The following is a 54949-nucleotide window of genomic DNA, read 5'->3' as shown; positions in this document are numbered from 1 at the left end:
TCAATCTTCGCGGCGAGGCACGCCCGGGCGCCGGGGAAACCGCGGGACATGCCCAGGCCCGGCCTCGGCCACTGGACACAATGCCACCATGTCCATCCCTGGGTCCCAGGGCTGGGCATGTCCCCTTGGGGTCCGCGAGCATGTCCATGCTTGGCTCCCGGGGCTGGGCATGTCCCCCGAGGGCCAGTGAGCATGTCCACTCGCCAGACAATCCGCCGGCCGCGCGGCTACGAATGGCCTGTATGAACAAGCCCAGCATGAAGCCCAGCCAGCGGTCCCGCGGCGCCACAGCCCTGGCCGCGGTGGCCGGGGTGGCCGCCGCCGCCGTCGTCCTGTCCGTCGCGGAACTGATCGGGGCGTTCTTCACCACACGGGCGACGCCCCTGATTGCGCTGGGATCGACGTTCATCGACTTCACGCCGCTGTGGATGAAGAACTTCGCCGTCGAAACGTTCGGCACCAACGACAAGGCCGCGCTGTTCGTCGGGATGGCTGTCACGATCCTGCTGCTCGCGTGCGTGCTCGGCATCGCGGCGTACCGGAAGTGGGCCCTGGGTGTGGCCGGTGTGGTGCTGATGGGCGCCGTGATCGTCGGCAGTGTGGTGACCCGGGCCAGCGTCAAGCCGGTGGATGCCATTCCTTCCCTGATCGGCACCGTGGCAGGGCTGGTGGTGCTCCGGCTCCTGATCATCCGGCTGTGGCGGATGCAGGAATGGCCGGACCGGGCGGCCGACGTCGCCGCGAAGGAACCGGACCGCCCGGCGACCACGCGGCGCGCGTTCTTCGCCGCCGCGGGGATCACCGCGGCCGCCTCGGCGGTGGCCGCCACCGGCGGGCGCCTGCTGAGCGCAGCCCGCAGCAACGTGGCCGCGGCCCGCGAATCGCTGCAGCTGCCCGCACCCGCCAAGGCCGCCGCCGCGGTCCCGGCCGGTGTCCAGTCCAAGGCGCCTGGCGTCACGCCGTGGCTGACCCCGAACAAGGACTTTTACCGGGTCGACACGGCCCTCAGTGTGCCGGAGATCAACGCCCAGGACTGGGAACTGCGCATCCACGGCCTGGTGGAACAGGAGGTCCGGCTCACCTTCCAGGACCTCCTCGACGCCCAGCTCATCGAATCCCATGTGTCCCTGACCTGTGTGTCCAACCCGGTCGGCGGCAACCTGGCCGGCAACGCCAAATGGCTGGGCATGCCCATCCGCGACGTCCTGAAGCTGGCCCGCCCCAAGCAGGGCGCGGACATGGTGCTTTCCACCTCGATTGACGGCTTCAGCGCCTCCACGCCGCTGGAGGTCCTCCAGGACGACCGCGACGCCATGCTGGCGATCGGCATGAACGGCGAGGCCCTCCCGCTCGAACACGGCTACCCGGTGCGGATGGTGGTTCCCGGGCTGTACGGCTTCGTCTCCGCCACGAAGTGGGTAGTGGATCTCGAGGTGACCCGGTTCGCCGACAGCAAGGCGTACTGGACCCAGCGTGGATGGTCCGAACGCGGCCCGATCAAGACCATGGCGCGCGTGGAGGTGCCCAAGTCCTTCGCCAAGGTCCCCGCCGGAAAGGTCGCAATCGGCGGTACCGCGTGGGCCCAGACCCGCGGGATCACCAAGGTCGAGGTGCAGATCGACAGCGGCCCCTGGACCGAGGCGGTGCTCTCCGACGAGGCATCCCTCATCACCTGGCGGCAGTGGTCCCTCGACTGGGATGCCACGCCGGGCCCGCACTACCTCAAGGTCCGCGCCACGGATGGCACCGGCGAGGTCCAGACGGACAAGCGGGCGGATCCGGTCCCGGACGGCGCCTCCGGCTGGCAGTCAGTCATGGTGACCGTGGAGTAACCGGGGTAACCGCACCGGGCACCATAGACTTGCTGCATGGCTTTGAACCCGCATGCAACCTTCACAGTCGACTCCGCCGTCGAACTGGCAGTCATCGAACGCAGCGGCTTCGTGGAGTCCCGCCACATCGGTTCGGCTGTTGTGCTGGCCGCGGATGGAACCGTCGTGATCGAGCTCGGCGATGTGAACGCCCCCATCTTTGCCCGGTCCACGCTCAAACCGTTGCAGGCCCTCGCGTCGATGCAGTCCGGGGTGCCCCTGCGGGGCGCCCAGGTGGCCATCGCGTGCGGCAGCCACACCGGATCCCTGGACCACATGGATGTGGTCGAGGGCATGCTCAAGGCGGCCGGGGCCAAGGAAGACCAGCTGCAGTGCCCGGCCGACTGGCCCCAGGACGAGACCGCCCGGAACTGGCTCGTCCAGACTGAGCGCGGCAAGTCCAGGCTTGCGTTCAACTGCTCGGGCAAGCACGCCGCGTTCCTTTGGGCGTGCACGGAGAACGGCTGGGACAAGCACAGCTACCTCGAACCGAACCACCCGCTGCAGCAGCGCATCCGCTCCGTGATCGAGGAGTACTGCGGCGAACACATCACCCACCTGGGCATCGACGGCTGCGGCGCGCCGGTTGCTGCCGTCTCCCTGACGGGGCTGGCCCGGGCCTACTCGAAGCTGGCCAAGGCTCCGGCCGACAAGAATTCGAACGCGCGGGCCGCCACGATTGCCACGTCCATGCTGGACTACCCGTGGGCCGTCCAGGGGCGCGGACAGGCCAACACGATCGTCATGGACGAACTCGGCATCCTGGCCAAGATCGGCGCCGAGGGCGTGCTGGTCATGGCCACCCGCCAGGGCGTCTCGGTTGCCATCAAGATGCTCGACGGCAACATCCGGGCCACCACACTGGTCGGGCTGACGCTCCTCGCGGCCTCCGGCGCCGTCGAAATCCCCGAGGTGTCCAGCGTCCTGGACAAGGTGGTGGACCCCGTCCTGGGCGGGGGACGCCCCGTGGGCAAGATCCGGCTCGGGCGGGCCGTCGCGGCACTGCTGGACTAGGAGCCCCACCTCTTCCGGGCGACGGACGACTCCGGCTTCCGGACCGCCGCGGCCGGTGGCATAGGCTGGACTGAGGCCGCCGAGCGGCGGCCGTGACTTCGCCAGGCTGGAGGCAGGAAAGTGGCTGTATCGCGCCGTCGAATCGCCGTGGACGAGGGCCGCGCGGCGCTCACCGCATGGCAGGACGCCAACCCGGCGGCACCCGGCCCCGAAGGAACCAGCGCCGTCCCGCGCACCACGATCGCGACGGCAGTGCGCTACTCCCTGGAGGAAGTCAGCGCGCGGGCGCCTGGCAACTCCGTGGAGGTGCGCGTCCCGCCGTTCGGCGTCACGCAGTGCGTGGAGGGCCCGCGGCACACACGGGGCACCCCGCCGAATGTCATCGAGTGCGACGCCGCCACCTGGCTGGCGATGGTCAGCGGGCGGTTGAGCTGGGCAGACGCCGTCGCGGCCGGCCAGGTTGCGGCCTCGGGACTCCGCGCGGACCTGTCCGCCCTCCTGCCCCTCTAACCGGGCACCACGAACCGGGCCGGGGCCTCAGCCGCGCCCGATGAACGGCATGCCCGCAGCCGTGACCACGAGGGATCCCACGTTGGCCGACGCCGGCATCCCGGCCATGAGCAGCACGGCCCGGGCGGCGTCCTGCACCGCAAATGTCGGCTCGGCCCGCAGGCTGCCGTCTGCCTGGACCGTCCCGGAGCCGATGCCGATCTCGTCCATGAGATCCGTTGCCGCGTTGCCGATGTCGATTTGTCCGCAGGTGATGCCGAACCCGCGCCCGTCCAGGTCAATGCTTTTGGTCAGCCCCGTGATCGCGTGCTTGGTCACCGTGTAGGCCACCGTCCGCGGCCGGGGCGAATGCGCCGCGATCGAACCGTTGTTGATGATCCTTCCGCCCTGGGGCGACTGGGCCTTCATGGCCCGGACGGCGGCCGCGGCGCAGAGGAGGGCTCCTGTGAGGTTCACGGCTACGGTCGCGTCCCAGTCCTCCATGGTGATCTCGTCCACCGAGGCGGCGGGGCCGAACACGCCAGCATTGTTGAAGAGCACGTCAACCCGTTCCCACTGCCCCAGCGCCGCGGCGAAGAGCCGCTCGACCTCGGCGGGGACGGTGACATCGCACGGGAGCGCGAGCGCCTGGCGGTGGCCGGCCGCGGTCTCAAGAAGCTGCTCTTCCCGCCGCCCCGCCAGGACCACTCGGTACCCCTCGGCCAGCATGAGCCGGGCCACCGCACGGCCGATACCGGAACCGGCTCCGGTGACGACGGCCACCCTTCCGGGGGTGTGGTGCTGGCTCATGGGGTCCTCCTCGACGGTTGCGCGGCTGCCCCGCCAGCGTACCGCCGAGACGGCACATCACGGCAGTGTTGCGCGCCCGGACCGCCGCGAACTGTCATCTCGGGAGGGGGCAACGGGCGCCCGGAGGGTCAGCGGCGGGCCTGCGCCCTCTTGCCCGCCACCAATGAGCCCCCAAGGGCGGAGTTCGATCGCCCGGCACCGCCGCGGCGTCCCCTGATCACCCGGGCGGACGAGCCGGGCATGGCGGTCCGTCCATCGGCGCTGCGGTCCCTGATCAGGCCGGTTCCGGCGATCTCCCTTGCCTGGGCGACGCCGGCAACGGCCGCTTTCTTGGTGGGAAACGTTACCGAGACCGCCATCAGTTCTCCTGCCCCGTTCATCATCCGAATGCGGTAGCCGCCGTCGGGCGCGTCCACGAGCTCAAAATATCCCGCCATTGCACACTCCTTGTTCCCTCGTATCCCCCGCCGGGATCTTAGTAAGTGTACTTACTTAATGGTCGAGGGAAAATGCTGAAGGTCCCGCCGCTCCCCACCGGTGGCCGCCGGCGGCCAGGACGCGGTCACGGGGACACGTTACGGGCAGTCTTGGCGGGCGCGCATTACCGGGGCGGGGCGGGGCGCGGGCGGGGCGGTCGGCCGGGCCGGGGAGGAGGCATCCCGCCCGCGCCGGCAGGTAGCGGGGTGTCGCTGCGGCGGACGCCATCTTCATGCAGTTCCAACGCGCTCATCACAAGGGCGAAGTGGCTAAAGGCCTGCGGTGTGTTGCCGAGTTGCCGGCCGGCCTCGACGGCCCACTCCTCGCTGAGGAGCCCGACGTCGTTGCGCAGCGCCAGCAGGCGCTCGAACAGTTCCCCGGCCTCGTGCCGCCGCCCCGCCCCGATCATGGCCTCCACCAGCCAGAAGGAACACGCCAGGAACACCCCTTCCTCGCCGGGAAGCCCGTCATCGCTCTGCGCCGGCAGGTAGCGGCGCAGGAAGCCGTCATGCGTCAACTCGCGCTGGACGGCGTCGATGGTTCCGATGATGCGCGGATCATCCGGCGGGAGAAACCCCACCCGGGGCAGCAGCAGGAGGCTCGCGTCCAGCTCGGGCCGCCCATAGGACTGCACGAACGTGTTCCGTTCGGCGTCGAACCCGTTGGCCATGACCTCGGCGTGGATGGTGTCACGCAGCTCCTCCCAACGGTCCGCCGGTCCAATCAGGCCGAAGTCCCGGACCCCCTTGACCATGCGGTCCGCCGCCACCCATGCCATCACCTTGGAGTGGGTGAAGTGGCGCTGCGGGCCGCGCATTTCCCACAACCCGTTATCTGGCTGGCTCCAGGCCGTTTCGAGATGTTCCATGAGGGCCACCTGGACGTCCCAGGCGTCGTCGGTGTGTTTGAGAAGTGAGTTCCGAGTCAGGGACAGGCAATCGAGCACCTCGCCCCAGACATCGAGCTGCAGCTGGCCGGCCGCGCCGTTCCCGGTACGCACCGGGGCAGAATTTTCATAGCCCTTCAGCCACGGCAATTCGAGCTCCGGCAGCCGGCGTTCGCCGTGGAGGCCGTACATGATCTGCAGATCCGCCGGGTCCCCGGCGACGGCGCGGAGCAGCCAGTCGCGCCACGCGCCGGCCTCCTCCGTGTAGCCCGCGGCCAGCAGCGCCTGCAAGGTAAGGGTGGCGTCGCGCAGCCAGCAGAAGCGATAGTCCCAGTTCCGGGTGCCGCCGATCTCCTCCGGCAAGGACGTCGTGACGGCGGCCACGATCCCGCCGGTGGGGGCGAAGGTCAAGGCTTTGAGCGTGATCAGCGAGCGCTGGACCGCGTCACGGTGCGGCCCGGTCACCGTACACTTCGCCGACCAGCGAAGCCAGAACTCCTCGGTCGACGCCAAGACCGCTTCCGGGTCCACGGAGCGCGGCCGGCGGAGGTGGCTGGGGCTCCATGTCAGCACGAACGGCACACGGTCACCGGCCGCGACCGTGAAGTCGCTGACGGTGTGCATCCGCTCGCCGCGCAGGGGCGCCTCGGTCACCAGATAAGCGGCGTCGGGCCCGGCGATGGCGTGGATTCCGCGCTCGTCGTGGCGGACCCACGGCACAATATGGCCGTAGTCGAACCGGAGCGCCAGCTCGCCGCGCATCCGCACCGTGCCGCGGACCCCGACCACGATCCGCACGATATCCGCCACTTCGTCGCGGGGTGGCATGAAGTCAATGATCCGGACCTTGCCCTCGGGCAAGTCCCACTCGGTTTCCAGGATCAGCGTGCCCTTGCGGTAGCGGCGGCGCGTGCATTCGCCGCCGCCTGCCGGCGCCAGCAGCCACCGGCCGGCCCCGGGGGTATCGAGGAGCGCGCTGAAACAGGCTGGCGAGTCGAAGCGTGGCAGGCACAGCCAGTCGATGGAACCTTCGGTGCTGATCAGGGCCGCGGTGTGCAGATCCCCGACCATTGCGTAATCTTCGATGCGTGCCATGACACTTACAGTGCCACACCGCCGTCCCACCCGGCACACGGGAGCAGGCACACGGGAGGCCCGGAGGACTAGGATCCATCGTTGGGAGAAAGGGACCGGGCATGGAAGAGCACGCAGGATCTTGGCACGACGGCCCTGGCCACACAGGCGCCGGACAGGCAGGCGCTGTACGGATCGGCACGTCAGGCTGGAGCTATGACCACTGGGAAGAGGTCCTCTATCCGCCGGGGCTGCCGGCCCGGGACAGGCTGGCACACTACGCGGCCCGCTTCGACACCGTCGAATTGAACGCCAGCTTCTACCGCTGGCCCAGGGAGCACTCGTTCGCCAGTTGGTGCCGCCGGCTGCCCGAGGGTTTCGCCTTGTCCGTCAAGGCACCCCGCGGCCTGACGCACGCCAAGAAGCTTTACGCCCCGGAGGTCTGGGTGGACCGGATCACCCGGTGCTGGCACGAACTCGGCGACAAGAGAGCCGTGCTGCTCGTCCAGCTGCCCCCGGGCCTAGCGCGGGATGACGCCCGGCTGGACTACTTCCTGGCGGCACTCCCCGGGTGGATCCGGGTCTGTGTGGAGTTCCGCCACCCAAGCTGGGACGACGACGCTGTGTACGCCCTGCTGGAACGTCACGGCGCGGCCTACTGCATCATGAGCGGCGCCGGGCTCCCGTGCGTCCTGCGCGCGACCGCGCCGTTCGTCTACATCCGGCTGCACGGCCCGGACCACGACGTCCTGTACGGCGGGTCCTATTCCGATGACGACCTGCGCTGGTGGGCGGACCGGATCCGCGAGTGGCAGGCCAGCGGGAAGGACGTCTACGCGTATTTCAACAACGACGGCGGCGGCAACGCCGTCCGCAACGCCACCGCACTGCGCCGGCTGCTGGATGAGCCGCCGCCCTGGTAATCCGGCGCCGCAGGCGCCCCCTCCCGGGACCCCGCCGGCGCTGCCGGAGCCCGGCACTGTGGGAGAGTGGAGGCATGGAATTGGCGTCGCAACCAGCGCAGCAGCTGCCCGTGTCCGGCAACAGGGCCTTCCGGCTCGCCCACTGGGTGTCGGACACCGTCAATGGGGTTCGCCTCAAGACGGCCCGGCGCTGGAAGTTCATGCCGCAGACCGTCGCCTATCAGGGCTACGGCTCGACAGATTGGGTCAGGGTACTGGGCCGCGTGGTTCTCACCAGCAGGCCCGTGCCGGGCAGCAAGGCGGAGCGGCTGGCCCGGAACGGGAACCAGAACATCCGCGGCTGGCGCGCCTTCACGAGTGTCCCGGTCCAGTTCACCGAGGTGGAGATCCAGATCGGCGGCGTCACCACTCGCGTGCATGCGGACCGCGGCGGCCTGGTGGACGCCCTGGTTCACGTGGCGTTGACCCCGGGCTGGCATACGGCCGTGCTGCGGGCCGAAGGAACTGAACCGGTCGAGGCCAAGATTTTTGTGATCTCCCCGGACACCAAGCTGGGTATTGTCTCGGACATTGACGACACCATCATGGTCACGGCCCTCCCCCGGCCTTTCCTGGCGCTCTGGAACACCTTCGTCCTGAACGAACGCGCCCGGATGGCGACACCGGGCATGGCCGTCCTGATGGATCGGCTCAAGGTGGAGCACCCGGAGGCGCCGGTGATCTACCTGTCCACCGGTCCGTGGAACGCAGCGCCCACCCTGGCCCGCTTCATGGCCCGGAACCTCTATCCGTCGGGCGCGCTGCTGCTCACGGACTGGGGACTGACCCACGACCGCTGGTTCCGCAGCGGCCAGGAACACAAACGGCGGAACCTTGAGTTGCTGGCCCAGGAATTCCCGAACATGCGCTGGCTGCTGTTCGGCGACAACGGCCAGCACGATGAAGAGATTTACTCCGGCTTCGCCCAGGAGCATGCAGACCAGGTCGCCGCGATCGGCATCCGGCAGCTCTCGACCAGCGAGGCCGTCTTGGCCGGTGGCCACTCCGACACCGGAGACCACTCGGAATCATCCGTCCCGTGGCTCTACTCGCCCGACGGCGCCGGACTGGCCAAGGGCCTGCAAGACCTGGATCTGCTCTAAGTTGAGTCTGCCTTTGTCGGGTCAGGCCGCCGGTCGGGGCTCACGGGCGTCGGCGTCCTGCTTTCCGGCGTTGGGCAGCGCGGCGGAGGCCGAGTTCCGGGCCGCCAGTACCTCCTGAAGCCAGTAGTAGGAGGCCTTCGGCGTGCGGACCTGGGTGTCGAAATCGACGTGCACCAGACCGAACGGCTGCTTGTAGCCGGCGGACCACTCGAAGTTATCCATGAAGGACCACACATAGTAGCCGCGAAGGTCCACGGCCTCGGCCGCACCGCCAGGACGGGTCGCTTCCAGGGCCGTGCCGATGTGGTCCGCGAGGTAACGCAGGCGCCGTTCATCCGGAACCATCCGGCGGTCCGCCCCGACACACTGGACCACCACGTCCTCGAAACTGGCCCCGCCCTCGGTGATGTAGACCGGGGGCAGATCCGGGTAGCGCTCGGCCATCTCAGCCAGGGCGACCGACATGTAGTCGGGCTTCACCGGCCAGCCGTAGGCCGTGGTCTCGGTGTCCGGGAACGGCGCGATGTGCAAGGGCGCACCGGGTGTCCCGCTGAGGTCATCCCCCATGGCCTCGGCCATGCCGGGCGGCACGGCCCCTTCGCCCGGACCCGCCCCGACGCGGGTGGGCATGTAATAGTTCAGGCCATAGAAATCCAGGGGCTGGGAGATCAACTCCATGTCTTCGCTGGAGGGGCTGAAAGACGACGAAAAGAACGTGGCGGCCCGAATGAGATCCGGGTATTTGCCGAGCAGCACGGGATCGGCGTAGAGCCGGTTCTGCGCCACATCCATGAGCCCGGCGCTGACCGCGTCCAGCGGGTTGGCGGTGGCCGGGACCATCGGTGAGTACACGTTGGTGATGCCGATTTCGCCCTTCACCTTGGCGGCACGCAGCGCCTGGAGCGCCAGGCCGTGGCCCAGCAACTGGTGGTGCGCGCTGGGGAGCGCCTTGAGCATGAGTGCCTCGCCGGGCGCATGCATGCCCAGGGCGTAGCCGTTGGTGGTCACAGTGGCGGGCTCATTGACGGTCACCCAGCGGGAGACGCGGTCCCCGAAGGCAGCCGCGGCGATGGCGGCGAAGTCCCCCAGCCGGTAGGCCGTCTCCCGGTTCATCCAGCCGCCGGCCTCCTCCAGGGGCAACGGGGTGTCCCAGTGGTAGAGCGTGGCCATGGGGGAAATACCGTTGGCGAGCAACAGGTCGATCAGCCGGTCGTAGAAGTCTAGTCCGGCGGGGTTCACGGGCCCGCTGCCGCCGGGCTGGATCCTGGACCAGGACAACGAAAACCGGTACGAATCGATTCCCAGGTCCTTCATCAGTGCCACGTCCTCTGGCATCCGGTGGTAGTGGTCGCAGGAGACGGCCGGGCTGTGATCCTCCACGATCGAACCCGGTTTCGCGGCGAAGACGTCCCATCCAGAGGGGCCGCGGCCGTCTTCATCGAGCGCACCTTCGATCTGGAAGGCCGACGTAGCCACGCCCAGGGTGAAGCCGGGCGGAAGAAGGGAAGCCAGATCCTTGGCGGAAGGGTTCATCGACGGGGACCTCTATGTAGTTTCAGCGGTTGGTTGAATGATCTTAGGCTTCCCCCGGGGGCGGGCGCCACGACCTGCGAAGTTTGACGGGCGCGGCGCCATTGGCCAGTGTTGACCCGTGCACGTGAAAACTGAAGAAGGCGTCAAACGCCGACCGGCCTGGGCGCCGCCCAGCCCCGGCCGGCAGGCAGCGGCTCTCCTCTGCTTCCTCGCGGTCTCCCATGGGGTGTCCTTCGTGGCGTCGCTGGTCATCAAGGACAACGCCAGCGGGCGGTACGCGGCGGCGAACAAAGCACCGTGCACTCCGCCGGGCTGGTGTCAGTTTTCAAAGGCGAGTGCACGAATGTCCGAAGTCCTGCTCACCAAGTATTTTTGGCAACAGTGGTCAGCACGAAATTTCAGGAGACCTCAGCACAATCCGCCGGTCCGCACCCGATAATGCTTGATTTCATGCCGGTACGGAGGGGATCGTTGAACGTGGCCCGGGACGAGAGGTCGCGGCGTCGCCCGTAATTGAGTCCGCTGCACGAGTAGGGACTGGCATGGAACCGGAATCAACATCGATCAGTGGGCACGGTTTGCCGACCATGCCGGACGCGGTCTGGGAACTGGCACGCCGGCGGGCTGAAGTCATCGCGCCGTTGGCGGGTTTGAGCGTCATCGGTAAACAGGCGGTCGACGAAGCTTCCCGGGAGCTGGGTATCTCCAGGCGGCATGTGTATCCGCTCATCCAGCGCTACCGTGAGGGCACTCGGCCGCGGCGGCCGAACAACTCCGACTCATGCACCATCCGGATGGGAAGGACATCACCTTGGACACTCGCGTATCCACTGGAATACTATGGTTGTCCGGGCGATGGCTTCGGGTCTGCGAACAGGCGGGACCGAGTGGGGGCGTAAGCCTCCCTTCCGAGTCGCCACTGTGGAAGGAAAGTTGTGTCACCTGGTTCTGAAACGATGCGGCATGACGGGGATTCGATCTACGCCCAGCTGCGCTCTGAAATCCTGGCCGGTGCAATTCCTCCGGCTACTCCCTTGCGGGAGGTTACCTTAGGTGAACGCTTCGGTGTCTCCCGCACGCCCGTGCGCGAGGCCCTTCGCCGCCTCCAGCACGACCGTCTTCTGGATCGCGGCGCCCGCGGACTGCAGGTCCATCAGGCAACGCCCCAGGAAGTCATTCAGGTCTATGACGTGCGGATTCTTTTGGAACAGGAGGCGGCCGGGCAGGCTGCCCTGTCCCACGACATCACTGACATCATGCAGCTCGAAGGCCTGGTGGAACGTGACCGCGCACTCGTCAGCCCGGATGACCAAACCCGGGCGTCGACGAACCTGGAGTTCCACGCTGCCGTCTGGGCGGCTGCGCACAATCCGGTCCTCCAGGATCTCCTGCAGCGGCTGTCCACCCACCTGATCCGCACGCCGCACTCGACTCTGTCGGTGGGAGAGCGTTGGGATGAGGCCCTGGCCGAGCATTCGAAGCTGGTCGCGGCCATCACCGCCGGCGACGAAACTGCTGCGAGGAACACCGCACGCGAGCACATGGAGACAGCCCGCCGGATCAGGCTCGACCTGCTGCGGAAATCGGCCTCCCACTAAGATCACTGCCGGGCTCTCCGGCTAGATCTTCGGGCCTCGATGTACCAGCTTTTCCGTCTCCTCCCGGGCGTTAGCCCGGTGCAGCCGCGGTTGCGCGGGCCGCTGCCGTTGATAACTGCCGCGGTGGTCGGCGATGCGTTCGCACCCATCGAAGACTCCTAAGACTTGCCGTGATTGCGGTCACTGTGCCACACTGTACTTCACTGTATACAGTCGTATTCCATCAAAGGAGATAGATAATGACAGCGATCACGGAAACGGACACCGTCGTTGAGTTCCGCGGGGTCGGCAAGCGCTTTGGCAGCATGCAGGCCCTGACCGGCATTGATTTGTCAGTGCGCCGTGGCGAGGTGGTCGTCATCCTGGGCCCGTCAGGGTCCGGCAAATCGACGCTGTGCCGGTGCATCAACCGTCTCGAAGCCATCGACGAGGGCCACATCCTCATCGACGGCCACGAACAGCCTGTCGAGGGCAGGGACCTGTACAAGTTCCGCACGGAGGTGGGGATGGTCTTCCAGTCCTTCAACCTCTTCTCCCACAAGACCATCCTGGAGAACATCACCCTCGCCCCCCGGAAAATTCTGGGCCTGGACAAACAGGCGGCAGAGACGCGGGCCCACGAGCTGCTGGCCATGGTCGGCATCGCCGACAAGGCACACAGCAGGCCCGCGCAGCTTTCCGGGGGTCAGAAACAGCGCGCGGCCATCGCCCGCGCGCTGGCCATGGATCCCAAGGTTCTGCTCTTTGATGAACCGACGTCCGCGCTCGATCCGGAATCCACCCGCGAGGTTCTGGCAACCATGCGGAGCCTGGCGCAGAGCGGCACGACGATGATCGTCGTGACCCACGAGATGTCGTTCGCACGTGCCTTCGCGGACCGGATCGTGTTCATGGCAGCCGGGACCATCGTGGAGACTGCCGACCCTGAAACGTTTTTCACCTCCCCTTCCAGCGACCGGGCCAAAGCCTTCCTCTCCTCGGTCCACTAACAGCACCTGTGCAACGACGCACCCACCCTAAGGAGTCACCATGAAACGCCAGCACTTCCTGCCGGCCCTGGCCATCGCCGGCGCCCTGATTCTGGGCACCACGGCCTGCGGCGGCAGCATCCCGGCCGCCGAGACCAAGCCGGCCCAGAGCTTCCCGGCCAACAGCACGATGGACAAGATCCAGAAGCGCGGCAAAGTGATCGTAGGGGTCAAATTCGACCAGCCGCTCTTTGGGGTGAAGAATCCGGTCACCGGCAAGATGGAAGGCCTGGACATTGAGATGGCCAAAATCCTGGCCAAGGACCTCACCGGCAGTGCAGAGAATGTCGAGTTCGTTGAGGCGGTCACCAAGAACCGCGAGGCGTTCCTGCAGCAGAACAAGGTCGACGCCGTCATCGCCTCCTACGCCGTGACGGACGAGCGGAAGAAAGTCGTCAGCTTCGCCGGCCCGTACCTTGAAAGCAACGTGGCCCTGCTGGTCCGCAAGGACGACAGCTCAGTGAACAAACCCGAGGACCTCCAGGGAAAGACTGTGTGTTCCACCACCGGCGCCCGCGCGGCCCAGCTGATCGGCCACGCCGTGCCCACAGCCAACGTGGTCCTGTTCAGCACCTACAGTGAATGCGCGCAGGCACTGAAGGATAAGAGGGTCGACGCAGTGACCACCACCGAGGCAATCCTGCTCGGTGTCCAGTCCCAGAATCCGGATGCCTACCGCATCGCGGACGGCCATCTGGCCGATGCCGAGGAATTTGCCATCGGCGTGGCCAAGGACGATGCAGCATTCCATGACTACCTCGATCAGCTTCTGAACAAGGCCATCGCGGACGGGGACTGGAAGAAGGCGTACGACGCCACCATCGGCCAGGTCAAGCCCGGCGATGTCACCCCGCCCAAAGTCGTTCTGTAGGGACCGCTGATGTCATTCCTTATCAATCACCTCGGCGACTTCGGCCAGGGCGTGCTGGTGACTCTGGGACTCGTCCTGCTGGGCGCCACCGGTTCGATGATCCTGGGAACCGTCCTCGCCGCACTGCGGACGAGCCCCATCAGGACGGCCCGGGCAGTTTCCTCGGCCTATGTGCTGATTTTCCGTAATGTGCCGCTTCCTGTGCAGATGGTGCTGTTTGTCTTCGGGCTCCCGGTCTTGGGCATCCAGTACTCGCTCTACGCCTCGGCCGCGATCGTCCTGGTTCTCTACACGGCGCCGTTCGTGGCCGAAACCCTGCGTTCGGGCCTGAACACCGTGGACCGCGGCGAGCTTGAAGCAGGGCGCGCCCTGGGCTTCGGGCCGATGGGCTCCCTGAGGCTCATCGTCCTCCCGCAGGCTTTTGCCACGGTGGTCAGGCCGCTGGGCAACGTCTTCATCACCATGGTCAAGAACACCTCGGTCGCTGCCCTGGTGGGCGTGGCCGAGCTGACGTTCCTTTCGGACAAGATCGCAGTCGATGAAGCGCAACCGTTCATTGTCTTCGGCGGGGCCGCCATTTGCTACCTCGCCATCGGTCTGGCCATCGGCCGGCTCGTTTCCGCAGTCGATCAGAAGGTGGCGTTCAGCCGATGAGTACCGTATCTCTTTTTGACCCGGCCGGTCCGCGCGCCAAACGCCGGCACCTGCTCCTCGAAGTCATCACCGGTCTCGTGGTGCTTGCCGGAGTGTACGTCGTATTCAAGCTCCTGTACGACAAGGGTGAGCTGAGTGCGGCGGCGTGGGCCCCATTCGCCGAACCCGGGCTCTGGGCGCTTCTCGGCCAGGGATTGTGGAACAACATTGCGGCCGCATTGGTCGGCATGGTGCTGTCCCTGATCACCGGATGCCTCCTGGCCTTCGGGCTGGTCTCCACCCGCACCCTGATTCGCCGGATCTGCCGGGTCTACACCGACGTCTTCAGCAGCATCCCGCTGCTCCTGCTGCTCTACTTCACGTCCCTGGTGCTGCCCAACTACGGTTTCAAGCTCGGGGATTTCTGGTTCCTGGTCATCGCGCTGACCCTGTACAGCGGGGCCGTCATCGGTGACCTGCTGCGCTCCGGGATCCTCGCGCTGCCGCCGGGCCAGGCCGAGGCCTCCCTCGCACTCGGTTTCTCCCATGTCGGCACGCTGCGCCTGGTCCTGCTGCCGCAGGCGCTCCGGTCCATGAGCCCTGCCCTGGTGAGCCAGCTCATCATCCTCTTCAAGGGAACAGCACTGGCCTTTGTGCTCGGCGGCTACATGGAACTGCTGCGGTCCGCCACCGTCATCGGCCAGTACTACACCCGGTCCCTGCTGCAGGCCCAGTTTGTTGCCGCCCTGGGATTCCTGATCGTCAACATCGCCCTGGGCGCCCTCGCCGTGGCCCTGGAACGCCGCCAAAACCGTCTCACCGTCCGGGAGCCCTTGCCCGCAACTGCGGCAGACCCGGCCCCCGAGCCCGCCCACCGCTGACACCCGGAGTCACCCGGACTAAGGGATCACCTGGCCGTGTCTATGTATACAAACGAACACAATAGAATTCAATACGAAGGAGACAGGAACAATGCCTGATCCGAACGAAACCGCAGCTGTAAACCCCACCCACGCCGACGTGATCGTCGTCGGCGGCGGAAATGCCGGATTCACGGCGGCCCACGCCGCTGCCGTCCGCGGACGAAAAGTCATCCTGCTCGAAAAGGGCACCAAGGACATGGCCGGGGGCAACAGCTTCTACACCGCCGGCGCCACCCGCATCGTCCACAACGGTCTGGACGACCTGCAGTGCCTGGTGGAACCGGACGAACGGCACGACCGCACCGTCGTTCCCCCCTACAGCGCCGAGGAATACGCCTCGGACCTGGAAAAGGTCACCGAGGGCCGGAACGACCCCGCACTGACCGACGTCCTCATCGCCGAGAGCCAGTCCACCCTCCGCTGGCTCAACAGCCTGGGCCTGAAATACCGCCTGATGTACGAGCGCCAGGCCTACGAACGGTCCGACGGGTCCTACCTCTTCTGGGGCGGCCTGCACGTCGGGAACGTCGGCGGCGGCGAAGGTCTCATCGAGGACCACACCCGGGTCGCCACCGAGTTGGGCGTCGACATCCGCTACGGCCACGCGGCCCAAAACCTCATCGTCGAGGACGGCCGCATTGCCGGCGTCGTCGTCAACACCCCTGACGGGGAGCTGCGCCTGACCGCCGAATCGGTAATCCTCACCGCCGGCGGCTTCGAGTCCGACCCCCAGTGGCGGCGGGAGCACCTGGGCGAGGGCTGGCAGAACGCCAAGGTCCGGGGAACCCCCTACAACACCGGTGACATGATCGCCGCGGCGCTGGCAATCGGTGCCACCAAGGGCGGGGACTGGGGTACCTGCCACAGTGTGCAGTGGGATGCCTTCACGGCCACCAACGAGAGCAACCGTGAACTCACCAACCGGCTGACCCGCCAGAGCTACCCGTTCGGCATCATCGTCAACACCGACGGCAAGCGCTTCCTGGACGAGGGCGCGGACTTCAGGAACTACACCTACGCCAAGTACGGCAAGGAAATCCTCAAGCAGCCCGGATCCGTGGCCTACCAGATCTTCGACGCAACCCTGCGCCCGATGCTGCGCAGCGAGGAATACGACATGCCCGGCATCTCGGTGGAGGTCGCGGACACTATCGAGGACCTGGCCGCCAAGATCGGCCTGGATCCGGAGAGCCTGTCCAAGACCGTGACGGACTTCAACAACTCGATCGACCGCTCCGTCCCGTTCGACCCCACCATCAAGGACGGCCGGCAAGCGGCGACGGAGCCGGTCAAGAGCAACTGGGCCGCCCCCATCGAAACCGGACCCTTCTACGCCTACGGCGTCACCTGCGGGATCACCTTCACCTTCGGTGGCATCAAGTCCGACACCCACGGCCGCGTCCTGGACGCAAGCGGCAATCACATCGAGGGCCTCTTTGTGGCCGGTGAAATGCTCGGCGGACTGTTCAGCACCAACTACCCGGGCGGCACCGGACTTGCTGCCGGATGTGTCTTCGGGCGGCGGGCCGGCGTCCTGGCGTAGGTCAGAACCCGCGGAGGCCACCGTAGGCCTCATGCGCGCCAGGTAAAGCGGCCGGGTATGAGGAAGAGCAGGCTCTTGGCGGCGAAGAGGTCCCCGAAGCCACTGTCCTGGCGTTCCCATTTGGTCTCCTGAGCGGACCATCATCACGGACTGCCGGCCATATGTCCGGCACATTTGGGCGCCCTTCCCGCACTCCATCGCAACAGACAGCCCGAAAGTCGGGCGTGGGAAGGGAGCCCATACGGAGGAGGCAGGGTGGCGGCAACGCCGCCCTGCCTCCTCCGACGCTCACACGAACCGACTGACTGCGCAGTCGACCCATCCCGACACCCTCAAGGACAAACCATGACGACCCGATCGTCCGGACCTTATGCAGAAAACCGGAAACCCGCCCCCGTTGCCAACTGGTCCAAATTCTCACGGGCCGACGACGTGCAAATCCACCAACACGGACGACTCGTCGCTAGCGGGCGCATCGACATGCTGGCCGCTGACGGCAGCGTGCTTTGGTTCCATCTGGCGGACGGCAACGGACGCGCTCTATTTCTCCAGAGTGACGGCCTGAGAATTTACCGAAGCCACCGCTGAGCGGCCAACTGACGTAACAGCTTCATCCGAGGACCGTGCCGGTGCCAGGCGCTCCGGCCGCCAACAGCTGCACCGGACCAGGTGGCGCCTGCCCCCAGATATTCGGCTACCGCCAGGGTGACTGGTTCAGAGTGCAGAGGACTTCTGAAATCCGTGCAGGCGACTTCTGAAACTGACAGCTGGGCCTTCGGAGCGGTCTGGACGGTGCTTTATACGACCATGGCGGTGGCGGCGCGGCTTGTCTGGCGCCGGGGAACAGGGCTTCCCTCCGCGCGCGGCCGGGGCGCCATGACTGTCTACGGCATCCTGCTGCTCGTAAACCTCGCCTGGGCGCCCCTGTTCTTCGGAATGTACCCCATGGCGACTACCCCGAGGCCAACAACTGAACCCTGCCAGCAACTGATCTCCGACGTCGTTCCGGTCCCGCTTCCGTGGCCCCGGCCGCTCACGACACCGATGTCTCCGGCCCGAACAGGAAGACCTTGGCGTGCGCCACCGCCTTCCGGAAGGCGTCGTTCCGCAGCGCCAGGAGCTGCTCCGCCTCGTCCGCAGAGGGTTCCAGATACTCCGTGAAGCCGGGCCTCAAAACCCAGATATCACCCGCGGGCGGCAGGTAGAACACGCCGAAGGAACGGTGCTGGCTGTCGTCAGCCGTCCAGACCGGGACCACCGCCAGCGCCGCGCCCGTGTCGATGTTGATCCATTGTGCCCGGGGCAGCGGGGCCTCATGCGCCTCTGGGTCCAGGAAGGGCGCCGTTCCCTCGCCCCAGCGCTCCTCGAAGCGCTCGTGGAAGACCGGCAGCAGGTGCGAATCGTAACGGCGCCATTGGCTCATGACTGCTCTCCTCCTCAGTGGGTGGGGCTGGTGAGTGTGGCTTCGGCCCGGGTCAGTGGCCTCCGCGCAGGTGCGTCCCCGGCAAGGGTCCAGGTTCCCAGCGCACGGGGAGCACGCGCACAAGGGGTTCCGGACGCCGGATGATGCGCACGGGGATGTCGCGGCCGCCCCGACCGGCATGGTCGTTCTGGCCGCTCTCGTGGTTCAATGTGCTGCCCTGGACGCCGGGCCCCCAGCCGCTGGCGTCGTACTCCGCCCGGGTCCCGGCGTCCCGCAGCACGGCGAAAGCGTGCAGAATCGCGCCCGCGTCGCTGCCGTCGGGAGGGTCCATGTCCAACTGGCCGACATCGGGATGGCGCCGGCGCATCAGCGCCCGGAAGGCGCGCCCGATCTCCTGTCGGCTCGCCTCCGGGGAGACGCGCAACAGCGCATAGTAGCCCCGGGGGTCAGGGTTCCTGCCGGACATTCTCGCCCTCCGTTGCAGACAGCCGGAGCCGGCGCCGCGCTGAGTGCCCGGCGCCGGCCCTTGGGGCTATTTCCCGATCTCGTGCAGTTCGTCCTGCGAACGCATGATTTCAATCTTCCGCGGCTTGGCCCGCTCCGCCACGGGGATGCGGAGGGTCAAGACGCCGTCGGCGTAGTGCGCCTTGACGTCCTCCGTGTTCAGGGTGTCACCGAGGATCAACTGGCGGCTAAATACGCCGCGGGGGCGCTCCGAAACCGTCAGCTCCACGTTGGGCTGCGTCGGGTCCCGCCGCTCCGCCCGGACCGTCAGGACGTTGCGTTCAATATCGAGCCCAATCGAGTCGACGTTGACCCCCGGGAGGTCGAACGCGACGACGAATTCGTCGTCCTCCTGCCACGCGTCCATGGGCATGGCCGCAGGGCGTGCCACCGTCCCGAACACCTGCTGGGCGAGCCGGTCAAACTCACGGAACGGGTCCGTCCGAATCAACATCATTTCCCACTCCTTCAGTGCGATTTGGTCTAGGTTTCTTCTACAACCCACCGCCATTTTTCTATGGTGTTGGGTATAGATTTTTTATAGCACCGGTGAAACACTGATGCAAGGGCAAATTGCCGGAACAGGAGGGACACCATGGCGGACCGCAGCTCTGAGGCAGGCTTGTACGCAATCTCCGTGGTGGCGCAGCTGGTGGGCACGGGTCAGCAGAATATCCGGCTCTACGAGCGCCGGGGACTCCTCGCGCCGGACCGCACTGCGGGTGGCACCCGGCAGTACAGCGACGCCGACCTCGTGGTGCTGCGACGGATCGGCGAACTCCTGACCGAGGGCCTTAACCTGGCCGGCGTGGCCAAGGTGATGGAACTGGAGGCAGCCAACGCCCGGCTGCGGGCCGAGCTCAAGCGGGCGCGCAGCCGCTGACGGCGCTCAGTCCTGGCCGGTGTCCGCCGTCGACAGCGTTCCAGTGACCTGCTCCCCCGGGATCCGGGCCGTCCGCCAGGTGTCCAGCGCAATGACCCCGCCCAGAATCACGAGGGAGATGGAGAAGGCGCCCAGGGCATCGGTCAGCCAGTGGTAGCCGAGGTAGAGGCGGCTGATGGCTGCGAAGAACATGCCGATCCCCGCCACGATGAAGGCGACGACGGCGGACTTGGGGTTCTTCCGGCGCGAAAAGACGAGGTACGTGGTGACCAACAGGAAGTCGCACGCTCCCAGGACGTGGCCGGACGGAAAAGAGAAGGTGGAGTCGGCGCCGAAGAGCATCAGATCCAGCGGAGGCCGGTGGCGTTCCACGATGTGGCCAACGACCTGCGCCAGGATCACCCCGGTCAGCATGGCGCCGGCCAGGAGCATGGGCCGCCAGGCATGCTTGGCGACCAAGCCCCAGACCACTGTCACGATAAGGACGATGATCGGCAGTCCGATGGGGCCGAAGACGATCGCAAGAATGATCATGATGGTGGTGGTGGGTTCCCCGCGCAGGGTCAGGAGCCACAACCGCGCGGGCTCGTCCGCCGCCGAAATGCCATCGCGCTGCAGTACAGCTGTCAGAATCACGACGAACAGCACGACCCCCGCGATCATCAGGCCGACGGCGGTGCGGTAGAGATTCCGGCGCGCCGTCGCGCTCATGTACCGCTCTTCCACAACGAACTTTTCGTGGAAGGTCCGCCACCGACCCTGCGGTTTGCCTGTTTGAGCCTCTGCCATGTCGCCCTGCCACCTTTGCGCCGTGTTGTCGATAGTCCCCGCTGAAGATTATCCCCCTTATGTGCGCGGTGGTGGGCAAATGCCGACGACGCCCCGCGCCCTCAGCCGCGACGAGGCGCAGGAGGCACCGGACGGCAGCATCGCCTGCGTCCACGAGCATCTCTCGGCCTGCCCGCAGTGAGGCCGGGTGACCAGACTCACGGAGACAACCGGACTGGGAAGGATCCGCAGGTCAACCGCGGAGCCTGCAAACGTGCGGGCATCTGGCGCGGCATGGCCTCCAAGCAGACACGGCGTGGTAATTTGACGCGTGAATAAATATGACGTTAGTGTTCCTGAATCCATTGGGGCCGACTAGAAGTACTCCAAGAAAGACAGAGCGATGACCACGATTACCGAGTCCATTGAGATCCAAGTCGACAACCGGCACGTCCTCGACGAACGACTCAACGACGCCGTCCACGGGCTGCAGCAGCTCGCCATGACCACGGGGACGCACGGCATTCTGCTCACGCGGCACAAGCCGGGCCACTACACCGCGGCCCTCTCCGACCAGGTCCCCTTCGGCGTGACCCGCGAGCTCGTTCACTGAGCCACCGGTATACCGGACGCTGAGAGCCGGACTTAAAAGAGCCAGGTCCCGGGCGGCAGAGCATCGACTCGCCGCCCGGGACCTTTTTTGTGTTTCAGGGACGGTTACCAGTCGTGAACGGTGCCGTCGACGAGGCGGTTGTAGGGCAGGTAGGCCTGCTGGTAGGGGAACGCGGCGGCGGCTTCTTCGTTGAATTCGACGCCGATGCCGGGTTTGTCGCCCGGGTGCAGGTAGCCGTCCACGAACGTCATGGACTGCTCGAAGACCTCGTTCGTCTTATCCGAGTGCTGCATGTATTCCTGGATCCCGTAGTTGTGGATCGCCAGGCCGACGTGCAGCTGGGCGGCGAAGCCGACAGGGGAGATGTCGGTGGGGCCGTGGAAGCCGGACTTGATCTGGTACTGCGCGGCGAAGTCCATCACCTTCTTCAGCGGGCTGATCCCGCCGAAGTGGGTGGACGCGGCCCGGACGTAGTCGATCAGCTGTTCCTTGATCAGGCTCTGGTAGTCGTAGACGGTGTTGAAGATCTCCCCGATCGCCAGCGGGGTGGTGGTGTGCGCCCGGACCAGGCGCAGGGCCTCCTGGTTTTCGGCCGGGGTGCAGTCCTCGAGCCAGAACAGGTCGTAGGGTTCCAGCGCCTTGCCCAGCTTCGCGGCCTGGATCGGGGTCATCCGGTGGTGCCCGTCGTGCAGCAGCGGGATTTCCGGGCCGAACTCGTTCCGCACGGCCTCGAACACGGTGGGCAGGTGCCGCAGGTACGCGCGGGTGTCCCAGTCCTCCTCCTGCGGGAACGCCCCGCGCCCGGCCGGTTCGTAGTCGTACCGCTCCCCCGAGGCCTGCGCCTGGGCCGCGACGCCGTAGACGGCCTTGATCCCCGGGACCGCGGTCTGGATCCGGATCGACTTGTAGCCGAGCTCCAGGTGCTCCCGGACCGAGTCGAACAGGGAGGGGAGGTCCGCGCCGGAGGCGTGCCCGTACGCGCGCAGCCCGTTCCGGGACGCCCCGCCGAGCAGCTGGTAGACCGGCATCCCGGCCAGCTTGCCCTTGATGTCCCACAGCGCCATGTCCACCGCGGCGATCGCGGCCATCGTGACCGGGCCGCGGCGCCAGTACGAGGACCGGTACAGGAACTGCCAGGTGTCCTCGATCCGGTGCGGGTCCTTGCCGATCAGCAGCTGCGCGACGTGCTCCTTCAAATACGCGGCGACCGCGAGCTCGCGCCCGTTCAGGGTCGCGTCCCCGATCCCGGTCACCCCGTCCTCGGTGGTGATCCGCAGGGTCACGAAGTTCCGGGAGGGGCTGGTCACGAAGACTTCAGCGGCAATGATTTTCACAACAGGTCCTTTTCTTCTCTTTCGGGGGATGTCTTGGCCGGTGAACGGGCGGCCGGCCAGCCGCCCGGAGTGCGGTCAGCCGCCCGCGGCGGCCCGGCCAGCCGCCCGGGGTGGGGTCAGCGCTGCGTGGTTCCGCCCGGGGTGCTCCCGAGCAGTGCCAGCTCGGCGCGGCCCGGCAGGCCTTCCCAGTCCCCGGCGGTGCTGACGGCAAAGGCTCCCGCCAGGACCCCGCGCTGCAGGCGGCCGGCAACGTCGGCGCCGTCGAGCAGGGCCGAGAGGTAGCCGGCGGTGAAGGCGTCCCCGGCCCCCACGGTATCGATGCTGGTCACGGAGACGGCGGGCGCCTCCCAGCGCCCGTCGGCGGTGTGGACGCCGGCGCCGTCGGCGCCGCGCTTGACCACGACTTCCCGGACCCCGCGGTCCAACAGTTCGGCGGCCATGGCTGTTTCGGCAGCGACCGCACCGGCGTCGGGGTCCCCTGTTCCAGCCGGGACCGCCGCGACCAGCCCGAGTTCGTCGTCGGAGGCGATCACGATGCTGGCGTGCCGGGTGAGCGGTGTGAGCACGGCGCGGGCCTCCTCCCGGGACCAGAGCTTGCTGCGGTAGTTGACGTCGAGGGAGACCGCCATGCCGTCGGCGGCGGCACGCTCGGCCGCGTACTCCACGGCCTTGCGGGCATCGGGGCTGAGGGCGGCAGTGATGCCGGTCAGATGCAGGATCCGGGCCCCGGCCGTCAAGGCACGGTCCAGGTCCTCCCGGCCGAGGGTGGACCCGGCGGAACCGGCGCGGTAGTAGAAGGCCCGGGTGACATCCGCCGTGCGTTGTTCGAGGAACATCACGCCGGTGTTCCGCGCGGCGTCAATCCGGTGCCGCAGCCCGATCCCCTCGGCGCGCAGTTGGCGCAGGATGTACTCGCCGTGCGGGTCGGCGCCGACCACCCCGGCCCAGGTGACGCTGTGCCCGAGCCGGGCGATCCCGACGGCGACGTTCGATTCGGCCCCGGCCACGTGCATGCCCAGGCTGCCGCCGGCGGACAGCGGGCCGGTGGACCGCAGGGAGACCATGGACTCGCCAAACGTCAGCAGGTCAACGGCCTGCGGGGCGGAAGCGCTGTCGACGGCGGCCATCACCGGAGGCTCTCCGCACGCGGGCGGCCAAATTCGGCGGCCAGGGCCACGAAAGCGCGGGCCCGTTCCCTCATCGGGACAAGGTCGCCGCCGGAGCCGGTGTCGCCGAACAGCGGTCCGCCGAGCCCGACGGCGATCGCGCCGGCTTCCCAGTAGCCCGCTGCTTCATCCAGCCCGACGCCGCCGACGGCGATGAACGGGATCCCCGGGAAGGGATCGCGGAGCGCCTTAAGGTAGCCCGGTCCGCCGATGGAGGCCGGGAAGAGCTTGACCGCGGTGGCGCCCCGGTTCATGGCTTCGTAGGCCTCGCTGGGAGTCAGTGCACCGGCCAGCACCGGCAGTCCCAGCCGGGCGGATTCGGCGATCGACTCTGCCAGCGACGGGGTCACGATGAACTGGCCGCCCGCCCCGGCGACCCGGTCAACGTCCTGGGCCGTCAGCACTGTTCCGGCGCCGACGAAGCAGTCCGTCGGGGCGGCCGCGCGGACCTCGCGGATCGCCTCGAGCGCCCCCGGTGTGGTGAGCGCAATTTCGACGTACCGGAAGCCCTCCTCCATCGCCGCGAGGGCTGCCTTCGCCGCGGCTGCCCCGTCCGTGCCGCGCACAATTGCCACCAGCCGGGTCTCCCGGATGCCGGCGAGCAGCGATCCGGGCGTCAAGGTGTTCTCCATGTCAGGCTTCTCCTTCGTCGAGGCGTTCAGGGCCGGGCTCACAGTTCCGGCGTTCACCACTCGGCGAACGCGCCGTCGGGGTGCCGCCAGACGGGACCGCGCCAGGCGTGCCCGCGCTTGTCCGCGGCACGGACCACGGCCTCATCGATCTCGATGCCCAGGCCCGGGCCGGTGAGCCGTTCGATGTGTCCATCCACGAACTTGAGCGGGGACTTGTCCACCACGTAGTCCAGGACTTCTGCGCCCTGGTTGTAGTGGATGCCGATGCTTTGTTCCTGGATCAGGAAGTTGGGTGTCGCGAAGCCCACCTGCAGGCAGGCGGCCAGGGCCAGCGGGCCCAGCGGGCAGTGCGGGGCGAGCTGGACCTCGTAGATTTCGGCGAGCGAGGCGATCTTGCGGACCTCGGTGATGCCGCCGGCATGGGAGAGATCCGGCTGGGCCACGGCGATGCCGGCCTGCAGCGCGGGCAGGAATTCCTGCCGGCTGTAGAGCCGCTCGCCGGTGGAGACCGGCGTCGTGGTGGAGGAGGTGAACTCGCGCAGCAGGTGCGTGTTTTCCGGGACTACCGGTTCTTCGAGGAAGAAGGGCCGGTACGGCTCCAGCAGGGGCGCCACCCGGCGGGCGTTGGCGAGGCTGAAGCGGCCGTGGAAGTCGACGGCGACGTCGCGGTGGTCGCCGAGGACCTCACGGGCCGCCGCCACCCGGCGGACGACGCCGTCGAGCTCGGCCACGGAGGCGATGGGGCTCATCCGGCCGCTGGCGTTCATCTTGACGGCCGTCAGCCCGACCTCCAGCTGCGCGCTGATCTGGTCGGCCACCTCGTTGGGCTCATCCCCGCCCACCCAGCCGTACATCCGGATCCGGTCCCGGACGTGCCCGCCGAGAAGCTGGTGCACGGGGGTGTTGAAGTGCTTTCCCGCGATGTCCCAAAGGGCCTGGTCCAGGCCGGACACGGCGCTGGCCAGGATGGGCCCGCCGCGGTAGAAGGAGCCCTTGGTCATGACCTGCCAGTGGTCCTCGATCCGGAGCGCATCGTTGCCGATCAGCAGCTCCGAGAGCTGCTCGACGGCGGTGCGCACGGTTTCGCTGCGGCCTTCGCAGCTCGCCTCGCCCCAGCCGACAATCCCGCTGTCCGTCTCGATCCGGACGAAGAGCCAGCGCGGCGCGACTAGGAACGTTTCAATCCTGCTGATGAGTGTCATGTGCTGCCTAGCCCTTGGTCGCGCCGGCGGTGAGGCCGGACACGATGTACTTCTGCGTGAAAAGCGCAATGATCATGATCGGGATGGTGACCACGGTGGCGGCCGCCATCAGTCCTCCCCAGTCGATGCTGGCGTAGGAGACGAAGTCGAAGATCGCGACCGGAAGGGTCTTGGTCTTGGAGCCGCTGAGCACCAGGGCGAACATGAAGTTGTTCCACGAGAAGATGAAGGACAGGATGCCGGCGGTGGCGATGCCGGAAACCGAGAGCGGCAGGGTGATGCGGCGGAAGGCGCCGATCGGGGTCAGGCCGTCCACCTGGGCCGATTCCTCCAGCTCCAGCGGCAGGGAATCGAAGTAGCTCATCATGATGTAGACGATCAGCGGCAGCGAGACGAACATGTGGCTGAGGATCAGCACCTCGAAGCCGCCCACCATCTTCAGGTTGGAGAAGACGTAGTACCAGGGCACCAGCAGCGAGACGCCGGGGATCACGCGGGCCATCAGGACCACGAGCGCCGAGCGGTGCATGGTGAAGCGGCTCATGGCGTAGGCGGCCGGCACGCCCAGGACCAGCGACAGGGCCGTGGAAACGAAGGCCACCCAGAAGCTGTTGAAAATGAAGACGAAGTAGTTGTTCCGCTGCAGCACATTGGCGTAGTTCTCGCCTGTGGGGGTGAAGAAGAACGACTTGCCGGTGTCGTAGATGTCCACGTTGGTCTTGAAGGAGGCCAGCAGCATCCAGAACAGCGGGGCGATCAGGAACAGCACCACGGCCACCAGCGCGGCGACGCGGAACACCTTGTACGCGCGGGTGCCCGCGGGCTTCCGACGGCGCCGGTCCGCCTTGGTCGGCACGGCGGTGGCGGTTTGGGGTTCGGTGTTTTCAGTGTCTTCTGCGTTTTCTGACAGAACGGTCATTTGCTTACCGCTTTCTTGCGCATGGTCAGCAGCCACATGGAGCCGATGATGATCATGAAGAACAGGATCAGCACCGCGGAGGAGAGCCCGTACTGGTTGTAGTCGAAGCTCAGCCCGTAGGCGTAGACGTTGAGCGTCTCCACTTCGTGGAAGGACCCGCCGCCCTTGCCCTTGGTGGCGTAGAGGATGTCGAAGGTCTTCAGGGCGTCTATGCCCCGGAGCAGGATGGCGACGATCACGGTCGGCATCATGAGAGGCAGCGTGATGAAGAAAAAGCGCTGGAAGGCGTTGGCGCCGTCCATCCGGGCCGCCTCGTCAGGCTCCTCGGAGAGGGAGGTCAACCCGGCCAGCAGGATCAGGACCACCATGGGGGTCCACTGCCACACGTCCATGAAGATGGTGGTGCCGAGCGCCGTGTCCTGGCCTGAGAGCCAGGGCTGGGCGGGAATGCCGACCATGCCGAGCAGCTGGTTGACGAAGCCGATGTTGGGATCGAAGATCAGCCGCCACATCATGCCGACCGCCACGGGGGTGGCGACGAGCGGGAGCAGGATAGCCACGCGGACCCACTTTTCGCCACGGAACGGGCGCCACAGCAGCAGCGCGATGCACATGCCGAGCACCACCTCGCAGACGAGGGCAACGCCGGTGAAGCTCAGCGTGCGGCCGACGGCGGGCCAGAAGCGTTCGACGTCGGACAGGACCGTGAGGTAGTTCTGCACGCCGACAAACTCGGAGGCAGCCCGGACAGAGCCCTGCGAATCGGTCAGGCTCAGGTACAGGGTCCAGGCCAAGGGGAAGACGATCAGGACGCCGACGAAGATCATGGCGGGAGCGGCGAACAGCCACTTGCGGTGCCGGTTGGCCCAGCCCGAGAAGTTCTCGCGTGCACTACGTGTGCGGGCGGCCTTCCGGGATGGCGCGCTGCGGGGAGGGGTCAATACAGACATGGTTCACCTAAGGAGTTGGGGGTGAAGTGAAGAGCTGGCCGCGGCGGGACGGCAGCGGACTGCCGGCCCGCCGGGCTGGATTGTGCGTCACTCGGGTAGTGCGGCAGGCGCGTAACGCGCCAGCCACCTACTTCTTTTCGCTGTCCAGGAACTTCTGGAAGGCCTCCTGCGCCGTGTCGGCAGCCGCGGAAGCGTCAGAGCCGGTGATGGTGGAGACGATCGGGCCGCCCACGATCTCGCGGGCCTTGCCTACGGTGACAACCTCGGGACGGTCGTGCCCGACGCCGTTCTTGGCGCTGGCGGAGATGGCCTCGGCGAGGTCCTTCGGGTAGGTGGAGGTTCCGGCCGGGTCAGCCCAGACCGAAGCACGGGGTCCGGGGACACCGGCTTTCTGTGCCTCGAGGGTGCGTTCCTTGCTGGTGGCCCACTGGATGAACTTCCAGGCGTTGTCCTGGTTGCTTGATGCCTGGTTGATGGCGAGGCCCCAAGACGGGATGTTGTACGGCTTGGAACCCGCGGGGCCGGCGGGCAGCGGGGCGAACCCGACCGTGTCGGCGACCTTGGACTTGGCCGGGTCGGTGGCGTTCTTGTAGAGCGAGTCGGCCTCAGTGTAGAAGGCAGCCTTGCCCTGCGTGAAGATCGCCATCGCCTCGGGCCAGCTCATGTCGGTGCTGACGTTGGCGGGGCCGTAGTTCTTGATCAGTCCGCCGTAGAACGAATAGGCCTTCTTGGCGGCGTCGGAGTTCACGGCGGACTTGCCGCTGGCGTCGGTGAAGTCGCCGCCGAAGCTGTACAGGAAGCTGGAGAACTGAGTGACGGCGGCGGACTTGCCCGTGCGGGCCACGAATCCGGCCGTGCCCGGGGAGGAAGCCTTGATGGCCTTGGCCGCGGCTTCGAGCTCGTCCATGGTCTTGGGAACCGCCAGGCCGGCGGCCTTCAGCAGGTCCTTGCGGTAGTACAGGACTTCGCGCTCGGTGATGATCGGGACGCCGACCACCTTGCCGTCAGCGGTAGTGGCCTTGACGGGGCCCTCCTGGTAGTCCTTCCAGTCCCAGTTGGCGTCCGAGGAGACCTTGGACGTCAGGTCCGCCAGGTAGCCGTTCTTCGCGAACGCCTTGCCTTCCTGGAGCGGGCGGTACATCATCACGTCGATCTCGTCGCTGCCGGCGTTGAGTTTGACGTTGTACTGGTCCGAGAGCTGGTCTTCGCCGAGTTGGGTCAACTCGACCTTGAGTCCGCTGGACTTCTCGAATTCCGGAATGGCCGCCTTGATGCCTTCGGTCCAGACATGGTTCGCGAGGGTGACCCGGACGGTGCCGGAGGTCTTGGCGTCGCTGCTGCCGCTGGCGCCGCCGCAGGCAGTCAGCCCCAGGGACAGGACCGCGGCGACAGCCGCGTACTTCGCAATTGAACGTCGCTTCATTACGACTTCCTTTGATTTTCAGGGCTGGGCGTCTCTGTCCAGCCAGCTGCAAATGCATCTTTACATCTGCTCTGGAAGCGATCTTAGGTAAATAAAGCAGATTTATACAAGCCCTTGTGGCCCGCCAGTATGATTTATTTATGAAAACTCCAAAGGCGGAGCCAACAGCAGACCTGCATTCCGTGCTGGTCCAGAACCTCGGGCTGGCCATCGCCGAAGGGACGCTGGCGCCACACTCGATCCTGCGCCTGGACGAACTTGAGGCCCAGCACAAGGTCTCCCGGTCCGTGGTGCGGGAAGCCACCCGCGTGCTGTCCTCCAAGGGAATGCTGGAGTCGCGGCGGCGGCTGGGGACGGTGGTGCAGCCGGAGGAGTCATGGAATGCGTACGACCCCCAAGTGATCCGCTGGCGGCTCGCATCCTCAAAGCGGCTGGAGCAATTGCGGGCCCTGAACGAGCTCCGCGGAGCAATTGAACCGCAGGCTGCCCGGCTCGCCGCCGAGAGGGCATCCTGGGATGCCGGCAGCGACCTCGTCTCCCTGGCCGCAAGGCTGTGGGCGTCAGGCCAGCGCGCGGACCGGGTCGAGTTCCTCCGGCTCGACATCGAGTTCCATGCGGCGGTGCTCCGGGCCTCCGGCAACGCCATGTTTTCCCAGCTGCACAACCTGGTCACCGAGGTGCTGACCGGGCGCACCGAGCACGGCCTCATGCCGCACCTGCCACACCACGAGGCCCTCCAGCTGCACGTGGATGTGGCCAGCGCCATTCAGCGCGGCGAGGCGGACGCCGCGCACGCCGCCATGAGCAGGATCGTGGAGCAGTCCACCGAGGAAATGGGCGACATCTGGTCCAGCTATCACGCCGGCGGCCCCGCCTCCCCTGAGACCTAACGCTTGGTTAGCGGCCGCCCACGAGCTTCCGGCTGCGCTGCTCCTGGGCCATGGGCCCGTACGGATAGACGCCGACGCGCGGCTGGCTGACCTCGGTCAGCCGCTCCGTCTCGCCCGGGGTGAGCCGGAGATCCGCTGCCGCGAGATTGTCCGCCAGCTGCCCGGTGGTTCGGGCACCCAAGATCACCGAGGTGACCGCCGGCCGGTCCGCCAGCCAGGCCAGCGCCACCTGGGAGGCGCTCACGCCATGACGCCCGGCGGTTTCCTCCACCTCGGCAACCACGCCCCAGGTGCGTGGATCGGCGTTGCGGGCCTCCCAGGCCTCCATTCCCCGTTTCGGATTTTCGCCAAGACGCGTGGCCCCGGCGGGCGGCTGGTCGCGCTTGTACTTGCCGGACAGCCACCCGCCACCGAGCGGCGACCATGGCAGCAGTCCGATCCCGGCGTCGAGCGAGGCCGGCACAACTTCCGACTCGATCTCGCGGACCAGCAGGCTGTACTGGGGCTGCAACGTCACCGGGGCACTCCAGCCATGGGCCTTCGCCACATGGACAGCCTTGGTCAACTGCCAGCCCAGGAAGTTGGAGAAGCCGTAGTAGGCGATCTTGCCGCCGGTGACGGCGTCGTGCAGGAACCGGAGGGTCTCCTCAAGGGGCGTGATCGGATCCCACGCGTGCAGCTGGTAGAGGTCGATCTGCTCTACGCCCAGCCGGCGCAGCGAGTCATCCAGCGCGCGGACCAGATGCCGGCGGGAAGTTCCGACGTCGTTGGGAGCCTGGCCCATCGGGAAGCGGCCCTTCGTGGCCACAACCGCCCGGTCCCGGACGTCCGGCCGGTCCGCCAGCCACCGGCCGATGATTTCCTCCGACACCCCCGAGCTGTAGACGTCGGCGGTGTCGATGAAGTTGCCGCCCGCCGCGAAGTAGACATCCAGGATGGCGCGGGACTGCTCCTCGGTGGCCTCGGCGCCAAAAGTCATGGTGCCCAGCGCGTAGTTGGAGACGACGGCGCCGCTGTTGCCCAGGGTGCGGTATTGCATGGAACTCCTCGAGTTTGGGGTCAGTCTTCCGTGGGGGTGGTGCGCAGCGGGTGGTAAGTCCGCCAGGTGTGCTCGGGCGCGTAGCCCAGCAGCCGCTTGGCCTTGTCGATCGAAAGCATGGTCTCGTGCTCGCCCAGATCCTTGACCACTTTCACGTTGGGGAACACCTCGGCCGCGAGGCTGGCGCTGGAGCGGCCCATCACGGTGTCGTCGTTGGCGATGATGAACGCCTCGAAGCCGGGCTTGCCGTGCTCCAGGGCCCGGGCCACGGCCTGCGCGCCGTCCCGGCCGTCAATGTAGCCCCAGAGATTCCACTTGCGCAGCCTCGCGTCGTGGTCGAAGGAGGGGAAGTCCTCATAGTCCTCCGGGTCCATCACATTGGAGAACCGCAGGCCCGTGATGCTCAGATCCGGGTCCCAGCGGGTCAGCTGGATGGCCATCTGCTCCTCAAGGTGTTTGACCAGGGAGTACGTGCTTTCCGGCCGGGCCGGGTAGTCCTCGTCCACCGGGATGTAGGGAGGGTCGACGTCGAACGGCAGCCCCAGCACGGTCTCACTGGACGCGTAGACGATTTTCTTGATCCCGGCCCGGCGGGCGGCCTGGAACACGTTGTAGGTGGACTGCATGTTGTTCTCGAACGTGGCCGCGTCCGGGACAAGGCCCGGTGCAGGAATAGCAGCCAGATGCACCACCGCGTCAAAGCCGGCATGGCGGTCCTCCAGGCCAAGGAACACATCCACCACCTGGCCGTAGTTGCGTAGGTCCACCTCCGCAAACCCGGGCCTGCGCGCGCCCGTCCGGTCCAGGTTGGTCACCTCGTGCCCGTCATCGCTGAGCCGGCGCACGACGCTTCGGCCCAGCTTTCCGCTTCCTCCGGTAACAGCAACTCTCATCAGGAACTCCTCGGGTGGCAGGCTTTGCTGACCGTCATGGTCCGGCACGTGGTCCGGCATCTGCTCCGGTGCCGGCGGTCACCGTTCCACCCTAAGGGGAGGCGGGCGCGGTGCCCAGCCCCGCGTGACTTTCGGCCCTAGGCAGTCCCTGGACCGGGCGGCAGGCTGGGTCCATGAACCGTGACCAGCGCGTTGTCGTGGACGCGCACGCCAATAGGACCACGGAATGAACCACCCAGGACGCCCGCCGGAAAGGCGGCCGGTGGCGCGTGCTCCCGGCCGGTTGCGCGGACCGCTCGCGGCGCTGGCCGCGGCATCGGCCGGCGCGGCATACGTCCTGGCTGTCCGGCCACGGCTCCTGCGCTGGGGGGCCACCACCCAGGAGGCCGCCGGGCCGCTCGCCGGAGACGAGATCGTGCCCGCCCCGCGCATGCAAAGCACCCGTGCAGTGACTATTGCGGCCCCGGCCTCAGACGTCTGGCCGTGGCTTGTCCAGTTGGGCGCCGGGCGCGGCGGCTTTTACTCCTACGATCGGCTCGAAAAAACCACGGGTCTGGGCATCCGGAGTGCGGACAGGATTCTCCCGGAACTGCAGCGTCTGAAAGTGGGCGACATCGTTCCGTTGTCCCCCGACGGCGGCCTGCCGGTCAGGCTTCTCGAGTCCGGGGCCGTGCTGGGGCTGGGCGGATCCATCGACTTGCGTACGGGGAAGATGTCGCCGCCCGGCGTCCGTCCTACCGGGCGCCGGCTGGACATCGGCTGGACGTTCGTGGTGCGGCCTGTGGGTCCCGAGGCCACCAGGCTCCTGTCACGCACCCGGTACGACTATTCGCCCCTGGCCGAGGGGCTGGCTCTGCGCATGCTGCTGGAACCTGTGCAGTTCCTAATGGAGCGGCGGATGCTTCTGGGGATCCGCAACAGGGCCGAGGGCCGCCGGAGCTAGGGTCCGCGGCGTCCGTGTCCCCGATGATCCTGCGGCTCACGCGGTTCGTCGAGGTCTGGCGCCTTCAGACGCCCCGGCCGCCCTCAGACCCCCGCGGCGCGCGGATTGGTAGTGTTCGGGGCCAGCATGTAGTCGACAAACCAGTCCCGCGCCAGGATGGCCGCCGCCGCGAGCGTACCGGGTTCTTCAAACAAGTGGGTCGCCCCCTGCACGACAGCGAGCTGGCTGGGGCAGCGCATCATCGCCTTCGCCCGTCGGTTGAGCTCCAGGACTTCGTGGTCCAAGCTCCCCACGATCAGGAGCGTGGGCGCTGTCACGGCGGACAACCGGGGGCCGGCAAGATCCGGGCGGCCCCCGCGGGACACGACGGCCGCGATCCGCGCCGACGGCTCCGACGCCGCCCACAGCGCAGCCCCGGCGCCCGTGCTCGCACCGAAGTAACCCACAGCGCAAGAGGCCGTGTCTGCCCGGGTGGAAAGCCAGTCCGTTGCTGAGGACAGCCTGCGGGCCAGGAGTTCGATGTCAAAGACGTTGGCGCGGCTGCGCTCCTCCGCGGTGGTCAGCAGGTCCAGCAGCAGCGTACCGAGACCAGCCTGCTGCAGGAGACCGGCCACGTAGCGGTTCCGGGGGCTGTGGCGGCTGCTGCCGCTGCCGTGGGCGAACAGCACCACGGCCCGGGCCGGCACCGGAAGATGGAGCTGCGCCTGGATCCGCACCGCGCGGGACGGGATCTCTACTTCCTCGTCGACGTCGGCGGCGCTGTCGGCGCGGGCAGCCGCCGACGCCCAGAAGGGTGGCGGCGAGGCCTCGACGCGTTTGGCCGCAAGATCGAGCAGGCGCAGCACCTCGTCGTCGTCAGTCGGCGAGAAGTCCCGGTAGTGGTATCCGACGGCGGTGAACTGGCGCGGCGTCGCCAGGCAGACCACTTCGTCCGGTTCTGTCAGGTTGGCGAGGGTCTCCGCGGGGGCAACCGGAACGGCCAGGATCACGCGCGCCGCGCCCTGTTTGCGGGCGACCCTGCAGGCCACGCGGGCGGTGGAGCCGGTGGCAATCCCGTCGTCGACGATCACCGCGATGCGTCCGGTCAGGTCGTGCCTGGTCCGGCCCTTCCGGAACAGGACGAGCCGGTTTTCCAACGCGGCGCGTTCGTGCTCTTCAACGGCCTGCAGTTCCTCGCCGCCGACCCGTGAATGGGCCAGGACCTCCTCGTCCAGGACCTTGGCACCGCCTTCACCAATCGCCCCCATGGCGAGCTCGGGCTGGTAGGGAAGTCCGAGTTTCCGCACCACAATCACGTCCAAGGGAGCGTTCAGGGCGGCGGCGACTTCGAAGGCTACGGGCACACCGCCGCGCGGCAGGCCCAGGACCACAATGTCCTGGCCACGCAATTCCGCCAGACGACGGCCGAGCTGCCTGCCGGCGTCGACCCTGTCTTCAAAAATGCTCATGGGATATGGCTTTCAAGTCGAAACGTGGGCCATCGGCCATCAGTCGTGTGCTGCTGAAACTGGTGCGCTCCTGCGGGTTCCCCAAACCCGAAATGGACCAGGTGGCCGCTGCATCCAACTATCCGCCCGCGGCCGAAGCCCGGTGAGGGCCTTTATGCCCGATTTTGCGCCTGCGTACCGACCCGCCCCGCGGCTGACGAGCAGTGGTTCGGATGTATATACTCTCTCGGTACGGTTTTGCAGCGAGCCGTTGGATTGTTCTTCGATCCGGCCGCTGCCGTATCCGCCACTTGCCGCGGTGGGAAGCGCCGCCGGGTCGTCTTGACCTGAGTGAAACGGCACAACAGATAAGTGGTCAGCGAGTCAACCGCAAATTCAATAAACCAGCAGCTGCATGAACTGGTGCTCAGCAGCTCCGACGTCGAGGAGTTCCTCTGCGGGCTCGCTCGTGTGTCCGCGCGCAGCCTCTCCGAGCCCGGGGACGAGATCCTGTGCGGCGTCACGCTCCTTCGGCAACGGAAGGCGGCCACCGTCGCCAGCAGCAGCCCCGCCGCGCAGGCAATGGACGAAATCCAGTACACCTTCGGCGACGGCCCCTGCATGACGGCTTCCCGGGAACAGCGAACCGTCCACGTTGAGGACCTTGAACTCGATGATCGCTGGCCGCAGTACGCCGCGACGGTGCGCGGACACGGCTTCCGGTCCATCCTGGCGCTGCCGTTCCTGCTCGAAGGCGAAACCCGGGCCGCCTTGAACCTGTATTCGCACCGGCCGGGCCGGTTCGATGAACGTGCCACGGAACTGGCCCGTGATTTTGTCCACCAGACATCCATGGCCCTGCGGCTCGCGGTCCGGTTCGCGCACAGCAGCGAGACGGCCGCCAACCTCAAGGCCAGCCTGGAAACGCGGACCGCGATCGACGTTGCCGTCGGCATCATCATGGCGCAGAACCGCTGCAGCCAGGACGAGGCGTTCGAGCTCTTGAAGTCGGCGTCCAGCGCCCGGAACATCAAGCTCCACGTCGTCGCGGCCGGGGTGGTCGAGTCACTCGGCCAGGGCCCCGCCCGGACACACTTCGAGGTCTAACCCGGCCCCGGCGCTGCCCGTGCGCTCACGCCGGGTTTCCGTGCAACGGCTCGGCTGCAGGCGCACCCAGGCCGGTGAAGGCCAGAATCCCGTCCCGGACCTCCAGGGCCCGGTTGTGCTGGACGACGTGCCCGGTTCCTTGCACCTGTTGCAGCCGCCCCCGGCGGGCGAGCCCGGCCAGCCGGCGGCCCCAGTCAGCATCCGCGACGGGGTCGTTGGCGCCGCGCACCACAAGCACCGGCGCGCTGACGCCGGTGATCTTCTGCTCCAAGGGGTACTCCATCATGACCCGCAGGGTCTTGAAGTACCAGACGGGACCGCAACGCAGGTAGTCGCTGAAAACGAGGGCGTTCGAGGAGGGGCTCTCGTAGAACAGGCAGTCACGGCCCAGCGCCAGGGCCTGCTGCGCCACGGTGCCGCGTCTGGGGTCCACCACGGGACCCATCAAAACCAAATTCGAGATCCGTCCGGGCTCCTGAAGGGCCGCCTCCGTGGCAAACTGTGTTCCCATCGAGTGCCCCGCGAGCACGAATTCCGGAACGCCAAGCTGCTCCATGGCGCCGAGGATGTAGCGGGCGTGGGCGGCAATGGAGAGCGTGTTCCGGGGCCTGGGCGTAGCGCCGAAACCCGGCAGGTCAATGGAATAGGTCTCCACTGAACCGGCCAGGAGCCGGTGCAGCCGGCGCAGGTAGCGGTGTGACGTGCCGATTCCATGGATGAGCACGACGGCGGGCGCGGAGCCGCCGGCCATTCCGCGCGAGGCGAAGACGTGGCCGGCGTGGCCCGCCACCGAAATCTCCAAGCGGACCGGTTCCCTCATGCTGTGCTAGGCGGCCTCGGCACCGACATTCACCAGCCAGTCCACGCCGAACTTGTCCTTGCACATGCCGAAGATGTCGCCCCAGGGTGCCCTTTCCAGCGGCATCGCGATGGTGCCGCCGTCGGCCAGTTTGTCGAAGTAGCCGCGGAGCTCGGCTTCGTCGGACCCGCTAAGGGACACGGAGAAGTTGGTGCCGGGGGTGTAGTCCATGCTCTTGGGTGTGTCGGCTCCCATGAGCACCATGCCCCCGTCCGTCCGGAGCTGGGCATGCATGATCTTTTCCTGCTCCGCCGGGTCCTCGCTGGCCTGGTACTCGGCGAACGTACTCATGGTCAGTTCCCCGCCGAATACCGACTGGTAGAAGGTCATGGCGTCCTTCGCACTGTCGCGGAAGCCGAGGTAGGGATTGAGCGTAGTCATGTCCGAAACTCCTTGCTGCTTGGGGGCGCCGGCCGGTGCGGCAACGACGGTGCACGTTACAGGGCACATCCTGCCGCAAAACCGTCAGCGTGGGTAGGTGTCCGGCGGGAGAACAGGGCAGCAGGATCCGGCGGCGTTTGCGCACCGCCGCCCAGCCGCCGTGGCGGTAGGGCGGGAAGCGGCTACGGCGTCTGGCCGGCGTGTTCGCCCTCGGCTATTTCCTCAACGAGTTTGGCGTTGAAGGCCGGGAGGTCACGCGGGCTGCGGCTGGTCACCAGGCCCTGGTCCACCACAACTTGTTCGTCAGTCCAGATCGCGCCGGCGTTCTTGAGGTCCGTCTGGAGCGTGTGATACGAGGTCAAACTCCTGCCGCTGACCACGCCGGCGTCGATGAGCATCCACGGGCCGTGGCAGATGGAGGCGACGGGCTTGTGCTGCTCAAAGAAGGCCCGGGTGAACGCCTGGGCGTCTTTGTCGACGCGGAGGTGATCGGCGTTGACGACGCCGCCGGGAATGACCAGGGCGTGGAAATCGGCGGCGTCCGCCTCGGCCGCGGTGAGCTCGACGGCGAACGTCTCGCCCTTTTCAGTGCCGTTGAAGCCCTGCAGCTTGCCGCTCTTCGGCGAGACCAAGGTTGGCACGCCGCCCGCTTCCTTCACGGCATTCCACGGGCTGGTCAGTTCCACTTGCTCCACACCATCTGTGAGCAGGAACGCGACTTTCTTGCCCGAAATATTGTGCTCTGACATGTGTCCTCCTCGTGCCGGGGCGCTGGCCGGGCACGTTCGTCCGTGCCCGGCGCCAGCGCTGAGTCTCACTTGGCTTGCAGTCCTAACTCTAGGAAGCCGCCAAGTCATAAGCAAGCTGATGATGTGCTGCGGGGGCCCCTCCGGCAACGGCCGTGAAGCTGAGAGAATGGGCCAATGGAAGTCGCTTTCGGGGTGCTGGCCCTCGTCGCCATTGTCTGCGCCTGCAGCGCGCTGGGACACAAAATCAACGTCTCCGTCCCCCTGCTGCTGGTGCTGGCCGGCGTTGTGTGTTCGTTCCTCCCGTTTGTCCCGACCATCACGCTGAATCCCGAGCTCGTCCTGGTCGGGCTGTTGCCGCCGCTGCTCTACGCAGCGGCGCTGCAGACGTCGCTGTTCGATTTCGGTTCCAACCGCCGCTCGATCGGCCTGCTTTCGGTGGGCTACGTCATCTTCGGCACCATCGGCGTCGGGTTGGTGGTCGCCTGGCTGTTTCCCGAGATCCCGCTGGCGGCTGCCATCGCCCTGGGTGCCGTCGTCGCACCGCCGGACGCCGTCGCTGCGACCGCCATTGCGCGAAAGGTGGGCATGCCCCGCAGGGTTGTCACCATCCTGGAGGGCGAATCGCTGGTCAACGACGCCACGGCGCTGGTCTGCCTGCGCGCCGCCATCGCCGGCATCGCCGGAACCGTTTCCGCGGCGGAGATCGCCGGCGGCTTCCTCCTTGCGGCCGGCGGGGGCCTGGTGGTGGGCGTTGCCGCGGCCTTCGTGCTCACGGCACTCCGCAAACGGATCCGCAACGTGGCCATCAACACCTCCACTTCCCTGATCGCACCGCTCGTGGCGTACCTCCCGGCGGAAGCGATCCACGCCTCCGGCGTCCTGGCCGTCGTCGTCACTGGGCTAATCATGGGGACCAAGGCGCCGTCCATGCCAAACGGGGCCGCACGGCTGAGCCAGCGCAGCAATTGGCACACGGTCCAGTTCCTGCTGGAGAATTCTGTTTTCCTCCTGATCGGGCTGCAGGTCCGGACCATCATCGAGGGCGTCCGGGATGACTCGCTGGGGCCGGAACGGATCTGGCTCGGCTGCGCCGTGGTGCTGCTGGCCGTGCTGATCCTGCGCCCGGTCTGGGTCTTCCCCGCGACCTACCTGCCGCGGCTCATTCCCGCCATCAGGCGGAAGGACCCCCCGCCGCCCTGGCAGTTTCCGGCGATCGTCTCCTGGGCCGGCATGCGCGGCGTGGTGACGCTTGCCGCCGTCCTGGTCCTGCCAGCAGGGCTGGAACACCGGTCCGTCCTGATTCTGATGGCCCTCGTGGTGGTGGCCGGCACGCTGACCTTGCAGGGCTTCACGCTCCCGGCCGTGGTCCGATGGCTGCGTGTGAAGGGACCGGACGCGCGCGAGGACGCGCTCAACGAGGCGTCCCTCATGCAGATGGCGACGGCTGCGGGCGTGCAGCGTCTCCAGGAACTGCGCTCGGACGCCGACCCGCCGGAAGTCGTGGCGATGCTCAAGCGGCGCACCCAGGAACGCGGGCTGGCCGCGTGGGAGCGGCTGGGCCGGCCGTCCGCGGAAGCCGCCACCCCGAGCCAGCGCTATGCCCAACTCCGGCTGGCAATGCTGGACGCCGAGCGCGCCAAGGTCCTCGAACTGCGGCGCGGCGGCGGATACGCCCACGAGGTCCTGGTCAACGTCCTTGACCGCCTCGACGTCGAAGAGTCCATGCTGGACGCCGCATTGGAAGAACCTGACACGGAGGGCGGCCGCGGCGGCGAGGGGATCGCCCGGCCCCTCGGAGTTTGTTCCCACCTGGAGTCCGCCCCGGCTCCGGCCGTCCCGACGGGGCCCTTCTGTGCCGCGTGCGAACGGGAAGGGACGACGACGGTGCATCTGCGGATGTGCCTGCAGTGCGGCAACGTGGCCTGCTGCGATTCCTCCCCGGGAACTCATGCCTCCAAGCACTTCCAGGCCAGCGGCCACCCCGTCATGCGCAGCATCGAGCCGGGCGAGGACTGGCGCTGGTGCTACCCGGACGAACTCCTTGGCTAGGACCCAGGCTCCGGACCGCGTCGCCGTGCCGCGTACTGTAACTGCGTGCCGGTGGTGCCTGTTCACGGCCCCTTCCCCTCCGTAGGCTGGAAAGGGACCTGCTGGAAAGGGGCCCTGCGAAGAGATGGGGACCCGCCGCCGTCGGACGAAAAGAGGACACCGTGGACAACCAAGACATCCTGGAGCGCATCAAGGCCCTGGTGGAGGAAGAACACGGCCTCCGCGAAGGCTCGCAGGCCGCCGGCGCCGGAGCGCCGGACATCCTCAGGCTGCAGCAGGTGGAAGAACAGCTGGATCAGTGCTGGGACCTGCTCCGCCAGCGGCGCGCCAAAAAGGACTACGGCGAGAACCCCGACGAGGCGGAGGTGCGGCCGGTCAGCGAGATCGAGGGCTACCAGAGCTAGCCCTCGGCCGTGACACGACCGGTCGGCTGGCCATGCAGATTGCGCTGCTGGGAGACGTCATGCTGGGCCGTCTGGTGAACCGGCACCTGGCAACGGCCCGGCCTGCCTATCCGTGGGGCGACACGTTGGAGCTCCTGAGGCAGGCGGACGTTCGCATTGCCAACCTGGAGTGCGTCCTGGCGTCCGGCGGCGAGCCCGAGCCCGGCAAGATCTTCCACTTCCGCTCGGACCCGAAGAACGTGGCCAGCCTCCTCGCCGCCGGGATCGACGTCGTCTCGCTCGCCAACAACCATGTCCTGGATTTCGGCCAGGACGCGTTCCGGGAAATGCTGCCTGCGCTGGACGGCCGCGGCATCCTGCATGCCGGTGCCGGGCCCGACCTGGAGGCCGCCCGCCGACCGGCCGTGCGGCGTGTAGGCGCCGTCGCCGTCGGATTCATTGCGTTCACAGACAACGAGCCCAACTGGGAGGCCAGCGCCGCGAGTCCCGGGGTCTACTACGTTCCGGTGGAGGATGTCCCCGTCGATGAGGGCGGCCGGCGCGGCGGGGCGCTAAGGGACGAACTCTTGGACCTCGTCAGGAGGACCAAAGCCCGCGTCCAGTTCCTCATTGTGTCAGCCCATTGGGGCGGCAATTGGGGCTACGACGTCCCGGCCCGGCATCAGGACCTCGCCCGGGACCTCATCGATGCCGGAGCCGACCTCGTGTTCGGCCACTCGCCGCACATTTTCCGCGGCGTGGGAATCCACCGGAACCGTCCCATCATCTACAGCGCCGGGGACTTCGTTGACGACTATGCTGTGGACCCCATCGAGCGCAATGACCAGTCATTCGTGTTCATGCTCGACACCGACGGAAGCGCCCGGCGCACGCTTCGGCTGTACCCCACGATCATCGCCGGATTTCAGGCCCGGCTGGCCCGGGGGTCGGCGCCCGATATTGCCGCCCGGATGCAGCGGCTGAGCGGCCACCTTGGCACGCTGAGCAGCTGGAATGCGTCCGGCCGCTGCCTTGAGATTCCGCTCGGCAATCCGGCGGCCGTTTGAGGACCCGTTTACATTCCTGAAACATGCCGGTCACGCGAACTTCACGCCGCCGCGATTCCTGTAACGTGCCCGCAACTTTTCACCCCACTGCCGGAAACATGGCTCCGCGACGATTGAATCCGGATCGGGGGGCCGGCGGCGACGCGTCCCGGTACGGAAGACTGACGAGAAGGGACCCGCCGGTGGAACTCACTGCTGGAAGCGTCTGGATGATTGTTTCTGCGGCGCTCGTCCTGCTCATGACCCCTGCACTGGGCCTGTTTTACGGCGGCATGACCCGGGCCAAGGCCTCGCTCAACATGATGATGATGAGCTTCGTCTCCATCGGGATTGTCGGCGTGGTGTGGGTCCTCTGGGGCTACTCGATGAGCACCGGGCAAGGCGTCCTCGGCGTGTTCGGCAACCCGTTCGCCAGCTTCGGCCTGAGCGGCCTCATCGGGTCGCCCGACTTGATCAAGGCCGGCTACAGCGCCACGTTTGCCATCCTCACGGTGGCCCTCATCAGCGGCGCCATCGCGGACCGCGCGAAATTCACCTCCTGGGCCCTGTTCGTCCCGGTCTGGATCACCCTCGTCTACTGCCCGTTGGCCTTCATGGTCTGGGGCGGCGGCCTCATGAGTGCCGGCGGTGCCGTGAGTGCCGTCTTCGGCCAGGTCATCGACTTCGCCGGCGGCACCGTGGTGGAAATCGCCTCGGGGACCGCGGCCCTGGTTTTGGTCCTGATCCTGGGCAACCGGCATGGCTTCGGCAAGGACCCCGGCCACCGCCCCCACAACATCCCCTTCATCATGCTCGGCGCGGGCATCCTGTGGTTCGGCTGGTTCGGCTTCAACGCCGGCGCCGCCACCACCGTGGAGCAGGCCGGCCTAATCTGGGTGAACACCCTGGCCGCCCCCGCCGCGGCCATGATCAGTTGGCTGGTCGCGGAGAAAATCCGCCACGGCCACCCCACCTCCCTGGGCGCCGCGTCCGGCGCCGTTGCCGGCCTGGTGGCGATCACGCCGTCGTGCGCCAACATCAGCCCCCTCGCCGCGCTGGGCCTGGGCTTCGTGGCCGGTGCGGCCTGCGTGGTGTTCGTGGACCTAAAGTTCAAGTTTGGCTTCGACGACTCGCTCGACGTCGTCGGCGTCCACCTCGGCGCCGGCCTCATCGGCACCCTTGCCCTGGGCTTCATTGCCCTCCCGGTGGACGGCGCAGGCGGCGGGCTGTTCTACGGCGGCGGGCTCCACCAGCTCATCGCACAGACTGTGGCCGTCCTCATCACGGTGGCGGTGTCCGGCCTCGGGACCGCGGTGATCGGACTCGCCATCCACAAGACGCTCGGGTTCCGGGTCAGCCGCGAGGACGAGCTCGCCGGAGTCGACCGGTCCGAGCACGCCGAAACCGCGTATGCCTTTGCCGAACTCGGTTTCAGCCGGTTCAGCCCGTTCGGCCACCACGTCCGCGCGGAGCACGCGGAGCACGCCGTGCACGCGGAGCACGCCGCGACGGCAGCCCACGCGGCCGCCCGGGCGCCCGGGAATGTACCGGCTCCTGCAAGGGAAGACAGCCTCGTCTGAGGCAGCTGCCGAACGCCCGGCACAAGTTTTTCCAAAGGGCCCGGGTGTAAGACGCGACCGGAGGCTTAAGATATGGGCGGGGGGCACTCGAATTAGCGAACTCGCTTAATGGGAGGCCACGATGTTCAGCCAAGCCAGCCGCAAGGCATCAGACCCGCAGCTAACATCGGTGGCGCGGGTCCCGCGCAGACGCCGGCGCAGCGCCCTTCCCAGACCGGACCGACTTCGGTTCCGGCGTGCACTGGCCTCGCTGACAGTCGTGGCGCTGGTCTCCGGCTTCGGTCTGGCGGCGGCCGCCCCCTCGTCCGCGGCCCAGAGGGCGCAAAGCTACATTGTGGTGCTCAAGGACGGCGTGGTGGACGCCGGCGCCGCGGCGGCCGCCCAGCAAAGCGCCTACGGGTTCACGGCATCGAAGGTCTACCGCAACGCCGTGAAGGGCTACTCGGCAACCATGACGGCGTCCCAGGCGCAACGCCTCCAGGCCAACCCCAACGTCGACTTCGTCACCGCGGGCCGGACATTCCAGCAACCGCGGGATCTTGGGTCCGCGGCCACCCAGAAGACACCCTTCTGGCGGAAGCGGATCGCCGGAACCGACTCAGACGTCCGGAAGGCCCTCGACAGGGGGCCGGATCGGATCAATGTCAACGTCGCCGTGATCGACAGCGGCATCGATGCGACCCACCCGGACCTGAACGTCAAGGGCGGGGTTGACTGCCAGTCCGGCTCGCCCGTGGACGTGACCCCCGTTGACGTTTTGGGGCACGGGACATTTGTCGCGGGCGTAATCGGCGCCCGGGACAACGGTCAAGGGGTCATCGGGACCGCCCCGGGTACCCCGCTGTGGTCCGTCCGGGTGGTTGACAACGCCGGCCTGATCTCCGAGCAGAGCCTGATCTGCGCCATTGACTGGGTGACCTCGACGCGCACGGACGATAACGAGGACAACGACATCGCGGTGGCCAACATCAGCATCGCCGGCGGCGCCCCGGACACGCCCAATTGCGGCAAGGGCACAGACCCGATGCACTACGCCATCTGCCGTTCTGTCCGGGCCGGCGTCACGTACGCTGTCGCGGCCGGCAACGAGAGTCAGGACTTCGCCAACACAGTGCCGGCCACCTACGACCAGGTGCTGACCGCCACCGCCATGGGCGACTTCGACGGAAAGGCCGGCGGCGAGGCCGCCCCGACCTGCGGCCCCGACGACTTTTCGAAGTACGGGCAAAAGGATGACCAGCCGGCATTCTTCTCCAACTTCGCCACCACGAGCGCCGACAAGGCCCACACGGTCTCCGGGCCCGGAATGTGCATGCTCTCCACCTGGCCCGGCGGCTACAACGTAAGCAACGGCACCAGCTTCGCCAGCCCGGCCGTGGCAGGTTCCGTTGCCCTGTGCATCAGCCAGAACGAATGCACGGGTTCAGCCGAGCAGGTCATGGCGGATTACCTGCACGCGACGAAGTCGTACACGAAGCGGCACAACGACTACGGTTTCGGCGGCGATCCTGTCCACCCGATCGGGTCGCGGTACTACGGCTATCTGACGCAGACGACGAGCTTCTGACCGAACGGGCTTGAGGTCGCCGGCCGCGGGCCGGCGGGTCTCAGCCGGCGGTCCCATTGGCCGGTCCCAACCGGCGGGTCAGCCTAGGAGCCGGCGTTCATAGGCGAAGGCCACCAGCTGAAGCCTGGTCCCGACCCCCAGCTTGTCCAGCACGCTCCTGAGGTGTGTCTTGACGGTCGCCTCTGAAACGAACAGGCTTGCGGCTATTTCCCCGTTGCCCAGCCCCTTGGCCGCGAGCAGGAAAACGTCCCGTTCCCGGGCCGAAAGCACCTCCAGCACGGACAGGTCCGGCCCTCCGGTGGGAAGGGTCCGGGCCGCGTGCTGGAACAGGGCCTGGACGGATCCCGGGGCAATCACGGAGTACCCCGAGTACACGGTGCGGATCGCAGCGAGGAGGAACTCCGGTTCGGCGCTCTTGAGCAGGTAGCCGCTGGCCCCGGCGTGCACAGCGTCGACCACCGCCTGGTCGCGGTTGAAGGTGGTCAGTGCGATGATCTTAGGTACGCCGGTCCCGGTCGCGTCTGCCTGCTGCACGATCCGCCGCGTGGCGCCGACGCCGTCCAGCACCGGCATGCGCAGGTCCATGAGCACCACGTCCGGGCACCGCTCGACGGCGAACGCCGCCGCCTGCGCGCCGTCGCCGGCTTCCCAGGAGATCGCCATATCCTGCTGGCTTTCCACCAGCATCCGGATTCCCGCGCGGAACAGGGGCTGGTCATCGACGATCGCCACACGGATGGCCTCGACGGCATCAGCCACGGTCGCCGGCCCCTTCCAGCGCCAAGTCCGGGTGTGCCGCCGCGGGTGCCAGCTGTGCCTCTGCGCCCGGGACGGCGGCAGCGGCGTCGGCAACCGTCGCGCCGTAGGGGATAAAGACGGTCACCCGGTACTGCTCACCGTCGGGACCGGCCGTCATCCAGCCTCCTGCGAGGTGGGCGCGTTCCCGCATCCCCGCGAGGCCGCGGCCCATCCGCGTTTCGGCGGTGCGGTCCGGGCTATCCGCCGCGGCCGGGATCCCGGATGCCACATGCAGGGTCAGCCCGGGCCCGCTCCAGTCCAGGTGCAGCCGCACGGACGTGCCCCGGCCGCCGTGTTTGAGCGCGTTGGTCAGGCATTCCTGGATGATCCGGAAGACCGCGAGCTGCTGCCCGGCGGAGAGCGCTGCGGGCGCACCGGACTCGCTCTGTTCGATGGCGAGGCTGTCCTGCATGCGCGCGACCAGGGGTCCGACGTCGCTGAGCCGGGGCTGTGGGGTGACGGCGCCGTCGTCGTGCACCCCCTCGATGACGCGCTGCGCGTCCACCAGGGCGCTCCGAGCCGACGTCGAGATGTTTTCCAGGGCGTTCAGCACGCCCCTCGGCTGGTCCTTGCTCAAGTAGCGGGTGCCGTCCGCCTGGGCCGCGATGACGGCGAGGGAATGGGCCAGGACGTCGTGCAGGTCGCGGCCGATCCGCGTCCGTTCCTGCTCCACGATCAAGTCCACCTCGGCTTCCCGGAGGCTGGTCTGGGCGATGGTCCGGTCACGGAAGAGGCTGCCGCGCTCCTCGTAGAGGGCCAGTGCCAGCCCGACGGCGGCACAGGCTCCGGCGATTAGCAGGAGGAGCGCAAACAGCTGCCAGCCATAGTCCTGTAGCATCCACCGGTCACCGGCGTACGCAGGCGGGTACCATCCGACACCGTCGCCATATCTCCAGGAGAGCATGAGGAAGGTCATGAGGGCCGCGAACGCCAGGTTGGCCGCCGCCGCGATGTACCGCATCCGCCGTGGTGCGGTCCACAGAATGAAGCCAAGAGCGATGAAGGAGCCGAGATAGATGGCCCAATGATTGGAAGCCATCGGCGGCAGGGCCTGGCCTACCTGGCCGGCGAGGAGTGCAACCGTGAACCCGAGGGACACCAGCGGTTTCCAGGCGGCCGTGGCAATCGCCAATGTCATCAAGGCCAGCGGCCAGCTCCCTGACCAATTATCGAGACCCGGGCCAGGACCGGCCCCCATCCGGCCGGCCTCAGCCACGCACCACAGCGTGAAGAAGAGAACGGCCGCCGCGGGGGCGCCCCCATGCCGCAAAACTTTCAGTAGTGGTTCCATGACTGTCACCCTATCCACGGCGGCGGGCACCAGTAGGTCAAATCACGCCATACTCAACCTCCGGGCCAGAAGATTCATCTTTCGAGCCAACCGGCGCCTGTGCGCGTATTATGGCGGCCATGACCAAGGCAGCGGTTGAGGTCACAACCCCGGCCGAGGCGGTGCCGTACTCATTACTGGACACCGTTTTCTCCGTGGTGGGCGGCGTCGCGGCTGTGTGGCTGACCTCCCTGCTGGTGCAGCTGAGCTTTCAGTGGGGCTGGGCACAGGTCTGGTTCCTCTTCATCTTCTGGGCCCTGCTCGCGTACCTGGTGCTCCCCCGCCTGCACCGGATCCTCACGCGGCTTTACGTTCCCGACTACTTCATCGGCCGGGCACGCACCAGCGACGGGCTGCTGGGCGATCCCGTGAACATTGCCCTGCTTGGATCGGAACCGCAGATCCATGGAGTGATGCACTCCGCGGGCTGGACAATGGCCGATGACGTGACGCTGGCCAGCAGCCGGCGGATCGTCTCCTCCACCCTCCTGCGCCGCAGCTACCTCGAGGCCCCGGTCAGTCCCCTGTTCCTGTTCGGCCGGCAGCAGGATTTTGCCTACCAGCAGGAAGTCGACGGCACCCCGGGCAAGCGGCACCACGTCCGTTTCTGGCGCTGTCCGTCCGGCTGGCTGCTGCCGGGCGGGCTGGCCGTTGACTGGCTCGCGGCCGGCACGTATGACCGCAGCGTCGGCCTGTCCCTGTTTACCCTGCAGATCACCCACAAGATCGATGAGAACACCGACGCCGAACGCGACCATGTGGTCGGCGCCATCACCGAAGCCGACCCCGCCGCGGGGCTCCGGGTGATCCGTGATTTTTCGACCGGGTATCACGCGCGCAACGGCGGGGGCGACACCATCACCACCGACGGCAATCTCCCGATCGTCGATCTCCGGCAGACCCCCGCGGAGCCGGCCGGGGCGCGCTGGCCTCCGAGCGACAGACCCCCGACCGACAGCCGCAACAGGCGTCCGGCAACCACGATTGTCGGGGCGGTCTTTGTCGCTGCCCGCGCGGCGGCGGCCGCCCTGCTGGCCATGTCTATGGTGTTCTTCAAGGACGCGCACGTGGGCTCACTGGTGGAGCCCGTAGCCGGTCCGGCCGTCACGGAGGCCCAAGCCGAATTGGCCGTCACGGCCGGAACGGTGGTTGTCTTGCTCTTTGTCCTGGCCGAGATCCTCCTGGCGTGCTTTGTGTTCCTCGGCCGGAACTGGGCCCGGACCGTGGCCATGGCGCTCAGCACGGCCGCCATCTGCGTCCAGGCCGTCGATGTCTTCCACGGCGGCCCCGATATCACGCTGCAGTCCAATCTCCCTGGCCTGGCCCTGGACATCCTGCTGCTTCTGGCGCTCTCCAGCAAACGGTCCCGCGACTATGCCCTGCGCCCCCGCAAGCAACCCAAACGGGATTCCAGCCGACCCGGCGGCCGGGCACCGTTCTGAATCCCCAAGCATCCGGGAGGCCTTGACAGCCCTCTCGCTGTGGGAGCTAGATGTTCAAAAGCCGACAACCCACCGCAGGATTCGCAGCAGAGGAGCGGACATGAGCGAAGACCCAAAGGCGCCGGAGCGCGCCCACAGCGAGACCCCAGCCGAGGGTGATGCAACGGCTGAACCCTTTGACGACCGGGCCCATTCCCAGGACGCGGCAGAAGGCCCGGACATCGACGACGAACCGGGCACCGGAGCCAAGGGCAACGCCGCGCCAGGCGGCAGGACAGGACAGTAGCTTCCCCGACGCGCGAATTCGCCGCAAGCCTGCGGGCTCGCCGGAATCTTCCGGCGAGCTGAGTAGTTTCCGGCGAATTCGGCCGTGCGGGGCCCTGCCGGTCCCGAGAGCACAGCCGTTAACGGGCGAAATATCTTCGCCTGCCTGTGTGTTGGCCCCGACATGACAACAATCGGAATCATCGGTGCAGGACACATTGGCGGTCAGCTGGCGCGGAAGGCCGTGGAGCTCGGCTACGACGTCGTGATCAGCAACTCGCGGGGGCCGGAAACCCTGGCGGGCCTCGTCGCGGAACTGGGGCCCAAAGCCCGGGCCGCAACGCCGGCCGAAGCGGCAGCTGCCGGCGACTTCGCCGTCGTCACCGTGCCGCTTAGGAGCATCCGGGACGTGCCCATGGAGCCGCTGGCGGGCAAGATCGTCCTCGACACCAACAACTACTACTGGGAACGGGACGGGCATTTCCCGCCCCTGGATGCCGGCGAGGCCACAACCTCCGGCCTGCTGCAGGAGCACCTGCCCCAGTCCAAGGTGGCCAAGGCCTTCAACCACATCATGTACTCACAGATCACCACGGACGGCACACCGGCCGGCACACCCAACCGCCGGGCCCTGGCCACGGCGAGCGATTTCCCGGAAGCGGCTGAGCTTGTGACCAGGCTCTACGACGAATTCGGCTTCGACACGGTCAACATGGGCCCGCTGTCCGAAAGCTGGCGCACGGAACGGGACCGCCCCGCCTACGTGATCCGGCAGAACGCGACCGAGCTGGCCGAGAACCTGGCCAAGGCGCCGCGCACCATCTGACGCTCCCGGCCCCGACGCGCTGTCGATCCCGCCCCCGACGGCTGGCGGGCTTGAAGCCCGGCGAATTCGCCGGAAAGCTCCGGGCTCGCCGGAATCTTCCGGCGAGCTGAGTAGTTTCCGGCGAATTCGGCCGTGCGGGGCGGGCTACCCGCGTATCCTGTCGCGGGCAGGCGTATCCTTCCCGAGCCAGGCGCTGACCAGCAGCCACACGGACCACACCAGGATCAGGACAATGCCGGCCAACGTGGGGATGCTGTTCGCCGAGGAGAAGCCTTCGGCCCCGATGATCCAGCCCTGGGCAATATACGCCAGCCCGGAGAACGCGATGAGATAGCCGATCAGCCCGGAGACGCGGCGCGCCCGGACAACCACGGCACCGGTCAGGATCAGGGCCGCGCCCAGCACGAAGCTCTGGTAGCTGCGCATGCCCCATTCCAGCCACCGGATGCCCTCGGCGGTCGCAAACCGGGCGGTCTTCTCCGGTTCCGCGGCTGCAGCCCAGGCGTCCACGGCGCGCTTGAGGGCAACCCCGTCGACGGCTTGGAGCGAGGCATACAGGGCCAGCGCGGCGACCGCCGCCGCGACGCCGAACCGTGCCGCCCAGGTCATGGCCCCGTCCGGCGCTCTTAGGGCGACCAGCAGGACCAGCAGCCCAGAGATGAGAAGGGCCATGCCGGCGAACTGCCCCAGGTGGACCGCCGTCCAGATGCCGCTTCGGGCGTACTCCGCGAACGTGGCCGGGTGGTCGTTCGCGCTGGCCGTGTCGGCATGGAGCAGCCCGGCAATTACTGACACCGCGAAGCCGGTAAACGCCAGCGTGGCGGCAAGACGCAACGGCGCGCGCAGTGGTGCGAGTCGCCCCGGTTCGGCCGCGGCGCTTGGCCGCGGGGTATGGCTGTCCTGTGGCCCGAACTTTTTCATGGCATCGCCCGCTTCGTACCGCCACGCAGGTGCGCGATGAGCGCGCCTAAGCGCAGGCTACGCCGATTGCCCCGGCGAAGCCACGCACCTTGGATCGGCATTTTGTTCTTCCCCGTATAACCGGCCGCCTAGAGATGAGCGGGGCGGAGCCGGTCATCTCTATGAACGGGGAAATCGAGGTCGAGCACATCGCCGCGGGCTACCAGGGACGTTCGGCCCGGACGACGGCGGGAAGACCCGCCGTCGTCCTCTGACCATTCAGTGCGTTCCAGTTCAGGGCACCCGGCTGCTCTGAAGCGGTTCGCTGGCCGAGGCAGTGGCAAGCGGGCCGGCGTCGGCCGGGTAGATCATGCGCGCCGGTGCCTTCGAGTTTCGCTTGGCCAGCGGATAAAACACGAGAGCGGTGACCACCAGGCCCACCAGCCAGGAGATGTCGGCACCACCGAGCACCTCCGTCATCGGTCCCGTGTAGAGAGTCTGGGCGAGGAACGGAATCTGCACGAGAATGCCGACGGCGTAGGACAGCAGCGCGGTCTTGTTCCAGCGCCCGTACCGGCCGTCAGGATCGTAGAGCGCCGGGATGTCCACCTTTTCCTTCGAGACGAGATAGTAGTCCACGAGGTTGATCGAGCTCCACGGAATGAAAACCATGAGCAGGAGCAGGACGAAGTTCTTGAAGTTGGCGATGAAGTCGGGCGAAGCCAGCACCGCAATGAGGACGGAGAGCCCGATGAACGCCACTACGTAGAGCAACCGGGTCCGCGACGGCACCGCCGATTTGCGCGTGAACGCTGTTACAGAGGTCAGCATCGTCATGTACCCGCCGTAGGCGTTAAGGGTGTTGACGGTCAGTTTGCCGGTCACGATCACCAGGTAAATGACGACGGCGATCAGGCCGCCGCCGCTGAGGTTGCCAAGGAAGGCCACCTGACCGTCGAGAAACCGCTGGCCCTTGGGCAGCGCCAGGGCAGCGAACAGGGCGCCGAGCGTCATGGACCACTGCGATCCAAGCACCGTGCCGAAGAACGCGGCCAGGAAGGTTCGGCGGGGCAGGGTGCCAGAGGGCAGGTAACGGGAATAGTCAGCGACGTATGGGCCGTACGTCAGCTGCCACCCGGCGCCGAGGGAGACAGCCAGGAGGAACGTGGGAAATTCGAAGCTACCGGAGCTGAGCAGCGCGCCGACGTCCTGGCTGGCGAGGAGCCGGATGCCCAGGTAGGTGAAGCCAAGGACGCCGACGACGGTCGAAATCCTGCCCAACAGGTGGATGTACTTGTAGCCCAGGGTCGCCACCAGCACGGTCAAGGCCCCGAATATGACCATGCCCACGGCCGGAGTTCCGGTGTGCGTGATCTGCTCTACGGCCTGCCCCGCCAGGACAGTTCCGGTGGCCGCGAAGCCCAGGTACATGATGATGACCAGCACCAGGGGGATCACGGCGCCCAGCACGCCGAACTGCGCACGGCTGGAGATCATCTGCGGGAGACCAAGCTTGGGTCCCTGGGCCGCGTGCAGTGCCATGACGGCTCCACCGAGGAGGTTGCCGATGAGCAGTCCGAGGATCGCCCACAGGGCATCGGCGCCGAAAAGCACCGCCAGCGCTCCGTCCACGATCGCGGTGATCTGCATGTTCGCGCCGAACCATAGGGTGAATTGCTGCGTCGGCGACCCGTGGCGTTCGTGGTCCGGGACGAAGTCAATGGAGCGGCGCTCGACGCGCGGCTCTGCTGTTCCCGTTCTTGTAGTGGCCTGCATGACTGTTCCTCACATTGAAAGTGGATCCTGACGAAGTCGTGAGTACATCTGAGCACGGCGCGTGAGCTGCATCACGGCGAAGTTTGATTCTCCGTCCGGGATTTCAGACAGGGTCCCACCAAATGTGATTCGGCACCGACGTATGAAGGCAGCGGTCAGGCCTGTGAGGACAGCCGGCCTGCTCAACGACCTGCGGAGTTCCAAGTTCGGCCAGGACGCGGTGATCAGCAATTCGCGGGGCCGGAAACCCTGGCGGACCTGGTCGCGACGCTCGAATTCGGCCGGGCGTGGGCGAGGAAACCGGGCACGACTCGGACTGCGCCTAGCCGGCCCCGTGCCAGAGCCGCCGCCACCAGGGCCGCGTCGGTTTCGGCTCCGGCGGGGCAGTGGCGGCCGCGGCAGCCCGGCGGCCCCGCCAGCGGTCCAGTTCGACGTCGACGTCCCGCGTTTTGGTGATCACGGGCGGCCCGCCCTGGAGCTGCCGCCGGGCGTCGATGACCCGGGCGTTGAAGTCCTCGACGATCTCGCGCATCTGTTTTTCGCTGAACTGGGCATCCAGCCGGGCATCAAGCTCGGCGTCCTCGGTGCGGAGCAGGATCGCCTTCGGGCCCAGGCCGGAGATGTTTTCCCGCTGGATCAGGCCTTTGACCCACCAGTCGGGGTCGTACGCCTCGCCCAGCCCGGGAATGGGCTTGCCGGCGTACTTGAGGTTGTCGAACTTGCCCTGCGCCATGGCATCCCTAATCAGGTACTCGGCCTTGGCGGCGTCGTCGATTTTGGCGCGCTTTTGCCGGACCTCTTCCTCGGCGGCGTTGAGGGCGTCGTTCTCCTGGGCGGTGCTGCCCGAGGTGCGCACCGCCCGGAGTTCCGCGGCACGCTCCACCCGGCGCCGGAACGCGCTGCCGGAACCACCTACCCCGCTGCTCATCAGCCACCACCGTCCTCGCCTGCCGGAATCGCGGATCTGCTTTCCAGTATGCGGAACAGCCAGGCGGTGGCAAAAGGTCCGTGCAGCGGTGCCGCCCAGAGGACCCGCCACCCCCTGTGCCCTCGCCGAGACGGGAACCTAACACTGCCGTAACCCGGTGTTAACCCGCCCGTGCGAGGCTGGAGACTTCCGGTAAAACAAAGTACTCTTCCAATCCTTCATGCATCGCAGATCCCGAGGAGTTGCAGCCGTGAACAGCCAAAACCCCAGCGCGTCCGTCAGCCCCCAACAAACCAGCCGCGAGGAAGCGGCACAGGATAAGAGCAGCACGCACGTCACGCATGTCCGCGAAGACGTGGCCATGGCGGGACGGTGCGCCAACGTCCACCTGCCCACCGGGCGCACCTGCACGTTGCCCTTGCGCCACCCCGGCTCGTGCAACTTCGTCGGGCCCGAGGACGCGGAAGACGTCGCAGTTCACTAGAACCCAGGGCACCAGCCGCGAAGTGCCACTCGCGGGGTCGTACTCGCGGGGTCGTGCAGGGCCGGTTCCGGGCCTCAAGCTAAAGATGCCGGGCCCTCAAGCTACCGAATCGCTTGCGGTCAGGACTCTTCCTCTGGCCTGCCCGCATCTTCGGCTCCGCTGCCCTGGACGGGGACATCCTCTTCCGGCTCAAAACTGGATTTTCCAGGAGTCGACGTCACCCAGATACCGTCCTTCGATTTGGGTATCGTGCTTCCGCTCCCCGGGGCGCTGCGCTCGGGATCCTGCCCTGCCGGATCCGCCTGGTCCTTGCCCATGGCCGTACCTTCCCTCAGTCCGATGGCAGTCAGTTTACGCCCGCGGCCCGCATCGTGCCTGCGCGTCATTTACACGGTTCGGGGACGGGGCTACATTGGTGGTCCCGGTCGATGGAGTCAGCTGCCGGCAAGAACATTCCAAACATTTAGCACACAGCGACGAGGCTGCGCGGCGGGTGCAGCCGGCAAGGATAAGACCATGAGCCCCACACCAAAGCAGCCGATCACCGATGACAGCATCAAGGTACGCCAGGTCAGCCATTACCAGTTCAGCTGGATTGCCGGGGACGCGGGCAGCCCCGGCATGTGGACGCTGCAGCTCGTGCTGGATGAAGGCGCGTGGGAGGAAGTCCTCACTATCGACGCCGACGACGCGGACAACCTGCAGGATCTCCTGTCCACCGCGGATACCGTCTTCTACGACGTGAGCCGGCGAACCCTGATGTTCGGAACTACTCGCGTCGGCCATCACTGATCGAGAAGGTGGAGTCCGCCGTCCTCTGCGGAGTCACACCCCGTCGAGGCAGAGGACGAAGCCGGGAAACGGGTGCCGGCCGGGGCGTCCGTCCACCTCGTCGATGGCGCGGCGGATCTCCCGGAGTTGCTCGACGGTCATTTGCAGCGGTGGTTCCTCGGGCTGGTAGGTGGTGAAAATCGGGTAGTCGACGCCGGGTTCCCGCGACATTTCGATGTGGCAGCCCAAGACGTGGGTGACGGGGCGGGTGCTGCAGAACCCGATCAACCGGTCGATGGTGCTGACGAAAGCCGGCCAGTCCTGGATGTACAGCCGGCCGGGATAGACCGTGTCTCCGGTCAGCAGGAATCCGGTATGGGGGTCGTAGAACGTGACCGCCGCATCGTGGTGTCCCGGGCTGGGCCAGCACTCCAGGACGCGGCCGCCAAGATCCACCCGCGCCGACTGATCGGCACCGCCGGTCAAGTTGCCATCGGCGTCGTCCGTGAATCCGAAGAATTCCCACGCGCTGTCGCGGTCCGCGTCCACCACAACGGTGCCGGGGCGGCCGGCGAACTGGGCGTCCCCCGCCACGTGGTCGCCGTGCGGATGGGTGTGCAGGACAAGGAGCCGGTAGCCGTCGCGGGGATGAGCGGCAAGCCACGTATCCATGAGTTCATCGACGACGCGGCGCAGCGGGAAGAAATCCGCGGATGCGGTGGCGCCGGTGTCGATGAGCACGGCCCGGGCGTTGCCGAACAGCAGGAACATGAACGGCGCCTCATAGTTGACCGCCATGTTCTGGCGCAAAATGTACGTGTGCTCGTCGTAGGCATGGACCTGGATGTCCGGGTCCGTGTTGTGCTTCGCGGATTCTGATCCGTGGATCCAGGACACGTCCAGATCACCGGTTCCGGGGTCGCCGACGGTGAAGTCGATCTCTGCATCAGCGCGCATCTGTTCTCCTCACAGCCCCGGCAGCACGAGCTCGCGGACTTGCTTGCGCAGGATCTTCCCGAGCATCGACCGGGGCATGTCGTCGATCGCCACGACCCGTCTGGGGACCTTGTAGCCGGCGAGGTGCTCGCGGCAGTGCGTGCGCAGCGCCTCCTCGTCGAGGGCGGCACCAGGAGCGAGTTCGACGGCGGCGACCACCATCTCACCGCCGCGCTCCAGCGGCTTGCCGATCACGGCGGCGTCGGCAACGTCCGGGTGCAGGCGCATCGCGGCCTCCACCTCGGTGGGCGAGACGTTGAAGCCGCCGGTGATGATGAGCTCCTTGGCCCGGTCCACGATTTTGGTGAAGCCGTCCGCGTCCACGGTGACGACGTCGCCCGTGCGCAGCCAGCCGTCCGCCGTGAGCGCCTTCGCGGTTTCCTCGGGGTTGTTCCAGTACCCCTGGAAGACCTGCGGGCCCTTGATCAGCAGCTCGCCCGGCTCGCCTTGCGGCACCTCGACGCCCGGGTTGTCGATGTCCACGACCTTCATGAGCGTGGACGGGAAGGGCACGCCGATGGTGCCGGTGCGCCGGGTGGGGAAGAACGGGTTGCCCATGGCCACCGGCGAGGACTCGGTCATCCCGTAGCCTTCCACGAGCAGGCCGCCGGACACGGATTCCCAGAGCTCCACGACGTGGTCAGGCAGGTTCATGGCACCGGAAATGCAGTACTTGCAGGACCGCAGGGAGGTGCCCTTCTCCTTCGCGGCCATCGCGGTGCGCTCGTAGATCGGCGGGACGGCGCAGTAGACGGTGGCGGGCGACTTCTTCATGGCCGCAAGGATCAGGTGCGGGTCAAACTTCGGGAAGAGCACCAGCAGGCCCTGCTTGCGGATGCCGAAGGTGAGGTAGAGCGTCATGCCGAACGCGTGGAACATCGGCAGAATC

General features: G+C 67.2%; 56 protein-coding genes and 1 pseudogene (1 of these 57 cut by a window edge). 28 read left to right on the top strand and 29 right to left on the bottom strand.

Features of this window, described 5'->3' with window-relative positions:
* Positions 1-242: 242 nt before the first annotated feature.
* The 3 genes from BLQ10_RS03255 to BLQ10_RS03245 all read left to right on the top strand — a co-directional run bounded on the left by BLQ10_RS03255 (position 243) and on the right by BLQ10_RS03245 (position 3395).
* Entirely contained in the window at positions 243-1832 is a 1590-nt protein-coding gene (locus BLQ10_RS03255) for a molybdopterin-dependent oxidoreductase (protein WP_091558336.1), read from the top strand.
* A gap of 36 nt (positions 1833-1868) precedes the next feature.
* Positions 1869-2885, top strand: coding sequence for an asparaginase (locus tag BLQ10_RS03250; protein WP_091558333.1), 1017 nt, complete (start codon positions 1869-1871; stop codon positions 2883-2885).
* A gap of 120 nt (positions 2886-3005) precedes the next feature.
* A complete protein-coding gene (locus BLQ10_RS03245) occupies positions 3006-3395 on the top strand; it encodes a sterol carrier family protein (protein ID WP_091558331.1) in 390 nt (129 codons plus the stop codon).
* Between the two features lie 27 nt (positions 3396-3422).
* On the opposite strand, the gene BLQ10_RS03240 is transcribed toward BLQ10_RS03245, so the two are convergent.
* The 3 genes from BLQ10_RS03240 to BLQ10_RS03230 form a co-directional block, all read right to left on the bottom strand.
* Positions 3423-4184 (bottom strand): SDR family oxidoreductase, encoded by a 762-nt coding sequence (locus tag BLQ10_RS03240; RefSeq protein WP_091558328.1) that lies wholly within the window; start codon positions 4182-4184, stop codon positions 3423-3425.
* A gap of 128 nt (positions 4185-4312) precedes the next feature.
* Entirely contained in the window at positions 4313-4621 is a 309-nt protein-coding gene (locus BLQ10_RS03235) for a hypothetical protein (protein ID WP_091558325.1), read from the bottom strand.
* Positions 4622-4785: 164 nt separating this feature from the next.
* A complete protein-coding gene (locus BLQ10_RS03230; protein WP_254785381.1) occupies positions 4786-6642 on the bottom strand; it encodes a glycoside hydrolase family 15 protein in 1857 nt (618 codons plus the stop codon).
* Between the two features lie 101 nt (positions 6643-6743).
* Here BLQ10_RS03230 and BLQ10_RS03225 point away from each other — a divergent pair, with 101 nt between their 5' ends.
* A complete protein-coding gene (locus BLQ10_RS03225; protein ID WP_254785380.1) occupies positions 6744-7544 on the top strand; it encodes a DUF72 domain-containing protein in 801 nt (266 codons plus the stop codon).
* Between the two features lie 74 nt (positions 7545-7618).
* Positions 7619-8686, top strand: coding sequence for an App1 family protein (locus BLQ10_RS03220; protein WP_091558324.1), 1068 nt, complete (start codon positions 7619-7621; stop codon positions 8684-8686).
* 21 nt (positions 8687-8707) lie between these two features.
* Here the strand turns inward: BLQ10_RS03220 and BLQ10_RS03215 are convergent, their stop codons facing one another.
* The gene (locus BLQ10_RS03215) at positions 8708-10219 is read right to left on the bottom strand and encodes a GH1 family beta-glucosidase (protein ID WP_091558321.1); all 1512 of its coding nucleotides are present in this window, start codon (positions 10217-10219) and stop codon (positions 8708-8710) included.
* Positions 10220-11154: 935 nt separating this feature from the next.
* Here BLQ10_RS03215 and BLQ10_RS03200 point away from each other — a divergent pair.
* From BLQ10_RS03200 to BLQ10_RS22930, 8 genes and pseudogenes are all read left to right on the top strand, one after another.
* The gene (locus BLQ10_RS03200) at positions 11155-11817 is read left to right on the top strand and encodes a GntR family transcriptional regulator (RefSeq protein ID WP_254785379.1); all 663 of its coding nucleotides are present in this window, start codon (positions 11155-11157) and stop codon (positions 11815-11817) included.
* A gap of 239 nt (positions 11818-12056) precedes the next feature.
* Positions 12057-12806: an amino acid ABC transporter ATP-binding protein gene (locus tag BLQ10_RS03195; RefSeq protein WP_091558316.1), complete on the top strand. Its 750-nt coding sequence runs from the start codon at positions 12057-12059 to the stop codon at positions 12804-12806.
* A 40-nt stretch (positions 12807-12846) separates the two neighbouring features.
* Positions 12847-13716, top strand: coding sequence for a glutamate ABC transporter substrate-binding protein (locus tag BLQ10_RS03190; protein WP_091558313.1), 870 nt, complete (start codon positions 12847-12849; stop codon positions 13714-13716).
* Between the two features lie 9 nt (positions 13717-13725).
* Positions 13726-14370, top strand: a complete 645-nt coding sequence (locus BLQ10_RS03185) for an amino acid ABC transporter permease (protein WP_091558311.1) — start codon at positions 13726-13728, stop codon at positions 14368-14370.
* Positions 14367-15230: an amino acid ABC transporter permease gene (locus tag BLQ10_RS03180; protein ID WP_091558309.1), complete on the top strand. Its 864-nt coding sequence runs from the start codon at positions 14367-14369 to the stop codon at positions 15228-15230. Before BLQ10_RS03185 ends, BLQ10_RS03180 begins: the two co-directional genes overlap by 4 nt.
* A 91-nt stretch (positions 15231-15321) precedes the next feature.
* Positions 15322-16815: an FAD-dependent tricarballylate dehydrogenase TcuA gene (tcuA, locus tag BLQ10_RS03175; protein WP_091558307.1), complete on the top strand. Its 1494-nt coding sequence runs from the start codon at positions 15322-15324 to the stop codon at positions 16813-16815.
* 345 nt (positions 16816-17160) lie between these two features.
* A complete protein-coding gene (locus tag BLQ10_RS21945) occupies positions 17161-17403 on the top strand; it encodes a hypothetical protein (protein WP_139164170.1) in 243 nt (80 codons plus the stop codon).
* Between the two features lie 81 nt (positions 17404-17484).
* A pseudogene (locus BLQ10_RS22930) lies at positions 17485-17742 on the top strand (tryptophan-rich sensory protein); the annotation flags it as partial.
* A 106-nt stretch (positions 17743-17848) separates the two neighbouring features.
* On the opposite strand, the gene BLQ10_RS03165 reads toward BLQ10_RS22930, so the two are convergent.
* From BLQ10_RS03165 to BLQ10_RS03155, 3 genes are all read right to left on the bottom strand, one after another.
* The gene (locus tag BLQ10_RS03165; RefSeq protein WP_091558306.1) at positions 17849-18238 is read right to left on the bottom strand and encodes a hypothetical protein; all 390 of its coding nucleotides are present in this window, start codon (positions 18236-18238) and stop codon (positions 17849-17851) included.
* Between the two features lie 52 nt (positions 18239-18290).
* Positions 18291-18704, bottom strand: a complete 414-nt coding sequence (locus BLQ10_RS03160; RefSeq protein ID WP_091558303.1) for a J domain-containing protein — start codon at positions 18702-18704, stop codon at positions 18291-18293.
* A gap of 66 nt (positions 18705-18770) precedes the next feature.
* Positions 18771-19196 carry an Hsp20/alpha crystallin family protein gene (locus tag BLQ10_RS03155; protein WP_091558827.1) on the bottom strand — a complete coding sequence of 142 codons (426 nt, stop codon included), beginning with the start codon at positions 19194-19196 and terminating at the stop codon, positions 18771-18773.
* A 141-nt stretch (positions 19197-19337) separates the two neighbouring features.
* Here BLQ10_RS03155 and BLQ10_RS03150 point away from each other — a divergent pair, with 141 nt between their 5' ends.
* Positions 19338-19625, top strand: coding sequence for a MerR family transcriptional regulator (locus BLQ10_RS03150; RefSeq protein ID WP_091558300.1), 288 nt, complete (start codon positions 19338-19340; stop codon positions 19623-19625).
* A gap of 6 nt (positions 19626-19631) precedes the next feature.
* Here the strand turns inward: BLQ10_RS03150 and BLQ10_RS03145 are convergent, their stop codons facing one another.
* Positions 19632-20414, bottom strand: coding sequence for a phosphatase PAP2 family protein (locus tag BLQ10_RS03145; RefSeq protein ID WP_091558297.1), 783 nt, complete (start codon positions 20412-20414; stop codon positions 19632-19634).
* Between the two features lie 382 nt (positions 20415-20796).
* Here BLQ10_RS03145 and BLQ10_RS03140 point away from each other — a divergent pair, with 382 nt between their 5' ends.
* Complete coding sequence (locus BLQ10_RS03140) at positions 20797-21006, top strand: hypothetical protein (RefSeq protein WP_091558295.1); 210 nt, start codon at positions 20797-20799, stop codon at positions 21004-21006.
* Positions 21007-21110: 104 nt separating this feature from the next.
* Here BLQ10_RS03140 and manD read toward each other — a convergent pair whose 3' ends face one another.
* From manD to BLQ10_RS03105, 7 genes are all read right to left on the bottom strand, one after another.
* On the bottom strand, positions 21111-22340 hold the full coding sequence (gene manD, locus BLQ10_RS03135; RefSeq protein ID WP_091558292.1) for a D-mannonate dehydratase ManD: 1230 nt from the start codon (positions 22338-22340) through the stop codon (positions 21111-21113).
* Between the two features lie 116 nt (positions 22341-22456).
* Entirely contained in the window at positions 22457-23467 is a 1011-nt protein-coding gene (locus BLQ10_RS03130; protein ID WP_175558455.1) for a sugar kinase, read from the bottom strand.
* Positions 23467-24138, bottom strand: coding sequence for a bifunctional 4-hydroxy-2-oxoglutarate aldolase/2-dehydro-3-deoxy-phosphogluconate aldolase (locus tag BLQ10_RS03125; RefSeq protein WP_091558825.1), 672 nt, complete (start codon positions 24136-24138; stop codon positions 23467-23469). Before BLQ10_RS03125 ends, BLQ10_RS03130 begins: the two co-directional genes overlap by 1 nt.
* A gap of 53 nt (positions 24139-24191) precedes the next feature.
* On the bottom strand, positions 24192-25340 hold the full coding sequence (dgoD, locus tag BLQ10_RS03120) for a galactonate dehydratase (protein ID WP_091558288.1): 1149 nt from the start codon (positions 25338-25340) through the stop codon (positions 24192-24194).
* Between the two features lie 7 nt (positions 25341-25347).
* Positions 25348-26259 (bottom strand): carbohydrate ABC transporter permease, encoded by a 912-nt coding sequence (locus BLQ10_RS03115; protein WP_254785378.1) that lies wholly within the window; start codon positions 26257-26259, stop codon positions 25348-25350.
* Entirely contained in the window at positions 26256-27209 is a 954-nt protein-coding gene (locus BLQ10_RS03110; protein WP_091558286.1) for a carbohydrate ABC transporter permease, read from the bottom strand. Before BLQ10_RS03110 ends, BLQ10_RS03115 begins: the two co-directional genes overlap by 4 nt.
* A gap of 127 nt (positions 27210-27336) precedes the next feature.
* Positions 27337-28632: an ABC transporter substrate-binding protein gene (locus BLQ10_RS03105; RefSeq protein WP_091558283.1), complete on the bottom strand. Its 1296-nt coding sequence runs from the start codon at positions 28630-28632 to the stop codon at positions 27337-27339.
* A gap of 140 nt (positions 28633-28772) precedes the next feature.
* Here BLQ10_RS03105 and BLQ10_RS03100 point away from each other — a divergent pair, with 140 nt between their 5' ends.
* A complete protein-coding gene (locus BLQ10_RS03100) occupies positions 28773-29522 on the top strand; it encodes a FadR/GntR family transcriptional regulator (RefSeq protein ID WP_091558281.1) in 750 nt (249 codons plus the stop codon).
* A 7-nt stretch (positions 29523-29529) separates the two neighbouring features.
* Here BLQ10_RS03100 and BLQ10_RS03095 read toward each other — a convergent pair whose 3' ends face one another.
* Both BLQ10_RS03095 and BLQ10_RS03090 read right to left on the bottom strand, forming a co-directional pair.
* Entirely contained in the window at positions 29530-30561 is a 1032-nt protein-coding gene (locus BLQ10_RS03095) for an aldo/keto reductase (protein ID WP_091558278.1), read from the bottom strand.
* Positions 30562-30581: 20 nt separating this feature from the next.
* On the bottom strand, positions 30582-31454 hold the full coding sequence (locus BLQ10_RS03090; protein WP_091558820.1) for an NAD-dependent epimerase/dehydratase family protein: 873 nt from the start codon (positions 31452-31454) through the stop codon (positions 30582-30584).
* Between the two features lie 226 nt (positions 31455-31680).
* Here BLQ10_RS03090 and BLQ10_RS03085 point away from each other — a divergent pair, with 226 nt between their 5' ends.
* Positions 31681-32397: an SRPBCC family protein gene (locus BLQ10_RS03085; RefSeq protein ID WP_217635773.1), complete on the top strand. Its 717-nt coding sequence runs from the start codon at positions 31681-31683 to the stop codon at positions 32395-32397.
* A gap of 83 nt (positions 32398-32480) precedes the next feature.
* Here BLQ10_RS03085 and BLQ10_RS03080 read toward each other — a convergent pair whose 3' ends face one another.
* A complete protein-coding gene (locus BLQ10_RS03080; protein WP_091558274.1) occupies positions 32481-33845 on the bottom strand; it encodes a phosphoribosyltransferase in 1365 nt (454 codons plus the stop codon).
* A gap of 351 nt (positions 33846-34196) precedes the next feature.
* On the opposite strand from BLQ10_RS03080, the gene BLQ10_RS03075 reads away from it, so the two are divergent.
* Positions 34197-34931, top strand: a complete 735-nt coding sequence (locus BLQ10_RS03075; RefSeq protein WP_091558271.1) for a GAF and ANTAR domain-containing protein — start codon at positions 34197-34199, stop codon at positions 34929-34931.
* Between the two features lie 25 nt (positions 34932-34956).
* On the opposite strand, the gene BLQ10_RS03070 is transcribed toward BLQ10_RS03075, so the two are convergent.
* From BLQ10_RS03070 to BLQ10_RS03060, 3 genes are all read right to left on the bottom strand, one after another.
* Positions 34957-35733: an alpha/beta fold hydrolase gene (locus BLQ10_RS03070; protein WP_254785377.1), complete on the bottom strand. Its 777-nt coding sequence runs from the start codon at positions 35731-35733 to the stop codon at positions 34957-34959.
* A gap of 24 nt (positions 35734-35757) precedes the next feature.
* Complete coding sequence (locus BLQ10_RS03065) at positions 35758-36171, bottom strand: VOC family protein (RefSeq protein WP_091558266.1); 414 nt, start codon at positions 36169-36171, stop codon at positions 35758-35760.
* 182 nt (positions 36172-36353) lie between these two features.
* Positions 36354-36920: a type 1 glutamine amidotransferase domain-containing protein gene (locus BLQ10_RS03060; protein WP_091558263.1), complete on the bottom strand. Its 567-nt coding sequence runs from the start codon at positions 36918-36920 to the stop codon at positions 36354-36356.
* Positions 36921-37094: 174 nt separating this feature from the next.
* Here BLQ10_RS03060 and BLQ10_RS03055 point away from each other — a divergent pair, with 174 nt between their 5' ends.
* The 5 genes from BLQ10_RS03055 (at position 37095) to BLQ10_RS03035 (ending at position 43545) form a co-directional block, all read left to right on the top strand.
* Positions 37095-38969 carry a Na+/H+ antiporter gene (locus BLQ10_RS03055; RefSeq protein ID WP_091558261.1) on the top strand — a complete coding sequence of 625 codons (1875 nt, stop codon included), beginning with the start codon at positions 37095-37097 and terminating at the stop codon, positions 38967-38969.
* Between the two features lie 161 nt (positions 38970-39130).
* Complete coding sequence (locus BLQ10_RS03050) at positions 39131-39373, top strand: DUF2630 family protein (protein WP_091558259.1); 243 nt, start codon at positions 39131-39133, stop codon at positions 39371-39373.
* Between the two features lie 32 nt (positions 39374-39405).
* Positions 39406-40419: a CapA family protein gene (locus BLQ10_RS03045; RefSeq protein ID WP_091558257.1), complete on the top strand. Its 1014-nt coding sequence runs from the start codon at positions 39406-39408 to the stop codon at positions 40417-40419.
* Positions 40420-40601: 182 nt separating this feature from the next.
* Complete coding sequence (locus BLQ10_RS03040) at positions 40602-41978, top strand: ammonium transporter (RefSeq protein WP_091558255.1); 1377 nt, start codon at positions 40602-40604, stop codon at positions 41976-41978.
* A 121-nt stretch (positions 41979-42099) separates the two neighbouring features.
* A complete protein-coding gene (locus BLQ10_RS03035; RefSeq protein WP_091558254.1) occupies positions 42100-43545 on the top strand; it encodes a S8 family peptidase in 1446 nt (481 codons plus the stop codon).
* A gap of 78 nt (positions 43546-43623) precedes the next feature.
* Here BLQ10_RS03035 and BLQ10_RS03030 read toward each other — a convergent pair whose 3' ends face one another.
* Positions 43624-44304 carry a response regulator gene (locus tag BLQ10_RS03030; RefSeq protein WP_091558252.1) on the bottom strand — a complete coding sequence of 227 codons (681 nt, stop codon included), beginning with the start codon at positions 44302-44304 and terminating at the stop codon, positions 43624-43626.
* Positions 44297-45481 (bottom strand): sensor histidine kinase, encoded by a 1185-nt coding sequence (locus tag BLQ10_RS03025; RefSeq protein ID WP_254785376.1) that lies wholly within the window; start codon positions 45479-45481, stop codon positions 44297-44299. The genes BLQ10_RS03030 and BLQ10_RS03025 overlap by 8 nt, the downstream gene beginning before the upstream one ends.
* A gap of 272 nt (positions 45482-45753) precedes the next feature.
* On the opposite strand from BLQ10_RS03025, the gene BLQ10_RS03020 reads away from it, so the two are divergent.
* The 3 genes from BLQ10_RS03020 to BLQ10_RS03010 all read left to right on the top strand — a co-directional run bounded on the left by BLQ10_RS03020 (position 45754) and on the right by BLQ10_RS03010 (position 48205).
* Positions 45754-47115: an LssY C-terminal domain-containing protein gene (locus BLQ10_RS03020; RefSeq protein ID WP_254785375.1), complete on the top strand. Its 1362-nt coding sequence runs from the start codon at positions 45754-45756 to the stop codon at positions 47113-47115.
* A gap of 100 nt (positions 47116-47215) precedes the next feature.
* Positions 47216-47401 carry a hypothetical protein gene (locus BLQ10_RS03015; protein ID WP_091558244.1) on the top strand — a complete coding sequence of 62 codons (186 nt, stop codon included), beginning with the start codon at positions 47216-47218 and terminating at the stop codon, positions 47399-47401.
* Positions 47402-47563: 162 nt separating this feature from the next.
* Positions 47564-48205, top strand: coding sequence for an NADPH-dependent F420 reductase (locus BLQ10_RS03010; protein WP_091558242.1), 642 nt, complete (start codon positions 47564-47566; stop codon positions 48203-48205).
* Between the two features lie 144 nt (positions 48206-48349).
* Here the strand turns inward: BLQ10_RS03010 and BLQ10_RS03005 are convergent, their stop codons facing one another.
* The 3 genes from BLQ10_RS03005 to BLQ10_RS02995 all read right to left on the bottom strand — a co-directional run bounded on the left by BLQ10_RS03005 (position 48350) and on the right by BLQ10_RS02995 (position 51809).
* On the bottom strand, positions 48350-49126 hold the full coding sequence (locus BLQ10_RS03005) for a hypothetical protein (RefSeq protein ID WP_091558239.1): 777 nt from the start codon (positions 49124-49126) through the stop codon (positions 48350-48352).
* A 273-nt stretch (positions 49127-49399) separates the two neighbouring features.
* On the bottom strand, positions 49400-50881 hold the full coding sequence (locus tag BLQ10_RS03000; protein ID WP_091558237.1) for a purine-cytosine permease family protein: 1482 nt from the start codon (positions 50879-50881) through the stop codon (positions 49400-49402).
* A gap of 322 nt (positions 50882-51203) precedes the next feature.
* Entirely contained in the window at positions 51204-51809 is a 606-nt protein-coding gene (locus tag BLQ10_RS02995) for a DnaJ family domain-containing protein (protein ID WP_091558235.1), read from the bottom strand.
* A gap of 250 nt (positions 51810-52059) precedes the next feature.
* On the opposite strand from BLQ10_RS02995, the gene BLQ10_RS02990 reads away from it, so the two are divergent.
* Positions 52060-52293: a hypothetical protein gene (locus BLQ10_RS02990; RefSeq protein WP_091558232.1), complete on the top strand. Its 234-nt coding sequence runs from the start codon at positions 52060-52062 to the stop codon at positions 52291-52293.
* Between the two features lie 119 nt (positions 52294-52412).
* Here BLQ10_RS02990 and BLQ10_RS21940 read toward each other — a convergent pair whose 3' ends face one another.
* Positions 52413-52610, bottom strand: coding sequence for a hypothetical protein (locus tag BLQ10_RS21940; RefSeq protein ID WP_139164169.1), 198 nt, complete (start codon positions 52608-52610; stop codon positions 52413-52415).
* 199 nt (positions 52611-52809) lie between these two features.
* On the opposite strand from BLQ10_RS21940, the gene BLQ10_RS02985 reads away from it, so the two are divergent.
* A complete protein-coding gene (locus BLQ10_RS02985; RefSeq protein WP_091558229.1) occupies positions 52810-53085 on the top strand; it encodes a hypothetical protein in 276 nt (91 codons plus the stop codon).
* Positions 53086-53118: 33 nt separating this feature from the next.
* Here the strand turns inward: BLQ10_RS02985 and BLQ10_RS02980 are convergent, their stop codons facing one another.
* Together BLQ10_RS02980 and BLQ10_RS02975 are read right to left on the bottom strand one after the other, a co-directional pair.
* Positions 53119-54021 (bottom strand): MBL fold metallo-hydrolase, encoded by a 903-nt coding sequence (locus tag BLQ10_RS02980; protein ID WP_091558226.1) that lies wholly within the window; start codon positions 54019-54021, stop codon positions 53119-53121.
* Between the two features lie 9 nt (positions 54022-54030).
* Positions 54031-54949, bottom strand: partial view of a long-chain-fatty-acid--CoA ligase gene (locus BLQ10_RS02975; RefSeq protein ID WP_091558225.1) — the 3' portion only. The gene runs 770 nt beyond the window's last position; only the last 919 of its 1689 coding nucleotides appear in the window; its start codon lies beyond the right edge, outside the window — the gene reads right to left on this strand; its stop codon occupies positions 54031-54033.

Source organism: Arthrobacter sp. ok362 (assembly GCF_900102785.1).
Taxonomy (GTDB): Bacteria; Actinomycetota; Actinomycetes; order Actinomycetales; family Micrococcaceae; genus Arthrobacter.
Note: the sequence above shows the minus strand (reverse complement) of the source record. Positions and strands in the feature narration are given on the sequence as shown.

Bases quoted from the DNA above. Each gene is read 5' to 3' on its own strand.
- BLQ10_RS02985 (WP_091558229.1), top strand. From the start codon at position 52,810: ATGAGCCCCACACCAAAGCAGCCGATCACCGATGACAGCATCAAGGTA.
- BLQ10_RS03025 (WP_254785376.1), bottom strand. From the start codon at position 45,481: ATGACATTGGCGATTGCCACGGCCGCCTGGAAACCGCTGGTGTCCCTC.
- BLQ10_RS03015 (WP_091558244.1), top strand. From the start codon at position 47,216: ATGAGCGAAGACCCAAAGGCGCCGGAGCGCGCCCACAGCGAGACCCCA.
- BLQ10_RS03130 (WP_175558455.1), bottom strand. From the start codon at position 23,467: ATGGCCGCCGTCGACAGCGCTTCCGCCCCGCAGGCCGTTGACCTGCTG.
- BLQ10_RS21940 (WP_139164169.1), bottom strand. From the start codon at position 52,610: ATGGGCAAGGACCAGGCGGATCCGGCAGGGCAGGATCCCGAGCGCAGC.
- BLQ10_RS21945 (WP_139164170.1), top strand. From the start codon at position 17,161: ATGACGACCCGATCGTCCGGACCTTATGCAGAAAACCGGAAACCCGCC.
- BLQ10_RS03035 (WP_091558254.1), top strand. From the start codon at position 42,100: ATGTTCAGCCAAGCCAGCCGCAAGGCATCAGACCCGCAGCTAACATCG.
- BLQ10_RS03125 (WP_091558825.1), bottom strand. From the start codon at position 24,138: ATGGAGAACACCTTGACGCCCGGATCGCTGCTCGCCGGCATCCGGGAG.
- tcuA (WP_091558307.1), top strand. From the start codon at position 15,322: ATGCCTGATCCGAACGAAACCGCAGCTGTAAACCCCACCCACGCCGAC.
- BLQ10_RS03000 (WP_091558237.1), bottom strand. From the start codon at position 50,881: ATGCAGGCCACTACAAGAACGGGAACAGCAGAGCCGCGCGTCGAGCGC.
- BLQ10_RS03225 (WP_254785380.1), top strand. From the start codon at position 6,744: ATGGAAGAGCACGCAGGATCTTGGCACGACGGCCCTGGCCACACAGGC.
- BLQ10_RS02995 (WP_091558235.1), bottom strand. From the start codon at position 51,809: ATGAGCAGCGGGGTAGGTGGTTCCGGCAGCGCGTTCCGGCGCCGGGTG.
- BLQ10_RS03230 (WP_254785381.1), bottom strand. From the start codon at position 6,642: ATGGCACGCATCGAAGATTACGCAATGGTCGGGGATCTGCACACCGCG.
- BLQ10_RS03100 (WP_091558281.1), top strand. From the start codon at position 28,773: ATGAAAACTCCAAAGGCGGAGCCAACAGCAGACCTGCATTCCGTGCTG.
- BLQ10_RS03055 (WP_091558261.1), top strand. From the start codon at position 37,095: ATGGAAGTCGCTTTCGGGGTGCTGGCCCTCGTCGCCATTGTCTGCGCC.
- dgoD (WP_091558288.1), bottom strand. From the start codon at position 25,340: ATGACACTCATCAGCAGGATTGAAACGTTCCTAGTCGCGCCGCGCTGG.
- BLQ10_RS02980 (WP_091558226.1), bottom strand. From the start codon at position 54,021: ATGCGCGCTGATGCAGAGATCGACTTCACCGTCGGCGACCCCGGAACC.
- BLQ10_RS03150 (WP_091558300.1), top strand. From the start codon at position 19,338: ATGGCGGACCGCAGCTCTGAGGCAGGCTTGTACGCAATCTCCGTGGTG.
- BLQ10_RS03085 (WP_217635773.1), top strand. From the start codon at position 31,681: ATGAACCACCCAGGACGCCCGCCGGAAAGGCGGCCGGTGGCGCGTGCT.
- BLQ10_RS03255 (WP_091558336.1), top strand. From the start codon at position 243: ATGAACAAGCCCAGCATGAAGCCCAGCCAGCGGTCCCGCGGCGCCACA.
- BLQ10_RS03145 (WP_091558297.1), bottom strand. From the start codon at position 20,414: ATGGCAGAGGCTCAAACAGGCAAACCGCAGGGTCGGTGGCGGACCTTC.
- BLQ10_RS03020 (WP_254785375.1), top strand. From the start codon at position 45,754: ATGACCAAGGCAGCGGTTGAGGTCACAACCCCGGCCGAGGCGGTGCCG.
- BLQ10_RS03185 (WP_091558311.1), top strand. From the start codon at position 13,726: ATGTCATTCCTTATCAATCACCTCGGCGACTTCGGCCAGGGCGTGCTG.
- BLQ10_RS03045 (WP_091558257.1), top strand. From the start codon at position 39,406: ATGCAGATTGCGCTGCTGGGAGACGTCATGCTGGGCCGTCTGGTGAAC.
- BLQ10_RS03220 (WP_091558324.1), top strand. From the start codon at position 7,619: ATGGAATTGGCGTCGCAACCAGCGCAGCAGCTGCCCGTGTCCGGCAAC.
- BLQ10_RS03240 (WP_091558328.1), bottom strand. From the start codon at position 4,184: ATGAGCCAGCACCACACCCCCGGAAGGGTGGCCGTCGTCACCGGAGCC.
- BLQ10_RS03060 (WP_091558263.1), bottom strand. From the start codon at position 36,920: ATGTCAGAGCACAATATTTCGGGCAAGAAAGTCGCGTTCCTGCTCACA.
- BLQ10_RS03005 (WP_091558239.1), bottom strand. From the start codon at position 49,126: ATGAAAAAGTTCGGGCCACAGGACAGCCATACCCCGCGGCCAAGCGCC.
- BLQ10_RS03095 (WP_091558278.1), bottom strand. From the start codon at position 30,561: ATGCAATACCGCACCCTGGGCAACAGCGGCGCCGTCGTCTCCAACTAC.
- BLQ10_RS03155 (WP_091558827.1), bottom strand. From the start codon at position 19,196: ATGTTGATTCGGACGGACCCGTTCCGTGAGTTTGACCGGCTCGCCCAG.
- BLQ10_RS03090 (WP_091558820.1), bottom strand. From the start codon at position 31,454: ATGAGAGTTGCTGTTACCGGAGGAAGCGGAAAGCTGGGCCGAAGCGTC.
- BLQ10_RS03235 (WP_091558325.1), bottom strand. From the start codon at position 4,621: ATGGCGGGATATTTTGAGCTCGTGGACGCGCCCGACGGCGGCTACCGC.
- BLQ10_RS03080 (WP_091558274.1), bottom strand. From the start codon at position 33,845: ATGAGCATTTTTGAAGACAGGGTCGACGCCGGCAGGCAGCTCGGCCGT.
- BLQ10_RS03140 (WP_091558295.1), top strand. From the start codon at position 20,797: ATGACCACGATTACCGAGTCCATTGAGATCCAAGTCGACAACCGGCAC.
- BLQ10_RS03165 (WP_091558306.1), bottom strand. From the start codon at position 18,238: ATGAGCCAATGGCGCCGTTACGATTCGCACCTGCTGCCGGTCTTCCAC.
- BLQ10_RS03195 (WP_091558316.1), top strand. From the start codon at position 12,057: ATGACAGCGATCACGGAAACGGACACCGTCGTTGAGTTCCGCGGGGTC.
- BLQ10_RS03110 (WP_091558286.1), bottom strand. From the start codon at position 27,209: ATGTCTGTATTGACCCCTCCCCGCAGCGCGCCATCCCGGAAGGCCGCC.
- BLQ10_RS03180 (WP_091558309.1), top strand. From the start codon at position 14,367: ATGAGTACCGTATCTCTTTTTGACCCGGCCGGTCCGCGCGCCAAACGC.
- BLQ10_RS03065 (WP_091558266.1), bottom strand. From the start codon at position 36,171: ATGACTACGCTCAATCCCTACCTCGGCTTCCGCGACAGTGCGAAGGAC.
- BLQ10_RS03105 (WP_091558283.1), bottom strand. From the start codon at position 28,632: ATGAAGCGACGTTCAATTGCGAAGTACGCGGCTGTCGCCGCGGTCCTG.
- BLQ10_RS03115 (WP_254785378.1), bottom strand. From the start codon at position 26,259: ATGACCGTTCTGTCAGAAAACGCAGAAGACACTGAAAACACCGAACCC.
- BLQ10_RS03250 (WP_091558333.1), top strand. From the start codon at position 1,869: ATGGCTTTGAACCCGCATGCAACCTTCACAGTCGACTCCGCCGTCGAA.
- BLQ10_RS03190 (WP_091558313.1), top strand. From the start codon at position 12,847: ATGAAACGCCAGCACTTCCTGCCGGCCCTGGCCATCGCCGGCGCCCTG.
- BLQ10_RS03215 (WP_091558321.1), bottom strand. From the start codon at position 10,219: ATGAACCCTTCCGCCAAGGATCTGGCTTCCCTTCTTCCGCCCGGCTTC.
- BLQ10_RS03160 (WP_091558303.1), bottom strand. From the start codon at position 18,704: ATGTCCGGCAGGAACCCTGACCCCCGGGGCTACTATGCGCTGTTGCGC.
- BLQ10_RS03010 (WP_091558242.1), top strand. From the start codon at position 47,564: ATGACAACAATCGGAATCATCGGTGCAGGACACATTGGCGGTCAGCTG.